Source organism: Nonomuraea mangrovi (assembly GCF_042681425.1).
Lineage (GTDB): Bacteria > Actinomycetota > Actinomycetes > Streptosporangiales > Streptosporangiaceae > Nonomuraea > Nonomuraea mangrovi.
Window position 1 is genome coordinate 114,739 of the sequence record NZ_JBHUFV010000098.1, and the last position, 55,336, is coordinate 170,074.

Sequence of the window (55,336 nt, forward strand, 5' to 3'; positions counted from 1 at the left end):
ACCACGAGGTCGAACGTCTCCTGTCGCCCGTCCGCGAAACGGACCAGCACGCCGTCCCCGGTCCTCGGTACCACCTCCGTCACGCCCCGCCCCCACTGAACGTCGAGGGGGCCGAGCAGCAGGCCGCGGAGTTGCCCCCGGTCGATCTCGGGATTGGCCCGGTCACCCGGACGGGGTCGCCAGTCGCGGAGGACGGTCCCGTCCACGTCCAGGATGCGCATGGCCTGCCCCTCGGGACGGGACAGCGCCTGGAACTCCGCCAGCAGCCCCGCCTTGCCCAGCGCGAGCTGGCCCATCCTTTCGTGCAGGTCGAGCACGCCACCCGGGGGACGGGCGTCGGGGGTGGAATCGCGTTCGAGGATGGTGACGGGGTGACCGTGGCGGTGCAGGACGCGGGCGAAGGTGAGGCCGGCGGGGCCGCCACCGATCACGGCGATACGATGTCTCATGTCGATACACTGTATTTAGCAAATACGATGTATCGCAACAGTACGATGTAACCATGACTGTGTGGGACCGGCCGGAGCCGCCGACTCGCCCCGTGCCGCTCGACCGGGAGCGAATCGTCGCCGCCGCCATCGCGCTGGCCGACGAGGGCGGGCTGGAGGCGGTGTCCTTGCGCAAGGTCGCCGCCCGGCTGGACGCCGGCCCGATGCGGCTGTACGGATACATCTCCACCAAGGAGGAGCTGTTCGACCTCATGGTGGACGAGGTCCACGCCGAGATCCTCCCCGAGGAGCAGCCCGGCGACTGGCGGGAGGTGCTGCGCATCCGCGCCCACCGCACCAGGCAGGCCACCCTCCGTCACGAATGGCTGGCCGACCTGCTCGGCGGCCGTCCGACCCTGGGGCCGAACGCCCTCGCCGTGACTGAGGCCACGCTGGCCGCCCTCGACGGCCTCGCCGACCTCGACACCGTCATGCGCGCCGTGGAGACTGTCAGTGCCTACCTCACCGGCGCGATCAGGCACGAGATCGCGAATCTACGGGCCGAGCGCGCCACGGGCCTGTCCAAGCGCGACTGGCAGCGCGCCTACGGCCCGCATGTGAGGAGGATGCTGGCCACGGGCCGCTTCCCGGCGCTGGCCAAGGCCGTGTACGACGGCACGGAGGTGGACGCCGAGGCGTCCTTCGCGACCGGGCTGGACTGGGTCCTCGACGCCGTGGCTGCCAAACTCGCCCGGCCGCCGGCGTGACGCTCGACATTTCCAAATGACATCCGTGGTACCGCATGACGCCGCCGGACTGCGCACCTACCTGCCCGACTGGTTGAGAGGCAAGCTCTGACGCCGGACGACCGGGCGGCGCTGGAAGGTCGACGGCTTCGCCCTGAACAGTGGTTGTGCGTGCAACCTTCTGCTCGACATCCGGCAGGCCCGTATCGGACAATGAACAGGGATGACGGAAGGGCTGCCCACCAGGTGACGCTGTTCCCGGATGGTTCGGGGGCGGGAGGATTATGGAGAGCAGCGACCGGCCTCCGCCACGGGTGGCTCTTCTCGGCGGGTTCCGGCTACAGGCCGGCGACGAGCATGTCCCGCTGTCCGGCGGCTCCGAACGCCTCGTGGCGTTCGTCGCCCTGAGCAAGGGAAGCGTTCCCAGGAATCTCATCGCGGGAAGCCTCTGGCCCGACGTGTCGGAGCGGCGCGCCTACGCGAACCTGCGATCGGCGCTCGCCCGCCTGAACGACGCCGGGCGGCGGATCATGGAGGTCGGTGCCAGCGAGATCCGGCTGTCGCCCGACGCCGAGGTCGACTTCCGTCACGCCCGGTCCCTGGCGCTGCGCATCCTCGACCGTGCCGAACCGACCCGGGACGAGGATCTCACCTCGGAGGCCGTGTCCGTGCTGTCAGCCGGCCTGCTGCCCGGCTGGTACGACGACTGGGTCCTGCTCATCGCGGAGGAATGGCACCAGCAACGCCTGCACGCCCTGGAGGCGCTGGCGGCCGACCTCGTCACGGCCGGGCGCCACGCGGAGGCCGTGGCCGCCGCCGGCGTGGCCGTCCACGCGGAGCCGCTGCGCGAAAGCGCCTGCGCCGCACTGGTCAAGGCCCACCTCGCCGAAGGCAACCAGGCCGAGGCGCTGCACCACTTCAGGCGTTACCAGCAGCGGCTCCAGGCCGAACTCGGCCTCAAACCGACGTCGCGCCTGAGCGCGCTCCTCGCGGGACTGCAGCCGGCCGGCGGGTGACGCGCCCGTCACGCGCACGTCACGCGGTCATCGCGGCGGCGTGACACGCGGTTGCACACGATGACAGTGAACGCCGGGGCCGAGCCGGGCGCACAGATGATCGCCACGGTGACCCCGGCAAGAGAGGACGGAGACAGGAATGCCTCGCACTCGACGTGTGCTAGTCGGCCCAGCGCTCCTCACTGCCTTGGTATGCGGCCCGGCCATGGCCGCTCACGCGTCCGCGGAGTCTCCGGGCGGCGTCGGCGCCACCATGGTCGTGAGCGCTCCGGCGGGTCCGGCGATGGCGAACACCGGTCTGGAGCCGAAGCCCAAGCAGTACCGCAAGGGCCGCAACGCCGGATTCGCCGACGGACGGGCCGACTGCAAGAGCGGAAGGCCCTACGACCTCAACATCTCAGGAAGCGGTGCCTTCTACCGCGGCTTCCGCGACGGCTACAACTCCGGCTTCCACAGTTGCCAGCGGCCGTCCCCGTCCAAGCCACCGACGACGAAGCCGCCTGAGAGCCCGGCGCCGGCTCCGCCGACGAGCCCGCCGGCGTCGCCGACGCGGTCGTAGCCTCCAGCGCTGTGGGCTCGCCAGAGTCCACAGCACCCGGATGGCCAAGGGCATCGGCCGCGGGCGCCGGCGACGCCGAACACGCCGGCACGCCGCCGCGCGCCCACTCGCCTCGCGGCCGATCCGTCGCGACACCGGGCGACGGAATAATCCGTTGCGGTTCGCTGCTGTCAGGCGACACCATGACGTTCATGTTCCGCCACGCTCTCCTGACGACGCCCGCAGCCGCGGGCGCGTTCGAGCGTGCCTTCGACGGCCTGGAGCGCTGACCTCTTCCCGTAAGTCCTGAAGTGACCCGGCGGGGGGAGGTTGGCCGGCCCGCACGGGTCACGAGAAATCTCAGGCGTCAAGGGAAGGAACCATGGCCAAGCAGGCCTACGTGCGCAACAAGCCGCACCTCAACATCGGCACGATGGGTCACGTCGACCACGGCAAGACCACGCTGACCGCCGCGATCACCAAGGTGCTCGCCGAGCGGGGCGGCGCGACGTACACGCCGTTCGAGAGGATCGACCGCACGCCCGAGGAGGCGCAGCGGGGCATCACGATCAACATCTCGCACGTCGAGTACGAGACGGCCACCAGGCACTACGCGCACGTGGACATGCCGGGGCACGCCGACTACGTGAAGAACATGATCACGGGGGCGGCGCAGCTCGACGGGGCGATCCTGGTCGTGTCCGCGCAGGACGGCATCATGCCGCAGACCCGCGAGCACGTGCTGCTCGCCAGGCGGGTCGGGGTCGAGCACCTGGTCGTCGCCCTGAACAAGGCCGACGGCGCCGACCCCGAGCTGGCCGACCTGGTCGAGCTGGAGCTGTCGGAACTGCTGGCCGAGCACGGGTACGGCGACGTGCCCATGGTCCGGGTCTCCGGGCTGCGGGCCCTGGAGGGCGACCCCGAGTGGACGGCGTCCGTCGAGGCACTGCTGCAGGCGGTCGACGACCACATCCCGGTGCCCGTCCGCTACGTCGACGCGCCGTTCCTCATGCCGGTGGAGAACGTGCTCACCGTCACCGGTCGCGGCACGGTCGTCACCGGCGCGATCGAGCGGGGCGTCGTCAAGATCGGCGACACCGTCGAGGTGGTCGGGTTCGGGGACGGCTTCACCGCGGTCGTGACCGGGGTCGAGACCTTCGGCAAGACCATGGAGCGGGGCGAGTCCGGCGACAACGCCGCGGTGCTCCTGCGGGGCGTGCGACGTGAGCAGGTACGCCGCGGGCAGGTGCTGGCCGCGCCCGGCACGCAGAGCGCCCACCGGCGCCTGACCGCCAGGATCTACCTGCTCACGGAGGACGAGGGCGGGCGGCGCAAGCCCATCGCCAGCGGTTACCGTCCGCAGTTCTACCTCCGGACGACCGACGTGCCAGGCCAGATCGTCCTGGACGCGCCGGCCGGGCCAGGCGACACGGTGGAGGCCGTCGTCGAGCTGGGCGGCGCGGTGGCCCTCGAGCCCGGCCTGGGCTTCGCGATCCGCGAGGGCGGGGTCACGGTCGGCGCGGGCACCGTGCTGACCGTCCTCGACTAGCGAGGCCCGGCAGGGCACACGACGGCGGCCGGATCCCACCCGGGATCCGGCCGCCTCGCCGTGGCGGGGCAGGCACCGTCCCCCGCTCGCTCGTCACCCTCCAGCGGGAGATCCTCGTCCTCCAGCACAATGAACGGTCCCCGCTTCGTCCGCGCGACCGAAGAAGCGGGAAAGGACCTGGCCTACCGTTCGATCATGTCCCGCCTCTCCCCGAACGACCTCTTCCGCATCGCCGTACCAGGTGATCCGCAGGTGCGCCCCGACGGCGGCGCGGTCGCCTACACGGTGACCACCGCGGACAGAGACGCCGACGAGAATCGTTGCGAGCTGTGGCTGGCCGAGCCGGGCCGCGAACCTCGCCGCCTGACCAGCGGCCCCAGCGACCAGGCGCCCCGCTGGTCACCGGACGGGCGCACGCTCGCCTTTCTGCGCCCCGTGGACGGCAAGCCGCAGATCCACCTGCTGCCGATGGACGGCGGCGAGCCGCGCGTGGTCACCACCGAGGGGGCGGGCACACCGGTGTGGTCGCCCGACGGCCGCCGCCTGGCCTTCACCGCCCCGCACGGGGAGGCGGAGCCGCACGCGCCCGTCGTCGCCGACACACTGGAGTACAAGGCGGACGGTGCCGGCCTGCTGCGCGACCTGCGTGCCCACCTGGTCGTGGTGGACGTGGACTCGGGCGAGTGGCGCAGGCTCACCGGCGGCGACTTCCACGCGGGGGAACCCGCCTGGTCGCCCGACGGGCAGCAGCTCGCCTTCGTCTCCAGCATGGAGCCCGACAGGGATCTGACCCCCGACGGCGCCGTCTACGTCGTCGGTCTCGACGAAGGGGAGCCGAAGCGGCTGACCGACCCCGGCGTGATCTGCATGGGCGTGTGGTGGCTCGGCGAGCGCGTGGTCGTGGCGGGCTTCAAGGGCGACCCGATCGGGCACACCCGCCTGTTCGAGCTCGACGCCACGGGGCTCACCGAGATCGAGACGGGCCTGGACCGCAACGTCATGGTGGGCGCCCCGGGCTACCCGGGTGCTTCGCCCGTCGTCCTGGGCGGCGAGCTGCTGTTCTGCGCCCGCGACGGCGGCCTGACCCACCTGTTCGCCGCGCCAGGCCGTACCAGGGTGGGGGGCGAGAACAGCGTCATGGGCGTGAGCGCCGCGGGCGGCCATCTCGCCTACGTGGCCGCGACTCCGGGCAGCCCGGGCGACGTCTACCTCGACGACCGGCGGCTCACCGACCACGCGCTGCCCGACGTGGAGCTGTTCCCGCTCGAACGCCGGGTGTTCACCGCGCCGGACGGCACCGCCGTCGAGGGCTTCCTCCTGCGCGACCCCGCCCTGAAGGAGCCGGGACCGCTCCTGCTCGACGTGCACGGCGGGCCGCACAACGCGTGGGCGCCCGTCTTCGACGGCGTCCACCTCTACCACCAGGTCCTGGCCGCCCGCGGCTGGAGCGTGCTCACGCTCAACCCGCGCGGCAGCGACGGGTACGGCGAGGCCTTCTACACCGCCGCGATCGGCGCGTGGGGCCTGAAGGACGCCGACGACTTCCTGAGCCCGCTCGACGACCTCGTCAGGGAGGGCGTCGCCGACCCCGATCGCCTGGCCGTCACCGGCTACAGCTACGGCGGCTACATGACCTGCTGGCTGTCGGCCACCACCGACAGGTTCAAGGCCGCGATCCCCGGCGGCTGCGTCAGCGACCTGACCAGCATGTCGGGCACCTCGGACGCCGGGTACTTCCTGAAGATGTTCGAGTGCTGCGGCGATCTGGCCGCGCAGTCCCCGCTCACGCACGTCGCCGGCGTGACGGCCCCCACCCTCGTGCTGCACGGCGAGCGCGACGACCGCTGCCCCGTCGGCCAGGCCGAGCAGTGGTTCGCCGCGCTGCGCGAGCGCGGCGTGCCCGCCCGCCTCGTGCGCTACCCGGGCGGCTCACACCTGTTCATCCTCAACGGACGCCCGTCCCACAGGATCGACTACAACGAAAGGATCGTCGCGTGGCTGGAGCAATGGGTGATCGGCTCCGAGAGCTGATCGCCGAATACGACGTGCCAGGAGCCGCTCTCGCCTACCTCCACCAAGGTGAGGTGCACGAGAGCGCGGCAGGCGTCCTGAACCGGAGCACGGGCACGGAGGTGACACCGGACTCGCTCTTCCAGATCGGCTCGGTCACCAAGGTGTGGACGGCCACCCAGCTCATGCTCCTGGCCGAGCAGGGTGTGCTCACCCTCGACACGCCCGTCGCCGAGCTGCTGCCGGACTTCAAGGTCGCCGACCCCGAGGTGACCGCCAAGGTCACGGTCCGACACCTGCTCACCCACACCTCAGGCATCGACGGCGACCTCTTCCTCGACACGGGCCGGGGCGACGACTGCGTCGAGCGCTACGTCGCCGCCTGCGCCGACCTGGCGCAGAACCACCCCCTCGGCGCCTCCCAGTCCTACTGCAACTCGGGTTTCATCATCGCGGGCAGGCTCGTCGAGCACCTGACGGGCAAGGTGTGGGACCAGGCGCTGCGCGAACAGATCATCGAACCGCTCGGCCTCACCCACACCTGGACCCTTCCCGAGGACGTGCTGCGCTTCGGCGCCGCCGTCGGCCACGTCGACGGCGAGGTAGCTCCGGCCTGGGGCCTCATGCGCTCGTGCGGCCCCGCGGGCCTGATCACCGCCAGGCCCGCGGACGTCGTCGCCTTCGCCCGCGCCCACCTGGAGGGCGGCCTGCTCAAGGACCCGCGGGCGATGTGGGAGCCGCAGGTGGCCATCCCCAACCCGCACACGCTGGGCTCGCACTGGGGAATCGGCTGGATCCTCGACGAGTGGGACGGGCACCGCGTGGTCTCGCACGGCGGCAACACCATCGGCCAGTCGTCGATGCTGTGGATGCTGCCCGACACCGGAACCATCGCCTGCGCCGTGGCCAACGGCGGGCACACCGCCGCCTTCTTCCATCATCTGGCCACCGAGCTGTTCCGCGAGACGGACGGCGTGGCCGTACCGCCGGTGCTGGGGCCGCCCGCGCAGCCCGTGCAGGTGGACGGGAGCCGGTTCGCGGGTGTGTACGAGCGGGTCGGCGCGCGGTTCACGATCTCCGAAGGTGACGGCGGCCTGAAGCTGCTGATGGAGTCGACCGGAGCCCTGTCCGAGCTCGATGAGCCGGTCGCGTTCGACCTTACCCCCGTGGACGAGGTCACCTACGTCGGCCGCCGCCCCGGCGACCCGCAGTGGCTGTCGGCGGTGTTCTACGAGCTGGCCGACGGCTCCCCCTACGTCCACCTGGGCGTCCGCGCCACCCCCAAGATCGCCTGAGGAGCACGCATGGACCTGCAGAACCGCCTCGACGAGGTCGCCCGCGACCACAAGGTGCCCGGCGCCGCCATCGCCGTCTGGGCGGGGGGCGAGCTGATCGAGGCCGCCACCGGCGTCGTCAACAGGGACACGGGCGTGGAGACCACACCCGACAGCCTGTTCCAGGTCGGCTCCACCACCAAGATCTGGACGTCCGCCCTGGTCATGCGTCTGGTCGAGCACGGCGTCGTCGACCTCGACGCGCCCGTGCGCAAGTACCTGCCGGAGTTCGGCCTGGCCGACGCGGCCGCCTCGGAGACGGTCACCGTCAGGCACCTGCTGACCCACACCGGCGGCTTCGAAGGCGACCTGTTCGAGGACACCGGGCGTGGTGACGACTGCCTCGACCGGTTCGTGGGCTACCTGCACGGCGCGGCCCAGGTCTTCGAGCCCGGCGCGATGTTCTCCTACTGCAACTCGGGCTTCGTCGTGCTCGGCGCGCTGGCCGCCAGGCTCACCGGAGGGACCTGGGAGCAGGCCGTCCGGGAGCGGCTGATGGGTCCGCTCGGCGTCACCCACGCGGGCCTGTTCGCCGAGGAGGCCATCGTGTTCCGCGCCTCGGTGGGGCACCTCGGACCGGAGAACGTGGTCAATCCGAACTGGCAGATGCCGCGCTCGAACGCGCCGGCCGGCTCCACCCTGTGCCTGGCTCCGCGCGAGCTGGTCCGCTTCGGGCGGATGTTCCTCAACGGCGGCATGGCCGAGGACGGCACGAGGGTGCTGGAGGAGGAGACCGTCACGGCGATGACCACCGCCCAGGTGGACGTGCCGGGCGTGCGAGGGCTGCTCGCCGACCGGTGGGGGCTCGGCTTCGAGCTGTTCGACTGGGGAGCCCCCGTCTACGGGCACGACGGCGGCACCGTCGGGCAGAGCACGTTCTGGCGGATCGTGCCCAGGGCCGACTTCTCGATCGCGATGAGCTGCAACGGCGGCGACGTGGCCGGGCTCATCAAGGATCTCGCCTTCCCCGTGATCAGCGAGCTGTCAGGGGTGACGCCCACCCCGCTGCCGACCGTCCCTGAGCGGCCGGAGAGCGTCGACGCCTCCGAGTTCGCGGGAACCTACACCGGGCCCGCCGCGGTGCAGGAGGTGGCGGCGGTCGACGGCGGACTGGAGCTGACGACCATTCCCGGCGAGTTCATGCGCAACGCCGGCGTGGAGCGCACGACCGAGAAGTACGTCCACCACTCGGACCGGTCCTTCATCGACCTGGAGGGCAAGGGGACGATCACCTTCCTGGAGCGGAACGGGCGCCTCTACCTTCACGGGGGCGGCAGGGCGGTGGCACGTGCGTGAGCTGTTCGAGGCCGCGGACGTCGAGGGATTCCTGCACGCGCGGGAGATCGACGGCGACCTCGAGGTGTGCCACGGGGCCGACGACCCCGTGGTGCTCGCCTCCGTCTTCAAGATTCCGATCGTCCTGGAGTACGCCAGGCAGGCGGAGGCGGGCCTGATCTCCAGGACCGAGCGGCTGCCCGTGACCAAGGAGCACCGCGACGGCGGCATCGGCACCTCGGGCTGCGCCGACGAGGTCGAGCTGTCGCTGCGCGACCTGGCGTACTTCATGATGTCGATGAGCGACAACGCCGCCACCGACGTGCTGCTGGAGAAGGTGGGGGTGGACCGCGTCAACGCCACCCTCGCCGAGCTCGGGCTCACCTCCACGCACCTGATCGGCGACTGCAGGGTCCTGCTGGCCACCGTCCTGACCGAGCTCGGCGCGAGCTCGTGGGAGGACCTGGAGGGCACGGCTCCTGAGCGGCTGCGCACGCTGTCGGTGCTCGACCCCGCCAGGACCTCCGCCTCCACCCCGCGCGAGACCACCACCCTGTTGGCCAAGATCTGGCGCGACGAGGCGGGGCCCGCGCAGGCGTGCGCGGAGGTCAGGGAGATCATGGGACGGCAGGTCTGGCCGCACCGGCTGTCGTCCGGCTTCGGCGACGACGTGCGCGTCTCCGGCAAGACCGGCACGATCTTCGGCATCCGCAACGAGGCGGGCGTCGTGGAGTATCCCGACGGGAAACGCTACGCCGTCGCGGTCTACCTCAGGCCGCGTTCCCTCGGCTACCGCCTGCCCAGGGCGGACGCCGTCATCGGCGCGGCGGCCCGCGAGGCGGTCGACGAGCTACGCGGCTGATGTCGGTCTTCGTCCACTATCGTGAGGAGATGACGACCCGTCCGCGGGCCAGTCTGCGCCGGATCCTCGACGACCTGGGCAGCACGGTGCTCGACGTTGCCGCCTCGCCAGGCGATCTCGACGCCGAGGTCACAGGCGTCCACATCTACGACCCCCTCGACGAGTTGCTGCTGCCCGCGGGCGGGCTGCTGCTCGCCGTGGGGGTCGAGGGCGCGGAGAGCATCTGCGACCTGCTGGAGGCCGCCAGAGCGGGCTCCGGCATCGTGGTCAAGCAGCCTGTCGCGGCCGACGAGCGGGTGCGGACCAAGGTCCTGGAGACGGGCGTGGCCGTCCTCGGCCTCACCCGCGCCGCCTCCTGGGCCCAGGTGGCGGCGCTGCTGCGCTCCGTGCTGGCGGAAGACGACCTGACGGAGCCCGGCCAGGAGCCGCCCGACGACCTGTTCTCCCTGGCCAACGCGCTGTGCGCGCTGCTGGACGCGCCGGTCACGATCGAGGATCGCTCCTCGCGGGTACTGGCCTACTCCGGCCGCCAGGACGAGGCCGACCCCGGCAGGATCGCCACCGTGCTCGGCCGCCAGGTACCCGAGGTGTACCGGCGCATGCTCGACGAGCAGGGCTGGTTCCGCAAGATCTACCAGAGCCCCGGCCCTGTCTACCTGGCCCTGTTCGACACGCTGCCGCGCGTGGCGATCGCAGTCCGGTCGGGCGACGAGATCCTCGGCTCCATCTGGGCCGCCGTACGGGAGCCGCTCAGCGAGCAGCGCGAGTGGGCGCTCATCGACGCCGCCAAGATCGTCGCGCTGCATCTGCTGCGCCAGCGCGTGGGCAGCGACACGCGCAGGCGGCTGCAGGCCGACCTGCTGTCCACCATCCTGGAGGGCGGCAGGGACGCCGCCGAGGCGGCGGGCCGCCTCGGCGTGGCCAGCGAGCGATTGTGCGTGCTGGCCGCGCAGCTCACCGGGACGCACGCCGACGCCGCCCAGTCGGAGTCGGACAGGCAGCGCTTCTGCGACGCGCTCGCCCTCCACGTCGGCGCCATCCACCCCAAGGCCGCCGCCGCCCTCGTCGGATCGGTGGCCTACGCCCTCCTGCCGCTGCACGCCAGCGGCGAGGAGGAGGCGCGGGCCGCGCGGGTGGCGCAGAGTTTCCTGTCCAGAGTGGGCCCGCGCCACAGCGCCAACATCGGGGTGGGCAGGCTGGCCGCCGACCTGGGCGAGGTGGCCAGGTCGCGGGCCGACGCCGACAGGTCGCTCCGGGTGCTGCGCTCAAGAGGCGGCTCAGGTCAGGTCGCGGGCTACAGCGACGTGCACTTCGAGTCGCTGCTGCTGCAACTGGGCGACCTGGCCGCGGCGGAGGCGCAGATGCCGACCGGGCCCTACCATCGGCTGCTGCACTACGACGCCGAGCACGGCACCGAGCTGGCCGCCACGCTGGGGGCCTACCTCGACAGCTTCGGAGACGTCAACGCCGCCGCGGCCGCCGTGCACGTGCACTCCAACACCTTCAGGTACCGGCTGCGCCGCCTGACCGAGATCAGCGGCCTCGACCTCGCCGACCCCGAGGCGCGGCTGGCCGCCATGCTCATGATGCGCATCTTCGGACGACGGCACTAGACGACCGGCTCCTTTCGTCGCGGCGCACGAAGATTCCCGCCAGGGCAAAGAGGAGGGTGAGGCAACCCACCCAGCCGGGAGCTTCGCATGAACAGAACCACCGCGGTGACCGTGGTCGCCGTCACAGGACTGCTCGCCGCCGCCTGCGGCGCGTCGCCATCCACCCCGGGCGGTGGTGGCGTCGTCGAGAACGCCACCTTCACCGCCGCGATCCCCGCCGACCCCGGCGTCCTCGATCCTGCCACGGCCATCCTGGCCGTCACCAACAACACATTGAACTACGCCTACGACACCCTGGTCACCACGAAGGCCGACGGGACGCTCGTCCCCACCCTGGCCGAGAAATGGGATGTCAAGCCCGAGTCGGTGACCTTCACCCTGCGCAAGAACGTCACGTGCGCCGACGGCTCCCCTGTGACCCCTTCGGTCGTGGCGGAGAACTTCACCCACATCGCCGACCCCGCCACGAAGTCTCCCGTCTACGGCGTGCTCATCCCCGCCGGGATGACCGCCAAGGCCGACGACGCCGCCGGAACCGTGACGCTGACGATGCCCCAGCCGTTCTCCTTCATCCTGGAGAGCGCCGCGAGCGTCTACATCGTCTGCGGCAAGGGGTTGAAGGACCGCTCGCTGCTGGCGAGGCAGACCTCGGGTTCGGGCATCTTCCAGCTGACCGAGGTCGTCTCGGGCGACCACTACACCTTCGCCCTCCGCAAGGACTACGGCTGGGGCCCGGACGGCGTGACGGGCAGGACGCCGGGACTGCCGGCCAAGCTCGTGCTGAAGGTCGTGCCCAACGAGCAGACCGCGGTCAACCTGCTGACGTCGGGAGGGCTGAACGCCGCCGTCGTCGAGGGACCCGACAGGCAGCGGGTGGAGGCCGACCCCTCCGTCAAGAAGACCGTCGTCGGCGGCGGCAACGGCCAGTACTTCTACCATCAGGGCGAGGGCCATCCGACCGCCGACCCCGTGGTGCGCAAGGCGCTGACCCAGGGCGTCAACCTGACGGAGCTGGCCGCGATCGCCTCCGGGGGGAACGGCAGGAAACCCACCAACCTCGTCCTCGAGCCGCGGCCGTGCAAGGGCGACAGCGTCAGCGGGCACCTGCCCGCCCACGACCCCGCGGCCGCGGCCGCCGCGCTGGACGCCGCGGGATGGAAGCAGGGCCCCGACGGCATCAGGGTCAAGGACGGCAAGCGGCTGACCATCCGCTACCTGCACGCCACCACGCGAGGGCAGGGCGTGCTGGCCGCCGCCGAGTACCTGGCGACCACCTGGAAGAAGCTCGGCGCCGAGGTGCGCCTCCAGGGTGTCATCGACACCAAGCTGGCCGAGTCGCTGAACGTCACGCAGGACTGGGACGCGGCGTGGCTGCCGATCGGCGTGTCGCTGCCCTCCCAGCTGATCGGGTTCCTCAGCGGGCCGAACGCCCCCAAGGGCGCCAACTTCGCCCACCTGAACAACAGCCGCTACAACGAGCTGGTCGCCAAGGCCGCGGCCAGGCCGGGCGCGGAGAGCTGCGGCGACTGGCTGGCCGCGGAGTCGGCCCTGTTCGAGGCCGGCGACCTGGTGCCGGTGGTGGAGAACACCGCGCTCATCGCGACGAAGGGCGCCACCGTCGAGGTCGTCGCCACCCAGATCGCGCCCACCTCCATCCGCATGACGAAGGCGGGCTGACCATTGCTCGTGCTGCGCCGCGCGGCCAGGTTCGCGGTGGGCCTGGCCGCCCTGATGCTCGCCACGTTCGCGATGATCCACCTGATCCCCGGCGACCCCGTCAGGGCGGCCCTCGGCCCGGCCGCCCCCGCCGAGCTGGTCGCCATGCGCACGTCCGCGCTCGGCCTGGACAAGCCGCTTCCCGAGCAGTTCGTCACCTACGTCTCGCAGGTCGTCAGCGGCGACTTCGGCACCTCCTTCCTCACCGGGGAACCGGTCGGCCAGATCATCGCCGACCGGTTGCCGAACACGCTCACGCTCGCCGTCCTCGCCACCCTCGTCGCGCTGCTGGTGGCGGTCCCCGTCGGTCTCTGGGTCGCGATCCGCACGGAGAACGGCCGCCGCAGGGGCACCGAGATCGGCTTCACCGCCGGCACCGGCGCGGCCGTGGCCGTCCCCGAGTTCCTCTACTCGATCGCGCTGGTCGTCGTCTTCGCCATCACGCTGGGCTGGTTCCCGCCCGCGGGCAAGGAGGGGCCGCTGTCGTACGTGCTGCCGGTCGCCGCGCTGGCGATCGGGCCGGCGGCGCTCGTCGCCCGACTGGTCAGGGTGGAGACGGCGCGTGAGCTCGGCAAGGACTACGTCAGGCTGGCCAGGGCCAAGCGGCTGCCCCATGCCATGGTCCACCTCAAGCACGTGCTGCCCAACGCGCTGACCGCGACGCTGACGACGGGCGGCCTGCTGCTCGGCGGGCTCATCGCCGGCAGTGTGCTGGTCGAGTACGTCTTCGCCTGGCCAGGACTCGGCATGCGGATGACGGAGGCGATCACGCAGAAGGACTTCCCCGTCGCGCAGGGTGTGATCCTCGTCTACGGCGCGATCGTGCTCATCGTCAACCTGGCAGTGGACCTGGTGCTCGGCGTGCTCGACCCCAAGTCGACCATCAAGGAGAGCTGATGCGGACCCTCTCGGGGGTGGCCGGAGCGGCCATCGTCGCGCTCATGCTGGTGCTGGCCGTCATCGGACCCCCCATCTGGGGCGACAGGGCCGAGCTCATCGACCCGGTCGCGGCGCTGCAGGGGGCCTCGGCCGCGCACCCTCTCGGCACCGACAGCCTCGGCCGCGACATCCTGGCCAGGATGCTGGTGGCCACCAGGTTCTCGCTCCTGCTCGCCGTGCTGGCGGCCGCCATCGGCGCGGCGATCGGCGTGGTGCTCGGCGCCATGCCCTCCGTCCTGCCCCGCAGGCTCGGGCGGCTCGTCAGCGGCACCGTCAACGCCCTGGTGGCCTTCCCCGGGCTGCTGCTGGCCATGTTCACCGCCGTCGTGGCGGGACTCGGCGCGCGCGGGGCGGTTCTCGGCATCGGCGTCGCCGTCGCGCCGGGATTCGCCAGGCTCACCCAGACGCTGGCCGCCTCCGTGGCCGGATCCGACTACGTGGCCGCCGCCAGGCTCCTCGGCGTATCCCGCACGAGGATCGTGACCCGGCACGTGCTGCCGAACATCGCCGAGCCGCTCATCCTCAACCTGACCACCATGATCGGCGGCAGCCTTCTGGGGCTCGCCGGGATGTCCTTCCTCGGGCTCGGTGTACAACCGCCGAGCTACGACTGGGGGCGGCTGCTGTTCGACGGGTTCAGCCGGATCTACGTCAGCCCGCTCGTGGCGCTCGGGCCCGCGCTGATGGTGGTGCTGGCGGGCGTCGGGTTCAACCTGGTGGGCGAGGCGCTGGCCAGGACCGCGTCACGCTCTGCCGTCCACGGGGCGGAGCCGTCCGTCCCGCGCCCGCGCCTCACGGGCGACGACGAGCCGCACGACACCGAGGCGGTGCTGGAGGTCAGAGACCTCACCGTCACCTTTCCCGGCGGCGTCACCCCCGTGCGCGAGGTCTCGCTGACCGTCGGACCCGGCGAGATCGTCGGAGTCGTGGGGGAGTCGGGCAGCGGCAAGAGCCTGACGGCCTACGCCGTCGGCGGGCTCGTGCCGTACCCGGGGGTGGTCGGCGGCGGACCCGTGCTGCTGTGCGGGCAGGACGTGCACGCCCTGCCCGAAGGCGAGCGGAGAAAGGTGCTCGGCACCTCGCTCGCCATGGTCTTCCAGGACCCGATGGCCTCGCTCAACCCGGCGCTGAAGGTCGGCGGACAGCTGGCCGAGGTCGCCACCGTGCACCAGCGCGCCACCCGCGCCGACGCGTGGCGCAGGGCCGTCGACCGGCTCGGCCACGTGCGGATCAGCGACCCCGCCCGCCGCGCGGGCCAGCACCCTCACGAGTTCTCCGGCGGCATGCGCCAGCGCGCGGTCATCGCCATGGGCCTCATGGGCACGCCCAGGCTCATCATCGCCGACGAGCCCACCACCGGCCTCGACGTCACCGTGCAGGGGGAGATCCTTCGCCTGCTGCGCGAGGTGACCGAGGAGAGCGCGGCCGCGACCCTGTTCATCTCGCACGACATCGCCGTCGTCGGCTCGCTGTGCGACAGGATCGTCGTCATGTACGCGGGCCGCGTGGTCGAGGAACTGCCCGCCGACCAGCTGGCCGCCGCCGCCCACCCCTACACCCGCGCGCTGGTCTCCTCGGTGCCCGACATGGCCACCGACAGGTCGCTGCCGCTGGCCAGCATCCCCGGCCGCCAGCCCACCCCCGCCGAGGTCGGCGAAGGCTGCGCGTTCGCCGGCCGGTGCCCGCTGTCCACGAGCCGCTGCACGCAGGAGCGCCCCCCACTGGAAGAGCACGGCAAGGCGCACCGCGTCGCCTGCTGGGAGGTTTCGTGATCATCAAAGGACTGACGGTCAGGTTCGGCGCGTTCACCGCCGTCGACGACGTCACGCTGGACATCCCGCAGGGCCGCGTCGTCGGCCTCGTAGGCGAGTCGGGCTCCGGCAAGTCGACGGTGGCCAGGGCGGTCAGCGGGCTGGTGCCGTACACGGGAGTGATCGAGGACGGCGGCGGCGTCCAGATGGTCTTCCAGGACCCCTACGCCTCGCTGAACCCGCGGATGACGGTCGGCGCGTCCGTGGCCGAGGGGCTGCGCAGGCCCACCGCCCACGAGGTCGAACGCCTGCTCGGCCTGGTCTCGCTGCCCCCGCAGACGGCCGCCCGCTACCCTCGCGAGCTGTCGGGAGGGCAGCGCCAGCGGGTCGCCATCGCCCGCGCGCTCGGCGCCTCCCCGCGCCTGCTGATCGCCGACGAGATCACCTCGGCGCTGGACGTGTCGGTCCAGGGCGCCGTGCTGAACCTGGTGCGCGACCTGCGCGCCGAGCTCGGCCTGTCGATGCTGTTCATCTCGCACAACCTGGCGGTGGTCCGCTACGTCGCCGACGACATCGCGGTCATGCGTCACGGCAGGCTCGTCGAGTACGGCCCCACCGACCAGGTGGTGGAGGCGCCCGCACACGACTACACCAGGGCCCTGCTGGCGGCCGTGCCGCGCATGCCCGCCTCCTGAGCGGGCCGGGCAGGGCGAGCCTGAGCCGTTCCCGCCCCGGGCCCCGGCGAGTCCTCGCGCTTCCCCCGGACCCGGGTGCCCCGCCGGGTGGCCTCACTCGGCGGGGTGGCGCGGCGACAGCCAGCGGATCCACGCGGGACGGGAGGCGAAACCGAATCCCGTCATCGTGTCGGATCCCGGCGGGGTCGGCACGATGACCAGCGGGCAGCGGGCGTGGCTGGTGCAGTAGCGGCGCGTGGACGGGAACAGCAGCCGGTCCAGCGCGCCCCTGCGCCCCCTGCCGACGACCAGCAGGTCGGTCGGCCTGGCAAGCTCCACGAGGAGAGGTCCTGGCTCGCCGAGCCTGGCGATGGCGAGCGTGCTGATATCCGGCGGGGCGCCGCCGGCCATGTCGTCGAACAGGGTCTGGATGAGCTCGACGCTCCTGGCCTCCTCCAGCTGCCTGACAGCGTGCGTGTACGGCAGCGCCTCAGGAAACGGGTGCACGGGCGCCCTGCTGACATGGACGGCGACCAGGGCCATCGAACGCAGCCTGGCGGCCCCGACCGCCCAGATCAGCGCCCAGCGGGAGGCGGGTGTGTCGTCGACGCCGACGACCACGCGCGGTTCTTCGGGTAGCATCGCGTCCTCCTCAAGAGAGGTACGCGTCCATACTGCGCCCCTTAGGGCCGCTCCACCACGTAATGGGACTTCGCATGGAAACCTGTTACCTGGGCGCCGTCCTCCAGCAGCCCTCCCAGGACGTCGCGAACCGCGTACCGCCAGGCCTTGGCGGTCCCGGGGTCCCGCCTGCGCAGCGTCTCCACATCGGCGGGCACCGCGACCAGCAGCACCTTCGCGTCCGTGTCGACCGCGACAGGCCTGCCGTCCTCCTCCTTCAGCCCCACCTCCGCCCCCTCCAGCGTGTACGGCGCGTCCGGCTCGGACAGCCGCCACACCGCCAGGAGCCGGTCCGACTCGTCGCCCCTGTTGACGGCGTCCCCCATGACGCCGTAGAAGCTCGGCAGGTACTCCTCCGGCCTGGCGCCCAGTTTGGCCAGGTTGAAGTGCGCGTTGCGGCGGACCAGCGGGTCGTAGGTCCAGGTGACGCGGTCGATCCCGCGGGCCAGCGCCCATTCGCGCTGGTGCCGCTTGAGCTCGAACCCGATGCCCCTGCCGATCAGCGCCCCGGTGATGTGGGAGTGGAGCGCCCCTCCCTCGGCGAAGAAGCCCACGGAGGCGCCGACCATCCGCTCACCTTCGTAGGCGCCGGCGACGTAGTTGCCCGCGTGCGACAGGGCACGCATCAGCTCCGGGTTGATCGGCTGGTTGCCCTGGTCGAAGCCCCAGATGCCGGTGAACACCGCGAAGGCCTCGTCGAACTCCTCGTGGGTGTGCAGCTCCCTGATCGCGGTCACCGCAGCGCCTCGCCGAGAAGCCTGTGGACGTTGCCGCCGAGGATCTTGAGGATGTCCTTCTCCTCCACGCCTCTGGCGACCAGCGCCTCGGTGACGAGCGGCAGGCCGCGCGGGCCCTCCAGCCCCGGCAGGGTGGCCAGGGGGTCGATCTCGCCGTAGCCGAGTTCCTCGCAGCAGGGCGGGGTGGTGTCCGTGAGCACCTCGCGGACGAAGTCGGGACCGAGGCCGACGTGGTCGACGCCCGCGACGGCGGCGATGTGCTCGATGTGGTCGACGAGCCTGTCGAGGGTGAAGCCGGCGGGGTCGTCCGCCAGGAAGTCGGGGACGAAGTTGACGCAGACGACGCCGCCGGTCGCGGCGACCGCCCTCAGCTGCTCGTCGGTCAGGTTGCGGTGGTGGTCGCGCAGGGCCCGGGCCGAGGAGTGGGTGGCGATGAGCGGCCTGGTCGCCAGCTCCAGCACGTGCGCGACGCCCGAGGCGCCCAGATGGGAGATGTCGAAGACGATGCCGAGCCGTTCCATCTCCTTCAGCGCGGCGACGCCGTGGGAGGTGAGACCGCTGCCGGTGGCGTCCTCACCGCTGCCGTCGGCCAGCGGGGTGCGGCCCCAGTGCGCGATGGAGGCGACCCGGACCCCGAGGCGGTGGAGAGTGGGGATCAGCTCGACGCTGGCGTCCAGCCCCGGCATGCTCTCCATGGCCAGGACCAGGGCGATCCTGCCCTCGGCGAGGGCGGCGTCGATCTGGGCCGCGTCGGTGCAGAGCGCGACGGCGTCGGCGTTGCCCTCGGCGATCACGTGCGCGCACTCGATCATCCTGAGCGTCTCGCGCAGCGCGCCCTCCGGGCGGAAGGCGTCGTCGATGAAGACCGGCAGCACCTGCAGCTTGACACCGCCCTCGCGCAGTTGCGGCAGCCACTGATCGCGGAAGAAGCTCGCCCAGCGGTGCGGGGGGCGGGCGGCGACGGCGATCAGGAGGTCGTTGTGCGTGTCCGCGACCAGGGCGCGGCGGTGGAGATCTAGCGGCATGTCCGTGACGGTATGCCAAGGGCTGCCGGAGGAATTCGTCCTGGACTATCAAGCCCGGGCCGTTCTTCGTCCGGCAGCCCAACCAACTCAGCCGAGAGCGATCCACTCGGTCGAGGTGGTCACCTCGTCGAGGACGTCCTTGACCGGTTCGACGCCGAGGCCGGGGCCCGTGGGCACGTCGAGGTAGCCGCCGTCCAGCTCGAAGGGCTCGGTGATGTCGGTGGCGTAGTAGCGGCGCGAGGCGGAGGTGTCACCGGGCAGCGTGAACCCGGGAAGGGCGGCGAGCGCGACGTTCGCGGCTCTGCCCAGACCCGTCTCCAGCATGCCGCCGCACCACACCGCGATCCCGTGCGCCCTGCACAGGTCGTGAATGCGCCGCGCCTCGAGGTAGCCGCCGATCCTGCCCGGCTTGATGTTGATGATCGAGCAGGCCTTGAGCGAGATGGCGGCGGCGGCGTGCTCGGCCGACTCGATCGACTCGTCGAGGCAGATCGGCGTCCGCAGCCGCGTGGCGAGCTCGGCGTGCTGCACCAGGTCGTCGTTGGCCAGCGGCTGCTCGATCAGCAGCAGCCCGAAGTCGTCCAGCTTGGCCAGCTGCGGAGCGTCGACGAGCGTGTACGCGGCGTTGGCGTCCACCTGCAGGAGCATGTCGTCGCCGAACCGCTCCCTGACCGCCCGGACGGGCTCGACGTCCCAGCCCGGCTCGATCTTCAGCTTGATCCTGACGTAGCCCTCGTCCAGGTAGCCCTCCACCGCGTCGAGCAGCTCAGGGATGGAGTCCATGATGCCGACAGACACCCCGCAGGGCACCCGGTCCCTGGCGGCGCCGAGGAAGTGGCCGAACGACTCGCCCGCCGCCCTCAACTGGGCGTCGAGCACGGCCGTCTCCAGCGCGGCCTTCGCCATGCGGTGCCCCTTGATCGGCTCCATGGCCCTGCCCACGCCGTAGGCGTCGACGTTGTCGGGCAGGGCCGGCAGCAGGAAGCGCCGGATCACCTCCGCGGCGCCGTCGACGTATTCGGAGGAGTAGAGGGGCTCGGACATCGCCACGCACTCGCCCCACCCCTCGGCGTCCGGCGTGACCACTCTGACCAGGAGCACGTCCCTGGAGGTCTCGGTGCCGAAGGACGTGCGGAACGGCGCGACCAACGGCATGGCGATCCGCCGTAGCTCCACTCCGGTGATCTTCATTGTGTCTCCACTTCGTCGCAGGGATGTCGTCCGACGCTAGGCCACGGCGACCCTCTGCGGATTCGTGCAGGAAGCCGGAAAAACAGGCGTTGCTTCGTCTCCTACCCCAAGGCGTCACGCAGGCGGGGTGAGCCGGCACCGCGAAATCACCAAGTCTGGACGAAACCCCGCCTTACCACTTGACCTGACTCGGGAAAGATCCCGGCATGCCCAACGTGCGCTTCAGCGTTCACACAGCAGGGGAGACGGGCCTGGGAAAGACGTCCGTCCTGGTGGCAGGCGAGCAGCAGGCGCTGCTGATCGACGGCCAGTTCACGCTGGCCGAGCAACATCGCGTCCTCGCGGACGTGCTCGACAGCGGCAAGCACCTGTCGGCCGTCTTCGTCAGCGCCGCCGACCCCGACTACTACTTCGGCCTGCAGGTGATCAGGCAGGCGTTCCCGACTGTGCGGATCCTCGCGACGCCGGGAACCGTCGAGCGCATCGAGGCGACGTGGCGGTCCAAGCTGGAGATCTGGAAGCAGCTCGGCGGCAACCTCGCCACCGACATCGTGATCCCCGAACCGCTGCTCGGCGGCTGTCTCGAGCTCGAGGACCACGTGTTCGAGATCAGGCAGGGCGACCCCGCCGCCGCGTGGCGCACCGAGTACCTGTGGAACGCCGACCGCAGGGCCGTCCTCGGCGGGGCCGCGCTGTTCAGCGGCGTCCACCTGTGGACCGCCGACACCGCCGCCGCGGAGGAACGTGAGGGCTGGCGGCGGACGCTTGACGAGATGAGCGCGCTCGACCCCGAGTACGTCGTGCCGGGCCACCGCACCGCCGCCGGCGGCCCGCTGGACGCCTCGGTGATCCGCTTCACCCGCGACTACCTGGTGGCCTTCGAGACCGAACTGCGCGACGCCCGACGCCGCGACGACCAGGCCAGGGCGCTGCGCAGGGCGATGACCAGGCGCTATCCGTCGCTCGGCGGCCTGGTCAACCTGGAACTCGGCGCCAAGGTGGCCACGGGGGAGATGTCCTGGGGCTGACGCGGGCCGGTCCGCGGGCGCGGCGCCCGATCGCCCGATGTCTATGATCTCCGGGTGAGCGCTGACGAGATCCGGAGAGTGCTCGGCTGGACGGAATGGACGTCGGAGCCGCTGATCCACAACGCGTTGAACGCGGTGACCAGGGGGATCTGGCGGCTGACCGCCGACCGGCCGGTGATACTCAAGGTGCTCACCGGCTCGGACGAGGGCAGGCCGGGCTGGGAGTCCTCCCACGACCCCCGCCACTGGAACTACTGGCGCAGGGAGGCCGAGGTCTACGCCGAAGGGCTGCCCTGCCTGTGGAAGGGCAGCGGCCTGCGCGAGGCGGGATGGCGGGGCGACGAGCGGCTCGTCAGGCTGGCCGTCTGCGCTTCGGCGATCAAGTATGACTGGCTTGTTCCCGCCATGCTCCGCGCCGTCGACCGCGAGCAGCTCGACTACGGTGGCGCCAGGCCCGTCGAGGCCGCCCGCCGCTACCGGGAGCGCGGCCAGACGATGATGTTCCTGGCCGGATGGGCCGACGAGGCCAGGCGCCTGGCCGAGACGCTGTGACCGGCCGGAGGGCGGCGATCTCCGCCGGGCTGATGGCGGCCATGGCGCTGGCCGCCATCGACGGCACCATCGTCGCCACCGCCGTCCCCTCGATCGTCCGTGACCTCGGCTCGTTCTCGCTGTTCCCCTGGGTGATCGCCGGCTACATGCTGACCCAGGCCGTCTCCACGCCCGTCTACGGCAGGCTGGCCGACCTGTTCGGCAGGAAGCCCATGCTGCTGACCGGGATGGGCGTCTTCCTCGTCGGCTCCCTGCTGGCCGGTCTGGCCTGGTCGATGCCGGCGCTGATCGTGGCGAGGGCGGTCCAGGGGGTCGGCGCCGGCGCGATCCAGTCGATCGTCCAGGTCGTGGCCGGCGACCTGTACCCGCTGGAGGAGCGCGGCAAGATCAGCGGGCTGCTCTCCTCCGTGTGGGGCGTGTCCGCCCTGGTCGGGCCCGCGCTGGGCGGCCTGCTGTCGGAGTACGCCACCTGGCGCTGGATCTTCCTGCTCAACCTGCCCGTCGGCGCGGTGGCGGTGACCGTCATCGCCCTGTTCCTCGACGAGCACGTCGAGCGCGGCAGGCGCCGGCTCGACCTGTTCGGCACGGCGCTGCTCACCTCCGGCGTCGTCGCGGTCATGCTCGGCCTGCAGAACGGCTCGCCGTGGCCGGTCGCGGCGGGCGTGGCCGTGCTCGTGGTCTTCGCCTGGTGGGAGACCCGCGCCGCCGAGCCGTTGCTGCCGCCGTGGATGTGGCGCGACCGGGTGCTGCTCGGCTCGTTCCTCGGCAGCGCGGTCGTCGGCATGATCCTGGTCGGCCCCACGGTCTACCTGCCCACCTACGCCCAGGGCGTGCTCGGAGCGGGCGCCGTCGCCGCGGGCTTCGCACTGGCGGTGCAGTCGCTCGGCTGGCCGCTGACCGTGTTCTTCTCCGCCAGGCTCTACCTCAGGTACGGCTTCCGCGACACCGCGCTGACAGGGCTGGCGCTCATCGCGGTGTCGGCGGCCCTGTTCGTCGGGCTCACCCCGGACTCCTCGCTCGTGTACGCCGGCCTTTGCGCCTTCGTCAACGGCTGCGGCCTCGGCCTGCTGTCGGTGTCGATGCTGGTGGGCGCCCAGTCCGTGGTCGGATGGGAGCGCAGAGGGGTGGTCACGGGCGGCGTGGTCTTCTTCAGGATCGGCGGCGGCGCGCTCGGCGCCGCGATCCTGGCCGCCGTCGCCAACACCACGCTCGCCGGCCGGATGGGCGGCGCCACCTCCGTGGACGAGGCCGCCCGCGCCCTCGGCGGACCCGGCGCCGAGCCCGTACGGCAGGCGCTCGCGGCCGCCGTGCACGACACCTTCGTCGCGACGGCCGTCATCGTGGCGCTGGGCGTGGCGGCCGTCCTCGTCCTGCCGCGCCGCACGGGGACCACACATTAGATCCACCTAATGTCTTAACAAAGGTTTGACACGTCGGCGCGGGACTCGATAGAAACAACTGACTCCCACCGATCCAAGGAGCACGTTCATGCGCCTCGGCGTCATCGGTCTCGGCCTCATCGCCCAGGCCGTTCACTTGCAGAACCTGCAGGCGCTGCGCGAGAAGTACCAGGTGACGCATGTCTGCGACCTGTCGGCCACGCTGGCGGCGCAGATCGCGGCCGAGCACGGCGGGCCCGTGCGGCACTCCACCGACGCGGCCGACGTGCTGGCCGACCCCGAGGTCGACGCGGTCCTCCTCCTCACCCCCGGCACCCACGCCGACCTGACCCGCAGGGCACTGGAGGCGGGCAAGCACGTGCTCGCCGAGAAGCCGTTCGCGCACACCGTCGGCGAATGCACCGAGCTCGACGCGCTTGCCGCGGCCAAGGGCCTGGTGCTGCAGGTGGCGTACATGAAGATGTACGACCCGATCATGGACAGGGCCAGGGCGGAGCTGGCGAATCTCGGGGCGGTCCGCCTGGTGCGGGTGACCGTGCTGCACCCGGCCGACCGCCCGCAGTTCTCCCACCAGCGCTACCTGCGCTACACCGACGCCGTGGTGCCCGACGACGACTACGGGCGGCAGAAGGCCTTCGAGGCGGTCGGCGACCTGGGCGAGCCGTACGTGTCGATCTACGCCAACGTGTTGCAGGGCTCTGTCGTGCACGAGCTGTCGGTGCTGCGCGCCCTGTTCGGCGAGCAGCCGATCTCCATCGCGCACGCCCAGGCCGCGGGGCTCAAGCCGGGCGTGAAGCTGGAGGAGCCGCCGCAGCTGCAGGCGCTCGGAACGTTCGGCGAGGCCCAGTTGTCGCTGTCGTGGAACTGGCTGCCCGACTACCCGGACTACGGCGAGGAGATCGCCGTCTTCGGCTCCGCGGGCCGCCTCTACCTCAACATGCCGGGCCCCTACCTGCGCGACGCCCGCGCCTCGCTGGTGGTGGAGACCATCCAGGGCGGCGAGCGCGCCGGCACGCACCTGCGGTCCGACCATCGCACCGGTTTCCTGCACGAGCTGCTCGCCTTCCACGCCTCCGTCACCGAGGGCGCCCCCGTCCTGTCCACCGCCGCCGGCGCCGCCTACGACACCGCGGCACTCCAGCAGATCGCCAGGAGCCTCGTATGAACCGCATCGCGTCCGCGCCCTGCAGCTACGGCGTCCACAGCGGGCACGCCATCGGCATGAAGCCGGTCGAGCTCCTCGAGGCCATGGCCGCCGCCGGGTACACGGGCAGCGAGCTCGGCCCTCCGGGGTTCTTCGGCTCTCCCGACGAGACCGCCCGGGCGTTCGCCGACAACGGCCTGACGGTCGTCGGGGCCTACGTGCCGCTCAACCTGTCGCAGCCGGAGGAGGTGCCCGCCGACGACCTGGCCGCGATGCGGCACACGCTGGAGGAGCTGGCCGCCTCCGGCAACCCCGACGTGGTGGCGGTCCTGGCCGACGGAGGCGACGAGGCGCTGCGCGCCGACCCGTGGCGGACCGACGGGTGGGACACCGACGCCTGGCATCGCGCGGCCGACCGCGTCGCCGCGGCGTGCGAGGTCGTCAGGTCGTACGGCGTGCGCCCCGTCTTCCACCCCCACTACGTCACCTACGTCGAGCGAGCCGCCGAGATCGACACGCTCATGGAGCTGACCGACGTCGCGCTCTGCCTCGACAGCGGCCACTTCGAGCTGGGCGGCGCCTCGCCCGCCGCCTACGCGGAGAAGTACGCCGACCGGGTGCACCACGTCCACGTCAAGGACGTCCGCCACGCCGTCGTCGAGGCCGCCAGGGCCAGGGGCGACGTGCGGCTGGACGAGTGGTGGGGCGATGTCGCCTGCCCGCTCGGCCGCGGCGACGTCGCCCTCGAACCGTTCCTCGCCCAGCTCAGGGCCAACGGCTACCAGGGCTGGTACGTCATCGAGCAGGACAGCGCCCCCGTCACTCCCGAGACGTGGGCGGCGACCCTCGCCGACCAGCGGCACAACTTCACCTGGCTGGCCGAGCGCCGGTGACCCCGCCCCCTCGGAGGGCGGGCGGCCCGTGCCCGTCCTTCCAGGAACCGTCGCCAGACCACGAGGAGCGTTCATGAACCAGGACAGGCTCGCGGCGCTCGTCGAGACCAGGGTGCACCGCCCGGCCGCCATCGCCGAGGCCGCCGCCCGCCGCGTCCGCCCCGCCGGCCCGCTCGGCGAGCACGGCAAGCTCATGGTCATCGCCGCCGACCACCCCGCCCGCGGAGCGCTCGGCGCGGGCGACCGCCCGCTGGCCATGGCCGACCGGCTGGACCTGCTCGACAGGCTCTGCACCGCACTGGCAAGGCCGGGCGTCAACGGTGTGCTCGGCACCTCCGACATCCTCGAGGACCTCCTCCTGCTCGGCGCCCTCGACGGCAAGGTCGTCATCGGCTCCATGAACCGGGGCGGCCTCGCGGGCGCGGTGTTCGAGATGGACGACCGGTTCACCGGCTACGACGCGGCCACGATCGAGGCGATGAGGTTCGACGGCGGCAAGACGCTGACCAGGATCGACTACGCCGACCCGGCGAGCGTCGACACGCTGGAGGCCACCGCCAAGGCCGTCACCGACCTCGCCTCGCGCGACCTGCTGGCGATGGTCGAGCCCTTCATCTCGCGCAGGGTCGACGGCAAGGTGCGCAACGTGCTCACCACCGACGCGGTGGTCAAGGCCGCCGCGATCGCCGCGGGACTGGGTTCCACCTCGGCCTACACGTGGCTGAAGCTGCCCGTGGTCGAGGACATGGAGCGGGTGATGGCGGCCACCACGCTGCCGGTCGTCATCCTCGGCGGCGAGGTCCACTCCGACCAGGCCGCGGTGTTCGCCAGGTGGCGCAAGGCACTGGCGTGCCCGACCGCCCGCGGTCTCGCGGTGGGCAGGTCGCTGCTGTACCCGCCGGACGACGACGTGGTCTCCGCCGTCGACGCGGCGGTCGCCCTCCTCTGACGAACCGGCACGTGAGCGACCGCCAGGTGAGGGACCGGAACGTGAGCGACCGGCAGGCGAGCGACCGGCAGGCTGGGGCGGCCGCGCCGGCGGGTGACGGCCGGGCGGCGGGCGGTCCGGCGTTCAGGCGTCCAGGACGTGGAGGGCGGGGGAGCTGGGGCTGAGCAGGACGGCGCCGCCGGGGGCGCAGGCGACGGTGTCGGCCACCCGCGCGCCGAACAGCCCCGTCAGGTAGATGGCCGGTGCCACGCACAACGTCATCCCGTCCGACAGGGCATCGCCGTCGGACAGGGAGGGTGCCTCCTCGTGCCCCCAGCCGACGCCCCTTCCGCGGACGTCGGCGAACCCGCCGTAGCCGCTGTCCTCGATCACCTGGCGGGCACGGGCGGCTATCTGTTCGGCGGGGGCGCCCGGCCGTACCGAGTCGAGTGCGGCGGTTCGCGCGGCGAGCACCACCGACAGCATCGCCTCGAAGTCCTCGGGCGGCTCGGCCACGGCGAACGCCCTGGCCACCTCCGCGCACAGGCCGTCCCATCTGCCGCACACCGCGACCTGCAGCGCGTCGCCCGGGTTGATGATCCGGCCGGTGGGCCGGTGCTCCTTCGCCGCGGTGTGCTCGCCGGCGGACACCCGCACCGACACGACCTCCTCGCAGCCCGACTCGATCAGCAGCACCCGCAGCCTGCGCGCCATCTCCTGTTCGCTGGCCCCGAACCAGGCCAGCTCGCGCGCGGCCGCCATGACCGAGTCGGCCGTCGCGGCGGCCCGCCCCACGGCCTCGACCTCCTGCGCCGACTTCCTGAGCCGCAGGTCGCGCAGCACCGCCGAGGCAGGGATGAGCTCGGCGTCGATCCTCATGCCGAACAGCTCGGAGACCCGCATCTCGTCGTCCACGCCCACCCTGCGCGCCCCTCGCGGGATGTGCGGGACGGGGTCGCCTGTCTCGACCGGAGGACCGCCGCGCGTGACGACGAGGAAGCCCTCACCGGTGCCGCCCAGGAAGCGGAAGTCGGGGGAGGGGCGCAGCACGAGCGCGTCCACCCCCGCCTCGGCCATCGCCTGTCTGACGAGCTGCTCCCTCATCACTCGGGAGCGTGCAGCCAGCAGGCGGCGGGGCCGAAGTCGGGCTCCTTCACCCTGCACACGTCCATCACGTGCGGGCAGCGCGGGTGGAACCTGCAGCCGGGCGGCGGGTCCGCGGGATCGGGGACGTCGCCGGGCAGCTCGGCAGGCAGGACGCCGAGGCCGTCGGGCTGGGGGATGGCGCCCAGCAGCGCCCGGGTGTACGGGTGGCGCGGGTCGGCCCACACCTCCTCGGTGGGACCCACCTCGACGATCTTGCCCAGGTACATCACCGCGATCCTGTCGGCGATCAGCCGTACCACCGACAGGTCGTGGCTGATGAACAGCAGCCCCGCGCCCGAGTCGACCGCCAGGTCCCGCATCAGCCTGGCCACCTGCGCCTGGGCGGAGGCGTCCAGAGCGGAGATGGGCTCGTCGCCGATCAGCAGCCGCGGCCTGGCCGCGAGGGCCCTGGCGATCGCGATGCGCTGCCGCTGCCCGCCGGAGAACTCGTGCGGGTGCCTGCCGGCGAACTCGCGCGGGAGGCCGACGCGCTCCAGCAGGTCGGCCGGGGCCGAAGTGGTGTCTCCCCCCGTGCGCAGCCCGTCGGCGATCTGGTCGCCCACGCGGCGGCGCGGGTTCAGCGAGGCGTAGGGGTCCTGGAAGACCATCTGGATCTCGGTCAGCGCCCGTCTGCGCAGGCCGAGTGGGGTCACCTGGCGGCCGCCGAAGGTGATCTCACCCTCGGCGGCGGGATGCAGCCCGCAGACGGCGCGGGCCAGCGTCGACTTGCCGCAGCCCGACTCGCCCACCAGGCCGACGACCTCGCCGGGGGAGACGGTCAGGCTCGCGCCCGCCACCGCCCGCACCACGGGCCGTCCCGGCGAGCGGTGCTCCACCACCAGGTCGCGGATGTCCAGCGTCGTCATGCGCTCTTCCCGTCGGCTCGGCGATCTTCCTGGCTGCGCTCCGCGGCGCCGTCGGCGGGCTCGGCCGCGAAGGGGGCGGGCGCGTCGGGCAGCGAGTCGAGGAGCGAACGGGTGTAGGGGTGGGCGGGCGAGCGGAGAACCTCCGCGCGCGGGCCCGTCTCCACCACCAGCCCGTCCTTCATCACGCTCACCTGGTCGGCCACCGACGACATCACCCCGAGGTCGTGCGTGACCAGCAGGACGGCGAGCCCCAGATCGTCGCAGAGCCCGCGCAGCAGTCGCAGGATGCCCGCCTGCACGGTCACGTCGAGCGCGGTCGTCGGCTCGTCGGCGATCAGCACCTTGGGCTCGCAGGCCAGCGCGATGGCGATCGCGATGCGCTGCCGCATGCCGCCGGAGAACTGGTGCGGGTAGCGGCCGAACGCCTCGGAGGGGCCGGGGATGCGCACCTTGCCGAGCAGTTCGACGGCCTTCTCTCGCGCCTGCGCGCGGCCGAGCTTCAGGTGGTGGCGCATGTGCTCGGTCAGCTGCCTGCCGACCGTCAGCATCGGGTGCAGGCTCGTGGCAGGGTCCTGGAAGACCATGGCGACCTCGCCGCCGCGCACCTTGTTCAGCTCTTTCTGCGGCAGGCCGAGCAGGTCCCTGCCCTCCAGCGCGATCGTGCCCGTGGCGCGGGCGCCGTGCGGCAGCAGCCCGAGTACGGCCAGGCCCGTCATGGTCTTGCCGGAGCCGCTCTCGCCCGCGAGGCCGTGGACCTGGCCCTGCTGGAGCGACAGGTCGACGCCGCCGAGGACGTCCCTGCCGCCGATGGCGACCCTGAGATCGGTGATGTCCAGCATCAGAGGGCACGCTCCTTGATGGCGCGGGCCGTACGCGGGTCGAGAGCGTCGCGCAGCGTGTCGCCGAGGAAGTTGAAGGCCAGCACGACGGTCAGGATCGCCAGGCCGGGGAAGGTGGCCACCCACCAGCTGTCGAAGACCTCCACGCCGCCCGCGACCATCGCGCCCCACTCGGGGGAGGGCGGCTTGGCGCCCAGGCCGAGGAACGACAGCCCGGACAGCAGGAGCAGCGCGGTGCCGATGTCGAGGGTGGCCAGGACGAGCACAGGTCCCGTGACGTTGGGCAGCACGTCGACGCGCAGCGAGCGCCACACCGAGAAGCCGAGCAGCCTGCCGCTCAGCACGAACTCCCGCTCGCGCACCCCCAGCACCAGGCCCCGGGTGACGCGGGCGTAGGCGGGCCAGGCCACCACCAGGACGGCCAGTACCGCGTTCGCCAGGCTCGCGCCCAGGGCCGCGGCCACGACCATGGCCAGGATGACCGTGGGGAAGGCGAACACGAGGTCGGCCACCCGCATGATCGTCTCGTCCACCCATCGGCCGAAATATCCGGCGCAGGCGCCGAGCAGGCCGCCGACCAGGACCGAGAGGGCCACCAGCATCAGCGTCAGCGGGATCGAGACCCGCGCGCCGTACAGGACCCTGCTGAGGATGTCGCGGCCGAGCTGGTCGGTGCCGAACCAGTGGCCAGGGCCGGGAGCGGCGAGCCTGGGCAGGTCCTGCGCCAGGGGGTCGTGCGGGGCCAGCCACGGGGCGGCCAGCGCGATCACCAGCCAGGCGATCGCGACCGCCCCGCCGACGATGGCGAGGGGCTGCCGCCAGGCTTCGGGGAGTCGTCGTGTCACTGCAGTCTCACTCGGGGGTCGATGACGCCGTACAGCACGTCCACGATCAGATTGATCACCAGGTAGACGCCGCCGACGACGAGGCCCACGCCCATGACGGCGGGCAGGTCGAGAGTGGTGGCGCTCTTGTAGGCGTACTGCCCGACGCCGGGCCAGGCGAAGATCGCCTCGACCAGCACGGTCCCCGACAGCAGGCTGCCGAACGCCAGGCCGGCCACCGTGATGATCGGTACCAGCGCCGAGCGCAGCACGTACCTGAACAGGATGACCCTGCCGGGCAGGCCCTTGGCCCTGGCCGCGCGGACGTAGTCCTGGCCCAGCACCTCCAGAACCGCGCTCCTGGTGAAGCGGGTGAGCAGGCCGATCGTGTAGAGGGCGAGCACCAGCGCGGGAGTGAGGAGGTGGCCGACGGCGCTGGCGAAGACGTCCCACTGTCCCGCCAGGGCGGAGTCGACCGTCGCCAGGCCCGTGACGGGCGGCGGCGCGGTCAGCCCCGGGTCGATGCGCCCGCTGCCCGGAGTGAGCTGGAGGCGGTAGAAGAACACGTAGAAGGCCACCAGCGCCAGCCAGAACGTCGGCACCGAGATGCCGATCAGGCTCAGCACCCGCAGCGCGTGGTCCGTCAGCCGGTCCCTGCGCAGCGCCGCCACCACGCCGAACGCCACACCCAGGACCAGCGACACCAGGATCGCCGCGCCCGCGAGCTCCAGGGTGGCGGGCACGGTCTCGGCGAGGTCCTGGCTGACCGGGCGGTGGCTCTGCTGGCTGGTGCCGAGATCCCCCTGCAGCAGTCCCTGCAGGTGGATGAGGTACTGCTGGGGCAGCGGCTTGTCCAGCCCGTGCTCATGACGCCACTGGGCCACGATCGCAGGATCGCCGAGGGCGCGCTGGCCCAGGTTGGCGGCGGCGGGGTCACCCGGTACCAGGTTGGTCAGGACGAAGGTGACCAGCGTGATCCCCCAGGCCAGGAGGATCGCGATGAGCACCCTGCGCAGGAGGAAGCGCGCCAGCGGATGCCGGCGGACCCGCCCCCGGCCGCCGCGCGGGGCGGCGGCGGGAGCGGCTCCGGGGGCGTCCGCGCCGGAGACGGTCATCTCGGGGGCCTACTTGGCGGTGAGGTCGGCCACGTCGACCGTCCAGACCGGGTGGTACTCCAGGCCGCTCACCGACGCCGCGGTCACGATGTTCTGGCTCGGCTGGATGAGCGGGATGAAAGGCCCGCCCTCGTTCAGCTTCTGCTGAACCTCGGCGTAGGCGGCCTTGCGCGCCTCGTCGCCGATCGCCGTCGCCGCCTTGTCACCGGCGGCGGAGATGTCCTTGGCCGCGCCGTCCTTCCATCCGGCCCGCAGGCCGACGAGCTTGCCGGGCAGGAAGGCCAGGTAGTCGCTCGGGTCCGGGTAGTCCGGGCCCCAGTACCACAGGCCCAGCTCCTCCTTGCCGTTGCGGTAGTTGTCCAGCGCGGTCGTGACGGGCGCGGGCGCGAGGTCGACGGTGATCCCGACCTCCTTCAGGTTCGCCTGGATGCGCTCGGCCAGCGGCTGGAACGACAGGCCGTTGACGGTCAGCTCGCTCGGGTACTCGAGCTTCACCGTCGGGTTCGACACCCCGCTGGCCGCCAGCGCCGCCTTGGCGCCCTCGACGTCGCGCTTGGCCGCCTGGTCGGCGGGCAGCGCACCGAGCAGCTGCGAGGGGATGATGCCCGGCGCCTGCGTCGAGCCCTCACCGGCCAGCTCCAGCAGCCCCGCGTAGTCGACGCCCTTGCGCAGCGCCTCGACGAACTTGGCGTTCGGCGTGGCCTTACTGACCGCGGAGTCCTGGTTGGCCAGCAGGAAGATGACGTTCGCCGAGGCCGTCTTCTTCACCTGCAGCGTCGAGGGCATGCCGGTCACCTGGTCGCCCGACAGGTTGAGCGCCACCTGGCTGTCACCGCGCTGGATGTTCAGCTTCTGCGTGGCCGCCTCGACGTTGCGGATGACCACCCGGTCGTAGGAGGGCTTGGTCCCGTAGTACTTCGGGTTCGCCTTGAGCACGACCTGGCTGGTCAGGTTGAACGACTCGATCGTGTACGGACCCGACCCCGCCGAGGCCGAGTTGAGGTACTGCTCGGCCTTGTCGCCGCTGTCCGTGGTCGCCCCGTGCTCCTTGGCGACCTTGCTGTTGAGCACGCCGAGGGCGGGGTTGGGCAGGATGTACGGCAGGGCGGGGTTGGGCGACTTCGAGGTCAGCGTGATCGTCGAGTCGTCGGTCTTGGCCACCTCGACCCCGTCGAGCAGGAACGAGGGGGTGCCCTTCATGTCGCGCACCCTGGTCAGCGAGAAGACCACGTCGTCGGCCGTCACGGGCGAGCCGTCGGCGAACGTGGCGCCCTGCTTGAGCTTGAGCGTCAGCACCTTGCCGTCGTCGGAGAGCGTGTAGGACTCGGCCAGCGCGGGCACCGGCTTGGTCACGTCGGAGCCGTCGAAGGTCAGGAGCGTCTCGTAGACGGCCTTGCCGACGAACAGGCCGGTCGGCTCGTAGGTGCGCCCGGGGTCGGCGGTCTTCAGGTCGAAGGACGTGTCGATGACGAGGGTCTTGGCGCCGGACTGCGGGGCGGCCGACGACTTGACGCCGCCGGCGGAGCAGGCGGCGAGCGCGAGAGCACCGACGACCAGCAATGCTGCCGTCTGAGAGCGGGTCGCCATGGGGTGTCCTCCGAAGCTGGACGGTTGGTTGGGGTTGGTCGAGGATTGTGCGGCAGAATGTCCAGCTCATGTCAGGTGAGTGAGATAGATCTGAAGGGATTGGTCACACGATGAGTGAAATGTCTGGAAATAGCGGGAGGCTTGGGGATTCGACTGGACGGATCGGTATCGGGCTTGATCTCGACGCCACCCACATGAAGATCCTCGAGGTCCTGAGGGAGAACGGCAGGATCTCGGTCGCCGCGTTGGCCGAACGGGTGGGCATCTCGCGGGCGAACGCCTACACCCGCTTCGAGGCGCTGCGAGCCGACGGCGCCATCAAGCGCTTCACCGCCGAGATCGACCACCTGCGCGCGGGCCTCGGCATCACCGCGCTGGTCTTCGTGACCGTGCGGCAGCAGATGTGGAAGCAGTTCAGGGCCGAGCTGGCCCGGATGCCCGAAGTGGAGTACTGCGCGATCACCACCGGGCAGCACGACGCGATGATCCAGGTGCGGGTGTCCGACGTGGCGGAGGTGCACCGGTTGGTGACCGAGCGGATGGCGAACATCCCGGCGGTGAAGGCCACCGAGACGGTGTTCATCCTGGACGAGGTGCTCAGGCGGCCCTACGTGCTGCCCACCGACCGCGACGCGGGCAGGACCAGCAGGAGGGCCGCGCCCGAGCCCGCGGATGTGCCTCTCGGCAAGATGCGGTTCGTCGGCGCCGCCGAGGGCCGCGCCGCGCTCAGGAAGGACGGGTGACCCTGGCCGGCTGCTCGTTCATGATGAGGAGCCCGGCCGGTGAACGACTTCCACGGCTTGGGCGCCTGGGTAACGCTCGACGCAGGGACGAACACGCTGCGGTTCTTCAACAACGCTGCCTACGCTCCCGACCTGGACCGCGTCACGCTCGTCTGACGTCCCGGCCTGCCACGCCCTCTCGCCTCCTCCGGCCGCACGCCTCGAGGAGGCGGAGACTCCCTGCTCGCGGCCGGTCGGGCTAGTGGCCGAGGGCGGCGAGGGGGACGGCGTTGGCCATCGCCTCGTAGCCGGCGTCGCTCGGGTGCAGGTGGTCGCCGCTGTCGTAGGACGGCCACATCCGCAACGGGTCGGCCGGATCGGCCAGCGCGGCGTCGAAGTCGGCCACCGCGTCGAAGGCGCCGCTCCTGATGAAGGCGTTGACGCTCTGCCGTACCGACTCGAGGGTCTCGTTGTGGACCCGCCACCCCTTGAAGGGCGTGAGCGTCCCGCCGACGACCGTGAAGTCACGCGCGTGCGCCTGCTCGATGATCTGCCGGAGCGCCGCGACGATCGGCGCGGGGTCGGTCCGGTGGGGTGTCTGCTGGATGTCGTTGATGCCCAGGAGCACGATCACGGTCGTCGCCCCAGGCCGGGAGAGCACGTCGCGGTCGAGTCTGGCCAGCGCGTTGACGCCGGCGCTCACCGCGCTGCCGCCGAGCGGGCCGCCGCCGTCGAGCAGCAGCCGGTTGGCGCTGATGCCCGCGTTGAGCACCCCCATCCGCCTACCGGCGGGCTGGGCCATGATGCGGTCGGCGAGGAAGTCGGGCCAGCGCCGGTTGGCGTTGGGCGTGGAGTGGATGCCGTCGGTGATGGAGTCGCCGAGCGCGACCACGGCACCCCTGGCCGCCGGAGCCCGCACGTCCACGCCCGTGACGTAGTGCCACGCGGACGTCGCCAGCGAGAAGGCCGCACCCGACTCCTCCGCGGTGTGGTCGCCGTCGGTGGCGTAGAAGGAGGTCTGCTGGGCCGCGGGATGGTAGGTCACGGGCCCTGAAGGCGTGGGGACGAACGTCGTGACGAGCAGGTCGGCCTCGTCGGGCACCCGCATCTGCACCGGATCGCTGACCGCCTCCGCGCCCGCGGGAATCGTGATCGAGGGTTCACGGCCGAAGGTCAGCTCGCTGACCGTGCCGGAGACGGCGTCGGCGCTGGTCGAGCCGCGTCCCAGCGCCACCGTCGCGGCGCCGATGACGAGCGGTGATCTGCCGAAGGCGTTCGACAGGTGCACGCGCACCGCCGTCCCGCCGAGGCTGAGGTGGACGACGTTGCGGATGGAGTGGTTCGGATAGCCGTTGTCGGTGTTCGGGACGCCGGAGGCGGGCGAGGCGCCCCAACTGGCGACCCAGCCGGTCTGCGGGCCCGCGCTCGCGGCGGTGCCCGTTCCGAGGAGCAGGAGGGCGGCGGCGGTGAGGGCGGCTAAGCGGGAGGGCATGCGGCGGCTCCGTCAGGCCAGATGACTACTCCGAGGCGGGGGCATGGACGATCTGCCGTGATCGTAGATGCGCGTCCTGCTGGAGAGAAGGGGACGCGGGAAGGGCCGAGGCGCGTGCGTGGTTGGTCATGAACGTGAACGAAACTGACGTCGTGGTGATCGGGGCGGGGCAGGCGGGTCTGTCCAGCGCCTACTTCCTGAACCGCTTCGGCCTGGATCCCGTGGTGCTCGACGCCGCGGAGGGTCCGGGAGGGGCGTGGCGGCACAGGTCGCCCTCGCTGACCATGGACAAGGTCCACGGCATCTTCGACCTGCCCGGCGTCCACAGGGAGCCCTCCGCCGACGGCCTGGCGCCCGCCGCGCTGGTCGTCCCCGAGTACTACGGGGCCTACGAGCGGGAGGCCGGGCTGCGCATCGTCCGCCCCGTCCAGGTGAGAGCGGTGACGCGCGGCGACGGCAGGCTCGTGGTCGCCTCCGACGCGGGGGAGTGGGCGGCCAGAGCGGTCGTCAACGCCACCGGCACGTGGACGCGTCCCTACTGGCCCTACTATCCGGGGTCGTCGGGCTTCCTGGGAAGGCAGCTCCACTACGCGGCCTACAGGGGGCCTGCCGAGTTCGCCGGGCGCAGGGTGGTCGTGGTGGGCGGCGGCGCCTCGGCGATGCACGTGCTGTCCGAGCTGGGCGGCGTCGCGGCGGGCACCCTGTGGGTCACCCGCCGCCCGCCGGTCTGGCGCGACGACGACTTCGGTGAGGAGGCGCGCAGGGACGCGGTGGCCATGGTCGAGGAGCGGGTACGGCAGGGCCTGCCGCCGCAGAGCGTCGTCAGCGTCACAGGTCTCGGTTACACCCCCGTCGTGCTCGAGGCGCTGGAGAAGGGTACGCTGCACCGGCTGCCGATGTTCGCCCGGATCGAGCCGGGCGGCGTCGCGTGGGGCGACGGCCGGTTCGAGGCGGCCGACACGATCGTGTGGGCGACAGGCTTCCGCTCGGCGCTCGACCATCTGGCCCCGCTCCGCCTGCGCACACCCGGCGGAGGTATCCAGGTCGACGGCACCCAGGCGATGGCCGAGCCACGCCTGCAACTGGTCGGCTACGGGCCGTCGGCCAGCACGGTCGGCGCCAACCGCGCGGGCCGTACCGCCGCCGTGAACGTCCGCAGGCTGCTGGCCGCCACCAGGGCGGCAGCCTGACGGGCGGAGGCTCAGTGGTAGGCGTGCACCACCGCGTGGCCCTTGCCCTTGCCGATGAGCCACTTGTTGATCGGCGTGGTCACCAGGAAGGCCACCAGGAACGCCACGGCCAGCGCGCCCCAGAACAGTCCTGACGTCAGCCCCGCGTCCATCGCGCCGGGGATGATCAGCATGACGCCGTTGTCCACGATCTCCATCACCACGATCGAGACCGTGTCGGCCGCCAGCGCCACCTTCAGCGCCTGACCCCAGCTCAGCCCGGCCCGCCGGACGGGAATCATGGTGAGCAGGTAGCCGAACACGAAGGCGAGGGCGATCGCCAGGGCGATGGTGGGCGCGTTCGACCAGCCGAGCGCGGTGCCGATCACCATGCCCAGGACCTCGCCGATGGCGCATCCGGTGAGGCAGTGCAGCGTCGCCGTGGCGGCCATGCTCCACGAAACGCCGCCGCCGTGACCACCGTGATGACCGTGATCACTGTGCTGACCATGATCACCGTGATGCTCGTGGTGCCCATGCGTTTCCGACATGTCCAAACTCCTTCTTCAAGTTGCTCGCACCGGAACCTATACCCCCTATAGGTATATGGCAAGCTATGTCCCACAGAGTACTACAGGGAATAGTTCGACAGTGGATCTCGACATCGAGTGGGGTGTGAGGTTAACGTCCCGATATGCGGGTGCCTGGCTACACCGAGATCAGGGAGCTCGGCCACGGGGGCGCAGGACGCGTCGTGCTGGCCCTGCGTGACGCCGACCGCTTACCCGTCGCGATCAAACACCTGTCGGATCCCGGCCTGATCCAGCGCTTCAGAACCGAGGCCGCGCTGATCGCCGACCTGGACAGCCCGCACATCGCCCGCCTCATGGAGTACGTCGAAGGCGAGGACGGCGCCGCCATCGTCATGGAACTGGTCGACGGCGTGACCCTGCGGCACCTCCTCTCGCACGAGGGCGCCACCGGCCCCGAGGCTGCCTTGACCGTGCTGAAGGGCGCCCTGCTCGGCCTGGCCGAGGCGCACCGCGCGGGCGTCGTGCACCGCGACTTCAAACCGGAGAACGTGATCGTCACGGGGGAGGGCGACAGCCGCCTCGTCGACTTCGGCGTCGCCGCCCACGCGGGCGAACCGGGCCCGCCGGCGGGCACCCCGTCGTACATGGCGCCCGAGCAGTGGGACGACGCCCCCGCCAGCCCCTCCACCGACGTCTACGCCGCGACCGTGGTGTTCTACGAGTGCCTCACGGGACGCCGCCCCTTCGACGGCGCCACCATGGCCGCCCTCGCCTACCAGCACCAGCACCTGTCCCCGCCGCTGGAGGACGTCGACGACCCGGTCAGGGCCCTCGTCGAGCACGGCATGGCCAAGGACCCCGCCGCCCGGCCCGCCTCGGCCGAGGCGTTCATCGCCGAGTTGGAGACGGCCGCGGCCGCGGCGTACGGCGAGGACTGGCAGCAGCGGGGCAGGACCGGCCTGGCGGTGCTGACCCTGCCGTTCACCGCGCTCTTCCCGCTCGCCGGGCCCGCCGCCGAGACCTCGAGCACGCTGGCGCAGACCGCGCTCGCGCCCGTGGGCAAGCTGGCCGTGACCGCGGCTGTGACCGTGGCCACGATCGCCGCGGTGCTGGCCACCTTCGCGATCTGGCGCGACCCGCCGACCGAGCCGCTCTCCCGGCAGCCGGGTCCGGCCAGGACGGCCGCCCTGCCCGCCCTCCCCTCCGAGACGGCGGAGCCGACCTCGCCGGCGCCGACCTCTCTGGCGCCGACCAGGCCGGGCGAAGCGGAACGGCTGACCGAGCCGCGTCAGAACCCGGCGAACGCCTTCACCCGGCCGCCGCCCGTGGCCGACCAGCCGAGCCCTGAGCCCAGCGCCACGAGGACCACCCCCGCCCTGCCTCCCACCCGCACCCCGGAACCCGGACCGACCCGCGCCCGGGCGACGCCGCCCCCCGCCGACACCCCTGCCCCCGAACCCCCCGCCCCGGGAACCCCCGCGCCGGATCCGGGCGATCCGGACCCCGGTGATCCGGATCCCGGCGACCCGGGCCAGGAAGAGCCGGGGCCTGGCGATCCCGGCCCAGGTGCGCCGTCCGCGGGCCGGGGGCCGATCCTGTCCGCGGAGGTCTCGGTCTCCGTCAACGTCCCGCTCCTGAGCGGTGAGGGCGACGGCCTGGTCGGCGCGGACCTCGGCGTCAAGGTCGGCTCCAGCCTGCTGGGCGGCGCCGCCTTCCCCGGCGCGCTGCTCCCGGGCGTGCTGCTTCTCGGCCGCCGGCTGGTCGTGGCCCGCCGCCTCCGGACGCGCGGCGGCGCCCCTTCGGGCAGGAGGCAGGGACCCTAGCTCCGTCCCCGAATGTCGCACTTTTCAATCAATCCTCTACTATCGTCCATCGGACAGAACGGCGCTCTCCTGGCGCCGGCCCCTCGGACGAAGGAGAAGCGTGGCGGTTGCGGCCCCCGGCGACCGGCGGCGCGCCCCGCTCCGCATCCTGCTCGCGGCGGGCCTGGCGGTGACCATGCCCATGACCGTGCCCGCCGCGGAGGTCCTGGCCAAGCCCAAGCCGAGCGCCAAGCAGCTCAAGAAGGAGCTTTCCGAGCTGCAGAAGAACTCCGACAAGCTCATCGCCGAGTACTACAGCAGTCGCCGTGAGCTGCAGAAGGTCGAGAAGGCGGAGAAGTCGGCCCGCGAGCGTCTGAAGGTCGCCCAGGCCGACTACGACAGGGAGTCGGCCCAGCTCCGCCTCATGGCCACCGAGCAGTACATGTCGGGCGGGCTCGGCGTCGTCCCCGCGCTGCTGGGCGAGGTCGACCTGGCCGGCATGGCCACGCTGCGGGCGATCGGCGAGGAGCAGGGCGCGCGCCTCGAAGGGTTCACCCGGGTGCGCGACCAGCATCGCAAGGCCAAGACCGACGCGCAGGCGCGGGCCGACGAGCTGGGCGAGCGCATCAAGGAGCTCGAGGCCCAGAAGAAGGACGCCGAGAAGGTCATCGAGAAGATCAAGGACAGGATCGACCTGCTCTACCCGACGCCGGGCGTGCGCAGGCCCGACGGGTCGTGGGTGCCGCAACTCCCCTCCGGCCCCGACAACATCACGCCCAGGATGCGCCTGGTCAAGAAGCTCATCGCGGAGCGGTTCGCCGTGCCGTACGGGATCGGGTGTTACCGGGCGATCCAGGACGGCGGCGAGCATCCGCTCGGCCGGGCCTGCGACTTCATGCTGAGCCGGGGCGGCGCGATGCCCTCGGCCGCGGAGGTGCAGAGGGGCAACGAGATCGCCGCCTGGGCGATCAAGAACTCCCAGCGGCTGGGCATCATGTATGTGATCTACCGGCAGCGGATCTGGCACGCCAGGACCGGTTCGTGGCGGATGATGTCCAACCGGGGCGGCACCACGGCCAATCACTATGACCATCCGCATATTTCGGTGTATTGATACCGTTTGTGGTGTGATCGACATCGAAAAGGCGCGCGCCGATACACCCGGCTGCGCGAAAGTGGTCCATCTCAACAACGCCGGCGCGGCACTGCCCCCTCGTGTCGTCATCGACACCGTCAGGGACCACTTCGACCTCGAATCCACCATCGGCGGCTACGAGGCGAAGGACCGCGCGGCCGAGCGGCTCGAAGGCTTCTACGACTCCGTCGCCGCCCTGCTCGGCGCGCGCCGCGACGAGATCGCCTACATCGAGAACGCCACGCGCGCCTGGGACATGGCCTTCTACGGCGTCCCCTTCCAGCCCGGCGACAGGATCCTGACCACCACGAGCGAGTACGTCAGCAACGGCATCGCCTTCCTGCAGGTCGCCCGCTCGCGCGGCGTGCACGTCGAGGTGATCCCCGACGACGCCGACGGCACCATCGACCTCCGCGTCCTGGAGGCGGAGCTGGCCAAGGGCGGGGTCCGGCTGGTCGCCATCAACCACGTGCCCACCCACAACGGCCTGGTCAGCCCCGCCGCCGAGGTCGGCAGGCTGTGCAGGGCCGCGGGCGTGCTCTACCTCCTCGACGCCTGCCAGTCCGTCGGCCAGATCGCCCTCGACGTCGACGAGCTCGGCTGCGACATGCTCTCCGCCACCGGCCGCAAGTTCCTGCGCGGCCCGCGCGGCACCGGCTTCCTCTACGTACGGCGCGGCGTGCTGGACGAGATCGAACCGCCCTTCCTCGACCTGCACTCGGCCAGCTGGACGACGCCCTCCACCTACGAGATCCGCGACAGCGCCGTCAGGTTCGAGACGTGGGAGCGCTACTTCGCGGGCCAGCTCGGCCTCGGTGCCGCCGTCGACTACGCGCTGTCGATCGGCGTCGACGCCATCGAGGCCAGGGTGTCCGAGCTGGCCGCCGGCCTGCGCTCGGCTCTGGAGGCGAAGCCGGGCGTGACCGTCCACGACCGCGGCGCCAAGCGCTCGGGCATCGTCACGTTCACCATGGCCGGCCAGAACAGCCGCGAGCTGATGCTGCGCCTGCGGGAGCAGGGCATCAACGTCAGCGCCACCGAGCCCGACCAGCGCTTCGACACCGTCTCACCCGAGTCGGCCGTGCGCGCCTCGGTGCACTACTACAACACGGAGGACGAGGTCGCCCGCCTGCTCGAGGCCCTGTGACGCCTAACGGACCCTGCCCCGGGGCTTGAGCCGCGCGGTGGGGAGGGCGGGGGCGCGCAGCGGGTCGCCGTCGAAGTCGGCGACCTCGCCGAAGAGCGCGCCCTCCGTCCACTCCTTGCGGAAGGCCTCGATCTCCTCGTGCGTACGGCCGACGAAGTTCCACCACATCACGATCTCCTCCTCGAACGGCACGCCGCCGATCAGCAGGAGCCGGCCACGGCCCGACACCCGCAGGGACGACCGGCCGAGACCGAGGTAGAGCAGCGGGCCGACAGGCAGCTCCTCGCCGTCGACGCTCGGCGAGCCGTTCAACGTCAGCGCGGCGTGCTCGAACTCCGGCCGGATCGGCAGCTCCGCCTCGCCGTCGAGCGACACCTCAACCCCCACCAGCGGCGTGTAGGCCGTCGCCGGCGAGGTCGCGCCGCCGAACGAGCCGATGACGACCGTGGACTCGTGGCCGGGACCGCGCACCACAGGAAGGTCGCCGTGGTGCTCGAAGTGCGGCGCCACCTGGCGCGACCCCTCCGGCAGCGCCACCCACAGCTGCACGCCGTGCAGCTCCGTCTCCGGCGACTCCTCCGCGTGGGAGATGCCGCGTCCCGCCGTCATGAGGTTGAGCTCGCCGGGGCGCACCTGCTGGATGCTGCCGACGCTGTCGCGGTGGAGCACCTCGCCCGCCACGAGCCAGGTGACGGTCTGCAGACCCGTGTGCGGGTGCGGCGGGACGCTCATCCGCGCCGTCTCCGGACCGTAGTGGTCGACGAAGCACCACGCGCCCACCATCCGCCGCCCGACCGCCGGCAGCGTGCGCGTCACCGTCATGGCGCGGGGCCCGCCCAGCGCGACCTCGTGCCCCTTCACCAGCTCGCGAACGGGCTCACCCGCCGCGCACACCGTCTCCTGCGGGTTCGGCTCCACGTTGCTCACGTCTACGACTGTACGGCCTGCCACCAGGCGTCGACCGCCGGGGCGGAGGCGGTGTCGACGAGCTCGCCCGGGCGCGGCACCACGATCTTCACATCGCGGGCCTTGGCCTCCCGCCACAGCCTGTCGACCGGCTCCGACCACGGGTGCAGGGCCAGGGTGAACGTCGCCCAGTGCACCGGCAGCAGCAGCGAGCCGCCCAGATTGACGTGGGCGTTCACCGCCTCCTCCGGGTTCATGTGGATGTCGGGCCACGAAGGGCTGTAGGCGCCGATCGGCATCAGCGTCAGGTCGAACGGGCCGTGGTCGGCGCCGATCTTCGCGTACCCCTCGAAGAAGCCGGAGTCGCCCGCGTAGAAGACCTTCCTGCGGCTCCCCGCGACGACCCACGAGCCCCACAGCGTGTCGTTGCGCGTCAGCGAGCGGCCCGAGAAGTGGCGGGCGGCCGTGGAAACGAACCGCAGGCCCGCGACGTTCGCCTCCTCCTCCCAGTCCAGTTCGATGATCCGGTACAGCGGCACGCCCCAGCGCTCCAGGTGCGCGCCGATGCCCAGCGGCACCAGGAAGGGCGCCTTGGAGATGCGGGTGAGCCTGCGCACCGTCGACAGGTCGAGGTGGTCGTAGTGGTCGTGCGAGATGACGATGGCGTCGAGCTTCGGCACCTCCTCGATGGCCACGGGAACCGGGTGGTGCCGCAGCGGGCCCACGAACGGCGTGGGGGAGACCCGGCCGCTCCACACCGGGTCGAACAGCACCCGCCTGCCCTCGATCTCCACGAGGGTGGAGGCGTGGCCGTACCAGACGACGTTCAACCCGGTGGGCGACAGGTCACCGGCCGCGGGCGTGCGCAACGGGATCGGGCCGGCGGGCCTGCGCGACTCGCGGTCCTTCATCAGCTCGCGCAGCAGCGCGGGGGAGGGCGCGCCCACCCGGGTCTGCTCGGGCATGGGGTTGACGAAGACGCCGTCCCTGAACTGCGGCGAACGGCGGATCCTGCTCGCCCTGTCCTCGCCCGAGGTCAACGGGCGCACACCCAGCTCCGCGGGCACGTCACGCAACGCCCACCCCGCCGCCGCCAGCGCCACCCCACCAGCGATCAGTCGCCGTACCGTGCGCATCGCCGCCATCGCTCACACTCCCCAAGTCGATCCCTCCGGACAACCGCGCCCGGAGGCTCACATGTTCCCGCCTAGCACGATATATCGCGATATGTTCACCCGCGCGCCGCAACCTGAGACAACCCTCAGCCACCGCCCTCGGCCGTCCCCCCTCAACCCCGACCCGCCCCATCCCCGGCTCTGGTCACCACCCGCCCCACCCGGCGGCCGGAGGCTCGCCCCACCCTCACCAGGAGCCTGCTCCATCGCCTCGACCCGGCCCGATCGACCCCGCCCCTCGACACGGAGAGGCGTGGGGTGGTCGGGGCCGTGTTCCCGTGGCAGGTGTCAGACGGTCTTGATGGCACCGCCGTCGATGACGAAGTCGGCGCCGTTGACGCTGGACGCGAGCGGCGAGGCGAGGTAGGTCACCAGCGCGGCCACCTCGGCGGGCTCGATCAGGCGGCCCGTGGTCATCCCCGCCGCCCCCGGCAGCCCGGCCAGCAGCTGCTCCAGCGTCACGTCCATCGAGGCCGCCAGCGCCGCGCCGTACCCCTCGGGGTCCTCCCAGAGAGAGGTGCGCACCGGGCCGGGGGAGACGGTGTTGACCCGCACGCCCTGCGGCCCGAACTCCTCGGCGATGGCCTTGCCGAACGCGGTGAGCGCCGCCTTCGCGGTGGTGTAGGTGACGGGCCCCGCGTGGGGCATGCGGGCGCCGTTGGAGGAGATGTTCACGATCGTCCCACCCCGCCGGAGCAGGCTGGGCATGGCGGCACGGGTGGTGCGGACCGCGGCCAGGAAGTTCAGTGAGTGGGCGGCCAGCCAGTCGGCGTCGTCGAAGCCGAGGAATCCGGCGACCCGCCCTCCGGTGTCGCCGCCGCCGACGTTGTTGACGAGCACGTCGATCTCGCCCAGCTCGTCCGTCGCGCGGGCGATGAGCTCGGCGGGTCCTTCGGCGGTCGACAGGTCGACGGCGATCGGCGTGGCGCCCGTCTCCCGCAGCGCGGGCGGCACGGTCCGCGCCGCGGCGACGACGCGCACGCCCTCCCGGGTGAGCGCGGAGACGGTCGCGAGCCCGATGCCCCTGCTCGCGCCGGTGACGACGGCGGTCTTGCCCTTGAGTTCCATGTCCATGACGTGCCCTTCAGATCTGCGTCAGAAGCGATGCCATCAACATAGAACTTGCAACAGTGATGATGCAAGTTCAGTCGTAATGCGAACGATCGTGTAGTGTCTCGCGCATGGGCAAGCCACTGCGGTCCGACGCGGAGCGCACCGTCATGACGATCCTCGAAGCGGCTGAGCGGGTCCTGTCGAGGAACCCGGCGGCGAGCATGGAGCAGATCGCGGAGGCGGCGGGTGTGGCGCGGACGACCGTCCACCGGCGCTTCTCGTCCAGGGACGCGCTGGTCGAGGCCATGGCCGCGTGGGCGGCGCGGCGGTTCGCCGAGGCCGTCGCCGCGGCCAACCCCGACGGCACGCCACCGCTGGTCGCCCTCTATCAGGTGACCGCCAACGTGCTGCGCGTGAAGATCGACTGGGGCTTCGCGATGAGCCGCGCCCAGGACGGCGACCCCGAGGTCGCCCGCATCCACGCCGAGGTCGCCGCGACCTGTGCGAGGCTGCTGTCCAGGGCCGCGGCGACGGGGCTGATCAGGCCGGAGGTCGACCTCGAGTGGGCCAGGCGCGTCTACTACGCGCTGATCCACGAGTCGGCCGCCGAGCCCGGAGGCGATCCCGACGCGATGGCCACCCGCCTGGTCGACACCCTGTTGCGCGGGATCGGTACCGACCGTGGCCTCTAGGGCTCGAACACGGGGAAGCCGCGCTCCGACCACAGCGCCCGCGAGGCCGCCTCGGGGTCGCCGACGTCGGACGGTTCCACGTCGAACAGGTGTGTCGTCGCCGCCACCGGCTCGTAGGCGGGCCAGCCGGGCTCGCCCGTCCTGGCGAAACGTGTCCACGCCGTCCTGAACTGCAGGGACAGCGCCTCGGCCTCGGGCGCACCCCTGATGAGCCACCCGGCCGGCATGCCGTCGAGGGACCCGAACGTCAGGGGCACGACCAGCGCGTGGCAGGCGCCCAGCTCGGTCGGCGACCAGGTCAGCGGAGTGCGTAGAGTGTCCGGGCATGACGATCACACCCGCGCCTCACACCACCAGGGCCGGTCGGCTCGCCTTCGTCGTCAACGTCGAGGTCTTCCTGGAGCGGGAGGGCCGCTGGCTGCTCATCAGGCGGGGCGAGAAGGAGTCCCACGCGCCCGGTGTGCTCGCCGGGGTCGGCGGCAAGGTCGAGATCGACGTCCAGACCCGCGGCGCCGGGCTCGACGTGCTGGAGGAGACCGCGCGCAGGGAGGTGGCCGAGGAGATCGGCGTCGATGTGGACGGTGCCGGGCTGACCTACGTCGAGAGCGCGTTCTTCGTGACGGACGACGGCGACCCGGTGATCAACGTGGCGTTCACCGGCCCCATGCCGGACGAAGCCAGGCCCTCGGCCGCCTCCCCCGACGAGGTCGCGGGACTGGTCTGGACGACGGCCGCCGAGGCCGAGGCCGATCCCGCCTGCCCTCCGTGGATCACACGGATCCTGCGGCGCATGGCGCCGAGCTGAGCCGCCTCCGGCGGGAGCGCTCCTGCACGCGGGGCCGGCGATGGCCTGGTACCGGCCCCGCGCGACGGGCGGGGCGGCCTGGTACGTTCGGCTACCGGAACGATCTTCAGGGCGGTTCCTGCCCGCAGGCCGTGCCCCGCATCGCGAGACTCTCCCGAGGAGCATGTCATGACGCATCCCGCGCTCGCCGGCGGGCCCATCTACCTGGACTACAACGCCACCACCCCGGTCGACCCCGAGGCGCTGGAGGCGGCGCTGCCGTACCTGACGACGCATTTCGGCAACCCCTCCAGCGGCCACCGCTACGCCGCCGCGCCCCGCGAGGCCCTCGACCGCGCCCGCGGGCAGCTGGCGCGACTGCTCGGCGCCGCCGCCGAGGAGATCGTCTTCACCGGCGGCGGGTCCGAGGCGGACACCCTGGCCATCCGGGGCGCGGCCCTCGGCTCCCGAGCGCGGCACGTCATCACGCTGGCCACCGAACACCCGGCCGTGCTGCGCTCCTTCGACAGCCTGCGGGCGGACGGCTTCGCCGTCACGCTGCTGCCGGTGGACGGGCACGGCAGGCTCGACCCTGACGACCTGCGGGCCGCCGTCCGCGAACAGCCGACCGCGCTGGTGTCGATCGCCTACGGCAACAGCGAGACCGGCACCCTGCAGCCGATCGCCGAGCTGGCCGCCGTCGCCCACGCCGGCGGGGCGCTGTTCCACACCGACGCCGCGCAGGCCGTCGGGAAGGTCGCCATCGACGTGGCCGCGCTGGGAGTGGACCTGCTGACCGTGGTCGGCCACAAGATGTACGCGCCCAAGGGGGTCGGCGCCCTCTACGTCCGTTCCGGTACCGCGCTCCGCCCGGTCATCCACGGCGGCGGGCAGGAGGGCGGAGTGCGGCCCGGCACGGAGAACGTGGCCTTCATCGCCGCCCTGGGACAGGCAGCCGAGATCGCGGGTCGTGAGCTGCCCGGCAGCGCCGAACGGCTGGCCGCTCTGCGCGACCTGCTGCGGGCCGAACTGGAGGCCGCGCTGCCCGGACGGGTCCGGCTCAACGGTCATCCGAGCGAGCGCCTGCCCGGCACCCTCAACGTGAGCATCGACGGCACCGGCGGCCGGGTGCTGCTGGCCGCCGTCCCCGAGATCGCCGCCGCCACCGGCTCGGCCTGCCACGAAGGGGTCGACGCCCCCTCGCCTGTGCTGCTGGCCATGGGGCTGCCCGCGGAGCGGGCGCTCGCGGCGCTGCGCCTGTCACTGGGCCGTTGGAGCAGCGAGCACGAGGTACGGCAGGCCGCCCGGCTGATCGCCCAGGCGGCAGCCGTCCGAGCGTGACGCGCTCGTTCGGGACGCGCTCGTTCGGGACGCGCTCGTTCGGGACGCGCTCGATCAGGACGCGCTCTTTTCGGGGGGGCGAAAATCGTTGGCATGGTCGTCGCGGCCGGTGACAGACTCCGCGCATGACCGTGGCCCGCGTTGATCTTCTCGTCCGGCAGCTCGATATCGCATGGACGCTGTTCGAATACCACCTCAAGGACATCGATGATGCGCTCTGCCTGTGGCAACCGGCGCCGAACTGCTGGACGGTCCGCCCTGACGGTCCGGGCCGATGGGTGGCCGACTGGGAGGTGCCGGAACCGGACCCCGTGCCGGCCGTGTCGATCGGCTGGGTGATGTGGCACATCGGTTTCTGGTGGACCACCACGCTCGGGCACTGCTTCGGTGACGGAGCGCCCCCGCGCGAGGAGATCACCTGGCCTGGCGGTGCCGAGGCCGCGGCCGGGTGGTTGCGCGGGTTGAAGGACGACTGGCAGGCGCACCTCCTGCGGCTCACCGATGCCGACCTCGACTCCGCGGACAGGACCGCGGGCCTGTGGGGGCAGGACCAGACGCTGGCACACGTGGCGGGCTGGCTCAACGTCGAACTGACCAAGAACGTCTCCGAGATCGGCCTGCTGCGCATCCTCCACGGCGCGAGGGGGAAGGGCTGAGATCGGACGTTGGCCACGATGTCGCCCTGCGGCGTACGCGGCGTCACCCGCGCGGCTAGGGTGCTCGCCATGACTCGCACCGACGGCGACGACTCGGCCAGGCAGGCGGCCGCTCACGCCCTTCAGCTCTTCTGGGAGAACGTCAACGAGTACGGCGTGCCGATGGACGAGCTCATCGAGGAGGAGGCGGAGATCCGCGGGCAGTACGAGCGCATCCTGCGGGTCGCGCCAGGCGATGTGGCCGGCGCCACGGGACTGACCCTCCTGGCGCTGGGGAAGCTGCGCGCCCACATCGGCGACGAGCTCGACGAGGAGCACCAGGAGGACTACGGCAGCCCCTTCGCCGGGCTGAGGAGCGACGAGGCGGGCCACGCGCTGGCCGGCGCGGTGGTGCGCGATGCCAGGCGAGCGCTGGACCTCGACCCGGCGAACGCGCTGGCGGCCTTCGCGCTGGGATACGCGCTGGAATGGGCGGGCGACACCGGCGCCGCGCTCACCGCGTACCGGGACGCGCTCCGGATCGACCCCTACGACAGCGCCGCCCTGGCCAGGCTGTCGGCGCTGGAAGGCGGCGAGCGCGCCCACCCTGAGGCCCGGCTCCCGCTCCACCACTCCAGCGGCTTCTACACGCTCGAGATGACGCACCTCGTCGGCCACAGCGGGAGCACCAACGGGTGGGCGTGGCTGCTGACGGACCTGACCGAGGTGAAGGAGCTCGCCGAGGAGCACCTGCAGGCGTGGGAACGGGAGCGCGGCGCCAGCCTGGAGGAGCAGTTCTGGCTGTCGGTCTACCGCCCGGCCCACCCTGCCCAGCACGTCGATCTCCGTGAGGCGATCCGCGGCGCGCGGACCATCGACTGGTCGCTCACGCCCATCCCGGCGCTGACCGGGCCGCCGCTGCCCGCCGGCCAGCCGATCCGCCTCAACGGTGAGGTGCTCTTCTACGGCGAGACCGCGTTCACCGACCTTCCCATGGACGACGACTGGTGAGGGCGGAGCGCAGGCGCCGCATGGCCGGCCGGGTCAAGGAACACCGAGCAGCCGCAGCCCTGCGGTGACCCCCGCGGCGGCCAGGACGATCACCAGGAACGGGACCCTGCGCCAGGCGAGCACCCCCGCGACCGCCACCCCGGCCACTCTGGCGACGCCCGCGAGGCCGTGGCCCTCGGTCAGCGTGGTGGTGGCCACCAGGGCCGCCAGCAGGACGACGGCGGCCGACTCCATCAGCCTCTCGACCCTGGGCGGGAAGCTGACGCGGTCGCGCAGCAGCGGACCCGCCAGCCGGAGCGCGAACGTGCCGCCGGCCAGCACCAGGGCCGCGGCGACCAGCACGACTGGGTTGTTCATCGGTGGGCCTCCCGTCGGACGGCGCCGGCCGCCAGCCCGGCCAGCGAGAGCAGCACAGGCAGGCCGGCGGGCAGAAAGGGCGTGGTGGCCAGGGCGATCGCGGCCCCGACCAGGGCCGCGTGACGCTTGTCCCTGTCGCGGAAGGCGGGCAGGACCAGCGCGAGCAGGACGGCGGGGAACATCGCGTCGAGTCCCAGCACGCCGGTGTCATCGATGACGGTTCCCGCCAGGCCGCCGGCCAGGGCGCCGAGCGGCCAGCAGATCAGGATGCCGACACCGCAGGCCCAGTAGGCGGCGCGTTGCCTGGCGCGTCCTTCCTGAGCGATGGCGAAGACGACGGTCTCGTCGTTCATCAGGTGAGTGCCGAGCAGCCGCCGCCACCCCTGCCCGAGCACGTCGGGCAGGGCCAGCCCGAACGGCAGGTGGCGCGCGTTGACCGCCAGCCCCGCCAGCACCGCCGCGATGGGGCTGCCGCCCGCGACGATGATCCCGATGAACATGAACTCCGAGGACGCCGCCAGGACGAGCACGCTGAGGAGCACCGGCAGCCATAGCGGGAACCCCGACGCGACCGCGGTCGCGCCGTATGACAGGCCGACGACACCGACGGCCAGGCTGACCAGCGCGATGTCCCGCAGCCGACCGCCGTCGAGTGTTCGCAGAATCGAACGCATGAAGTGCAGAATGAACGCTCATGTCCGTGTTCGTCAAATCGAACGGATGGGTGTTACGGTGAACACATGGAGCGGGAAGTCCCCATGAAGTCCATCGCCGCGGCTCTGCGGCGGGAGCGCGGCGCGGCAGGCCTGTCCCTCACCGAGGTGGCCCGGCGCGCCGGAATCGCCAAGTCGACGCTCTCCCAGCTGGAGTCCGGCCAGGGCAACCCCAGCATCGAGACCCTGTGGGCGCTGTCGACGGCGTTGAACGTGCCGTTCTCCCAGCTCATCGACCCGCCCAGGCCGCGCGTGCAGGTGATCAGGTCCGACGAGGGCGTGGCGGTCGCCTCGGCGCAGGCCGACTACCAGGCCGTGCTGCTGGCCGCCGCCCCGCCGGGCGCACGGCGCGACATCTACCGCATCGACGCCGAGCCGGGCAAGGCGCGCGCCTCCGACCCACACATGCCGGGGGTGACCGAGCACGTCCTGCTGGCGACGGGGCGGGCGCTGGTGGGCATCGCCGACGAGCCGGTGGAACTGCGTCCCGGCGACTACATCTCCTACCCGGGGGACCTGCCGCACGTCTTCGAGGCGCTTGAACCGTCGACCAGGGCGGTCCTCGTCTCCGAACACACCTGACCTACCCGCGGCCCCGGTGGCCCCGGTGGCCCCGGTGGCCCCGCGGCCCGCCGACGGGCGTGGCTACGGGCCGCGGAGGGCGGCGGCCGGGACGATCCCGCTCACCGTGGTACCGCCTCCCGGCGTGCCGTTGACGGCGCAGCGCCCTCCCACCGCGGCCAGGTGCGCGCTCATCGCGACGACGCCCCGGCCGCTCGCCCGGCCGAGGAAGCCCCTGCCATGGTCGCTGATGGTCAGGCGCAGCCCGCTCGCGCCCACGGTCACGGCGACGGAGACGACCGACGCGCCGCTGTGCTTCTCGACGTTCGACAGCGCTTCGGCCAGGCAGGCCAGGACCGCGTCCGTGACCCGCTGGGGCACCCGCCCGGCTGGAAGCGCCCACGTCTCGACGCTGATGCCCGTACGCCGCGACCACTCGTCCAGATGGCGGCCGAGCTCCTCCGCGAGGCCCGTGCCGCCCCGCTGCATGATGGTCTGGAGGTATCTGCGTATGTCCATGGATGTCCTGGAGTCAGGCTGATCATCCCGGTGATCGCCGGTCGAACCGAGTTTCGGTCTGGAACAACACCGTATGGGCACCCGACCATAACTTGCCAAGACGTGGCAAGTCCCCTTCTCGCCGGAACCGGTCCCGGCGGACAATGAGGAGGTGAGCAGGCGTGTCCGCGCCACGGTGCTGGTCGAGGGCATCGTGCAGGGGGTCGGATTCCGGCCCTTCGTGTACGGCCTCGCCACCGGGCTCGGCCTCGACGGGCTGGTCGGCAACGACGAGCGCGGCGTGTTCATCGAGGTCGAAGGCGCCCACGCCAGCGTCGAGGAGTTCCTGGCGACTCTCAGGCGGCGCCCGCCCCCGCTGGCGCTGGTCGAGCGGATCAGCTCGGGGCTGATACCCGCCACGGGCGAGGCCGGATTCGTCATCGCGGACAGCGCCACGGGAGGGCGGCGGCGCGCGCTCGTCTCCCCTGACGTGGCCACCTGCGCCGACTGCCTGCGGGAGATGGACGACCCGGCCGATCGGCGCCACGGCTACGCCTTCACCAACTGCACCAACTGCGGTCCCCGGTTCACGATCGTCGGCGGCGTGCCGTACGACAGGCCGAACACCACGATGGCCGCCTTCGCCATGTGCGCGGACTGCGCCCGCGAATACCACGATCCGGCCGACCGGCGCTTCCACGCCCAGCCGGTGTGCTGTCCCGCCTGCGGGCCCCGGCTGCGGCTGCTCGACCGGGCAGGACAGGAGCTGCCCGGCGATCCCCTGGAGGAAACGGCGCGGCTGCTGCGCCACGGCGGCGTCCTGGCGATCAAGGGGCTCGGCGGCTACCACCTGGCCGCCGTCGCCTCCTGCGCGCCCGCCGTCGCCGCGCTGCGCGAACGCAAGCACAGGGAGGACAAGCCGTTCGCCGTCATGGTGGCCGACCTGGACGCGGCCCGCAGGCTGTGCGGCGTGGACGCGGCCGAGGAGCGCCTGCTCACCTCACGGGCCCGGCCGATCGTGCTGCTGCGCAGGCGCCCCGACGCCGACGTCGCGCCGCTAGTGGCGCCGGGCAGCCGGTGGCTCGGGCTGATGCTGCCCTACACCCCGCTGCACCACCTCCTGCTCCGCGGGGTCGGTACACCGATCGTGCTGACCAGCGGCAACGTCTCCGATGAGCCGATCGTGTACGCCGACCAGGACGCCCGCCCCCGCCTGGGGGGCATCGCCGAAGCCTTCCTCACCCACGACCGGCCCATCCACATGCGGACCGACGACTCCGTCCTGCGCGTCTTCCGCGGCGAGGACCTGCCGATCCGGCGCTCCAGAGGCTACGTCCCCCACCCGCTGACCCTGGCCTGGCCCTTCCCCCGGACCGTCCTCGGCTGCGGCGCCGAGCTGAAGCACACCTTCTGTCTCGCACGGGACGCCCACGCCTTCGTCTCCCACCACATCGGCGACCTGGAGAACTACGAGACGCTGCGCTCCTTCACCGAGGGGGTCGACCACTTCAGGCGGCTGTTCGACCTCGCCCCGGAGGTGGTCGCGCACGACCTGCACCCTGAGTACCTGTCCACCAAGCACGCGCTCGCCCAGGAGGGCGTCGACCTGGTCGGGGTGCAGCACCATCACGCGCACATCGCCTCCTGCCTGGCCGACAACGGCGTCGCGGGGCCGGTGATCGGCGTGGCGTTCGACGGTCTCGGCTACGGCGAGGACGACACGCTGTGGGGCGGGGAGTTCCTGGTGGCGGACCTGGCAGGCTTCCGCAGAGCGGGCCTTCTCGCGACGGTGCCGATGCCCGGCGGCGTGACGGCGATCAAGCAGCCATGGCGGATGGCCGCGGCCCACCTCGACGCGGCCTACGAGGGTGACCCGCCCGCCGGCCTCGATGTCGTACGGCGCAACGCCGAGCGCTGGCAGGCCGTCGTCGCGCTCGCCCGCCGGGGTGTCAGCGCCCCCCTCACCTCCAGCATGGGAAGGCTGTTCGACGCGGTCGCCACGATCGTCGGCGCTCGCGACGCGATCACCTACGAGGGGCAGGCCGCGATCGAGCTGGAGCAGCTGGCCGACCCGGAGGAACGCGGCGCCTACGGGTGCCGGCTGGCGGGGGAGGAACCGTTCGTCGTGCCCGGCGCCGAACTGGTCCGCGCGGTCGTCGAGGACCTGCGATCGGGCGTGGACCGGGCGGTGATCGCCGCCCGGTTCCACAACGCGATCGCGCACGCCGTCGCCGACGGGTGCGCCCGCCTCAGGCAGGCGCACGGGCTCGGCACGGTGGCGCTGTCGGGCGGGGTGTTCCAGAACCTCCTGCTGCTCGGCAGGGCCACGGACCTGCTGGAGCAGCGCGGATTCCGCGTCCTGACGCACCACCGGGTGCCGCCGAACGACGGCGGGATCAGCCTGGGCCAGGCGGCCGTCGCCGCGGCCCGTGACAGGCTCCGCTGAAACCCGGCTCGGCTGAAACCCTGCTCGGCTGAAACCCTGCTCCGCTGAACCGGCTCTGCCGGGATCGCGCTGAGACTGTCCGGCGCCCGTGTCACGCCGAGGCCGAGATCGGCAGGTCAGCCGCCCTGATCGCCCGAAGGCATGGTCGGGCTCTCGCCCTGGGCATCCTGCGGCCCGACACCGGTGGAGTCCTCGGCGGTCGACGTGCCGTAAGGCCGCCCCGACTCGCCCTTGACGCCCACGGTCTCCCTCCCGGCTTCCTGCTCCTCCTTGGCGATCTCCTCGGCCCTCCTGGACGCGCCGCTCTCGCCCACGCCGAGCGGAGAGCGAGCCTCGGTGTCGGTGGAGGATACGCCCGAGCGCTCCTCCTCGGACGGCTCCCGCCCGGGCCCCGGCGCGCCGGCCGCCTCCGGGTGGAAGGCCCGGTTGCCCGCTTGGACGGCCTCCTCGCTCCCATGTCCGACGGCGGGAGAGAAGCCGTGCCAGCCCTCCGGGCCGCTGGGTTTGGTCATGGTCATCACCTTCGTCATCAGATTCAGCAGATGCGGGGAAGCGGGTCGCCGACCAGCAGGTCGACGATGCGGGTGCCGCCGAAGGCGGTCTTCAGCAGCACGAGTCCTGGAGGGTCGTCCTTGACGTGGCCGATCAGCGCGGCACCCTCACCCAGCGGATGCGCGCGCAGGGCGGCGAGGGCGCCGTCGGCCGCCGCGCCGGCCACGACCACGACCATCCGGCCCTCGCAGGCGACGTAGAGCGGGTCGATGCCGAGGAGCTCGCAGGCGCCCCGTACGGCAGGCCGTACCGGGATGGCGTCCTCGTCGACGACCACGGCCACGCCGGAGGCGCGCGCGATCTCGTTGAGGATCGTCGCGACCCCGCCCCGGGTGGCGTCCCGCATGCAGCGCACCCCGTCCGCGCCCGGCGGGCAGGCGCCGAGCAGCGCGGAGATCAGCCCGTTCAGCGGGGCGGTGTCGGACGTCAGGTCGGCCTCGATGTCCAGCTCGCCTCTGGCGAGCATGATGGTGACGCCGTGCTCGCCGATCGGTCCCGACACCAGGACCGCGTCACCTGGACGCGCGGCCGCGACTCCGAGGCTGATCGGCCGGTCGAGCAGTCCGACGCCCGCCGTGTTGACGTAGCAGCCGTCGGCCTTGCCCCTCTGCACGACCTTGGTGTCGCCCGTGACGATCTGCACGCCCGCCGCGGCCGCCGCGGCCGCCATAGAGGCGGTGATGCGCCTGAGATCCTCGACGGGGAAGCCCTCCTCGAGGACGAACCCCGCCGACAGGTACAGCGGGCGGGCCCCGCACACCGACAGGTCGTTGACGGTGCCGTTGACGGCGAGGTCGCCGATGTCGCCCCCGGGGAAGAACAGCGGGGACACGACGTAGGAGTCGGTGGTGAAGGCGAGCCGGGTCGTGCCGATCTCCAGAACCGCCCCGTCCTCGAGCGGTTCGAGCAGCGGGTTGCGGAAGGACTCCAGGAAGACGGCCTCCACCAGGGTCTGCGTCGCCTTGCCTCCCGAGCCGTGGGCCATGGTGATGTGCTCCTCCTTCACCCTGGCCTTGCGGTGGCGCGCCCTGTCGATCCGTTCGAGCACCTGCTCCTCGCGGCTGGGCCCCTCGGCCTCGGCCGCGTGCTCGCGCACGGCCGCCTCGGCCCAGTCGGCGGTCCCGCCGATGCTGGTGCCCCCGAGATCCGTCCCGCCGAGTCCCGTCCTGTCGGTGCCCGTCCCCTCGATGCCGGTCACCTGGTCGCCTCCCTCACCCGCTCACGGGAGAACCGGCCGAAGTTGTAGTAGGCCGCGCAGGCACCCTCGGAGGAGACCATGCAGGTGCCGATCGGCGTCTCGGGCGTGCAGGCCGTGCCGAACACCTTGCACTCCCACGGCTTGAGCACACCCTTCAGCACCTCGCCGCACTGGCAGGCCTTTGGGTCTGCCACCCGGCCGCCAGGGATCTCGAAGATCTGCTCGGCGTCGAAGGCGGCGTACTTCTCCCGCATCCGCAGCGCGGAGTGCGAGATGAAGCCCAGGCCGCGCCACTCGAAGTAGGGCCGCAGCTCCATCACCTCGCTGATGACCCTGAGCGCCTTGACGTTGCCCGCCCACGGCACGACGCGCGCGTACTGGTTCTCCACCTCCGAACGCCCTTCGGCGAGCTGCACCAGGAGCATGTAGATCGACTGGAGGATGTCGAGCGGCTCGAATCCCGCCACGACGAGCGGTTTGCCGTAGTCACGCGCGATGAACTCGTACGGCCGGCAGCCGATGATGGTCGACACGTGGCCGGGCCCGACGAACCCGTCCAGCCGCAGGTCGGGAGAGTCAAGGATCGCCTTGATGGCGGGGATGACGGTGACGTGGTTGCAGAAGATCGAGAAGTTGCCGATGCCCTCGGCCGCCGCGCGCAGCACGGTCATCGCGGTGGACGGCGCCGTGGTCTCGAACCCGATGGCCATGAAGACCACGTGCCGGTCCGGGTTCTGCCTGGCCACCTTGAGGGCGTCCAGCGGCGAGTAGACCATGCGGATCGCCGCGCCCTGGGCCATGGAGTCGAAGAACGAGCCGCGCCCGCCTGGGACCCGCATCATGTCGCCGAAGGAGGTCATGATGACGTCGGGCTGCTCGGCGATGTGGATGGCGTCGTCGACCCGCCCCATCGGGATCACGCAGACCGGGCAGCCGGGGCCGTGCACCAGCGTGATGGTCTCGGGCAGGTAGTCCTCGAGGCCGTGCTTGTAGATGGTGTGGGTGTG

General features: G+C 71.9%; 54 protein-coding genes (2 of these 54 running past the window's edge). 31 read left to right on the forward strand and 23 right to left on the reverse strand.

The features are described from left to right. Positions 1 to 449, reverse strand: partial view of an FAD-dependent oxidoreductase gene (locus ACFSKW_RS51565; protein WP_379582660.1) — the beginning only. Its footprint begins 748 nt before the window's first position; only the first 449 of its 1,197 coding nucleotides appear in the window; its start codon is at positions 447 to 449; its stop codon lies beyond the left edge, outside the window. A 53-nt stretch (positions 450 to 502) separates the two neighbouring features. Between ACFSKW_RS51565 and ACFSKW_RS51570 the strand changes: the two genes are divergently transcribed. From ACFSKW_RS51570 to ACFSKW_RS51630, 13 genes are all read left to right on the forward strand, one after another. Continuing rightward, complete coding sequence (locus ACFSKW_RS51570) at positions 503 to 1,195, forward strand: TetR/AcrR family transcriptional regulator (protein ID WP_379582662.1); 693 nt, start codon at positions 503 to 505, stop codon at positions 1,193 to 1,195. A 263-nt stretch (positions 1,196 to 1,458) separates the two neighbouring features. Further along, complete coding sequence (locus ACFSKW_RS51575; RefSeq protein ID WP_379582664.1) at positions 1,459 to 2,190, forward strand: AfsR/SARP family transcriptional regulator; 732 nt, start codon at positions 1,459 to 1,461, stop codon at positions 2,188 to 2,190. Between the two features lie 205 nt (positions 2,191 to 2,395). Continuing rightward, positions 2,396 to 2,749 (forward strand): hypothetical protein, encoded by a 354-nt coding sequence (locus ACFSKW_RS51580; RefSeq protein WP_379582666.1) that lies wholly within the window; start codon positions 2,396 to 2,398, stop codon positions 2,747 to 2,749. A 361-nt stretch (positions 2,750 to 3,110) separates the two neighbouring features. Continuing rightward, positions 3,111 to 4,277 carry an elongation factor Tu gene (gene tuf, locus ACFSKW_RS51585; protein WP_379582668.1) on the forward strand — a complete coding sequence of 389 codons (1,167 nt, stop codon included), beginning with the start codon at positions 3,111 to 3,113 and terminating at the stop codon, positions 4,275 to 4,277. Positions 4,278 to 4,472: 195 nt separating this feature from the next. Next, positions 4,473 to 6,308, forward strand: a complete 1,836-nt coding sequence (locus ACFSKW_RS51590) for a S9 family peptidase (RefSeq protein ID WP_379582670.1) — start codon at positions 4,473 to 4,475, stop codon at positions 6,306 to 6,308. Continuing rightward, positions 6,272 to 7,582 (forward strand): serine hydrolase domain-containing protein, encoded by a 1,311-nt coding sequence (locus ACFSKW_RS51595; RefSeq protein ID WP_379582672.1) that lies wholly within the window; start codon positions 6,272 to 6,274, stop codon positions 7,580 to 7,582. The genes ACFSKW_RS51590 and ACFSKW_RS51595 overlap by 37 nt, the downstream gene beginning before the upstream one ends. Before the next feature lie 9 nt (positions 7,583 to 7,591). Next, positions 7,592 to 8,917: a serine hydrolase domain-containing protein gene (locus tag ACFSKW_RS51600; protein WP_379582676.1), complete on the forward strand. Its 1,326-nt coding sequence runs from the start codon at positions 7,592 to 7,594 to the stop codon at positions 8,915 to 8,917. Next, positions 8,910 to 9,758 carry a serine hydrolase gene (locus tag ACFSKW_RS51605; RefSeq protein WP_379582678.1) on the forward strand — a complete coding sequence of 283 codons (849 nt, stop codon included), beginning with the start codon at positions 8,910 to 8,912 and terminating at the stop codon, positions 9,756 to 9,758. Before ACFSKW_RS51600 ends, ACFSKW_RS51605 begins: the two co-directional genes overlap by 8 nt. A gap of 29 nt (positions 9,759 to 9,787) precedes the next feature. Beyond that, a complete protein-coding gene (locus ACFSKW_RS51610; RefSeq protein WP_379582680.1) occupies positions 9,788 to 11,371 on the forward strand; it encodes a PucR family transcriptional regulator in 1,584 nt (527 codons plus the stop codon). An 87-nt stretch (positions 11,372 to 11,458) separates the two neighbouring features. Then, complete coding sequence (locus ACFSKW_RS51615) at positions 11,459 to 13,048, forward strand: ABC transporter substrate-binding protein (RefSeq protein ID WP_379582682.1); 1,590 nt, start codon at positions 11,459 to 11,461, stop codon at positions 13,046 to 13,048. A gap of 9 nt (positions 13,049 to 13,057) precedes the next feature. Further along, positions 13,058 to 13,984 carry an ABC transporter permease gene (locus tag ACFSKW_RS51620; RefSeq protein ID WP_379582816.1) on the forward strand — a complete coding sequence of 309 codons (927 nt, stop codon included), beginning with the start codon at positions 13,058 to 13,060 and terminating at the stop codon, positions 13,982 to 13,984. Beyond that, complete coding sequence (locus tag ACFSKW_RS51625) at positions 13,984 to 15,798, forward strand: dipeptide/oligopeptide/nickel ABC transporter permease/ATP-binding protein (RefSeq protein ID WP_379582684.1); 1,815 nt, start codon at positions 13,984 to 13,986, stop codon at positions 15,796 to 15,798. Before ACFSKW_RS51620 ends, ACFSKW_RS51625 begins: the two co-directional genes overlap by 1 nt. Then, positions 15,795 to 16,472 (forward strand): ABC transporter ATP-binding protein, encoded by a 678-nt coding sequence (locus tag ACFSKW_RS51630; protein ID WP_379582686.1) that lies wholly within the window; start codon positions 15,795 to 15,797, stop codon positions 16,470 to 16,472. The genes ACFSKW_RS51625 and ACFSKW_RS51630 overlap by 4 nt, the downstream gene beginning before the upstream one ends. Positions 16,473 to 16,565: 93 nt before the next feature. Here ACFSKW_RS51630 and ACFSKW_RS51635 read toward each other — a convergent pair whose 3' ends face one another. From ACFSKW_RS51635 to menC, 4 genes are all read right to left on the reverse strand, one after another. After that, entirely contained in the window at positions 16,566 to 17,093 is a 528-nt protein-coding gene (locus tag ACFSKW_RS51635; protein WP_379582687.1) for a universal stress protein, read from the reverse strand. Between the two features lie 41 nt (positions 17,094 to 17,134). Continuing rightward, on the reverse strand, positions 17,135 to 17,869 hold the full coding sequence (locus ACFSKW_RS51640) for a GNAT family N-acetyltransferase (protein ID WP_379582689.1): 735 nt from the start codon (positions 17,867 to 17,869) through the stop codon (positions 17,135 to 17,137). Further along, the gene (locus ACFSKW_RS51645; RefSeq protein ID WP_379582690.1) at positions 17,866 to 18,894 is read right to left on the reverse strand and encodes a dipeptidase; all 1,029 of its coding nucleotides are present in this window, start codon (positions 18,892 to 18,894) and stop codon (positions 17,866 to 17,868) included. Before ACFSKW_RS51645 ends, ACFSKW_RS51640 begins: the two co-directional genes overlap by 4 nt. 87 nt (positions 18,895 to 18,981) lie before the next feature. Then, positions 18,982 to 20,085, reverse strand: a complete 1,104-nt coding sequence (gene menC, locus ACFSKW_RS51650; RefSeq protein WP_379582692.1) for an o-succinylbenzoate synthase — start codon at positions 20,083 to 20,085, stop codon at positions 18,982 to 18,984. A 206-nt stretch (positions 20,086 to 20,291) separates the two neighbouring features. Here menC and ACFSKW_RS51655 point away from each other — a divergent pair, with 206 nt between their 5' ends. The 6 genes from ACFSKW_RS51655 (at position 20,292) to ACFSKW_RS51680 (ending at position 26,051) form a co-directional block, all read left to right on the forward strand. Beyond that, entirely contained in the window at positions 20,292 to 21,113 is an 822-nt protein-coding gene (locus ACFSKW_RS51655; protein ID WP_379582694.1) for an MBL fold metallo-hydrolase, read from the forward strand. A 54-nt stretch (positions 21,114 to 21,167) separates the two neighbouring features. After that, a complete protein-coding gene (locus tag ACFSKW_RS51660; RefSeq protein WP_379582696.1) occupies positions 21,168 to 21,665 on the forward strand; it encodes a hypothetical protein in 498 nt (165 codons plus the stop codon). Further along, positions 21,662 to 23,065: an MFS transporter gene (locus ACFSKW_RS51665; protein WP_379582698.1), complete on the forward strand. Its 1,404-nt coding sequence runs from the start codon at positions 21,662 to 21,664 to the stop codon at positions 23,063 to 23,065. The genes ACFSKW_RS51660 and ACFSKW_RS51665 overlap by 4 nt, the downstream gene beginning before the upstream one ends. 88 nt (positions 23,066 to 23,153) lie before the next feature. Beyond that, positions 23,154 to 24,230 carry a Gfo/Idh/MocA family protein gene (locus tag ACFSKW_RS51670; RefSeq protein WP_379582700.1) on the forward strand — a complete coding sequence of 359 codons (1,077 nt, stop codon included), beginning with the start codon at positions 23,154 to 23,156 and terminating at the stop codon, positions 24,228 to 24,230. Further along, positions 24,227 to 25,102, forward strand: coding sequence for a sugar phosphate isomerase/epimerase family protein (locus ACFSKW_RS51675; protein WP_379582702.1), 876 nt, complete (start codon positions 24,227 to 24,229; stop codon positions 25,100 to 25,102). Before ACFSKW_RS51670 ends, ACFSKW_RS51675 begins: the two co-directional genes overlap by 4 nt. A gap of 73 nt (positions 25,103 to 25,175) precedes the next feature. Next, complete coding sequence (locus ACFSKW_RS51680; protein ID WP_379582704.1) at positions 25,176 to 26,051, forward strand: Cgl0159 family (beta/alpha)8-fold protein; 876 nt, start codon at positions 25,176 to 25,178, stop codon at positions 26,049 to 26,051. A 123-nt stretch (positions 26,052 to 26,174) separates the two neighbouring features. On the opposite strand, the gene ACFSKW_RS51685 is transcribed toward ACFSKW_RS51680, so the two are convergent. From ACFSKW_RS51685 to ACFSKW_RS51710, 6 genes are read right to left on the reverse strand one after another with little or no spacing between them, the layout of a single operon-like run. Then, entirely contained in the window at positions 26,175 to 27,134 is a 960-nt protein-coding gene (locus tag ACFSKW_RS51685) for a M24 family metallopeptidase (RefSeq protein ID WP_379582706.1), read from the reverse strand. Beyond that, complete coding sequence (locus ACFSKW_RS51690; protein ID WP_379582708.1) at positions 27,134 to 28,042, reverse strand: ABC transporter ATP-binding protein; 909 nt, start codon at positions 28,040 to 28,042, stop codon at positions 27,134 to 27,136. Before ACFSKW_RS51690 ends, ACFSKW_RS51685 begins: the two co-directional genes overlap by 1 nt. Then, positions 28,039 to 28,881, reverse strand: coding sequence for an ABC transporter ATP-binding protein (locus tag ACFSKW_RS51695; protein WP_379582711.1), 843 nt, complete (start codon positions 28,879 to 28,881; stop codon positions 28,039 to 28,041). The genes ACFSKW_RS51690 and ACFSKW_RS51695 overlap by 4 nt, the downstream gene beginning before the upstream one ends. Further along, the gene (locus tag ACFSKW_RS51700; protein ID WP_379582713.1) at positions 28,881 to 29,726 is read right to left on the reverse strand and encodes an ABC transporter permease; all 846 of its coding nucleotides are present in this window, start codon (positions 29,724 to 29,726) and stop codon (positions 28,881 to 28,883) included. Before ACFSKW_RS51700 ends, ACFSKW_RS51695 begins: the two co-directional genes overlap by 1 nt. Next, positions 29,723 to 30,820: an ABC transporter permease gene (locus ACFSKW_RS51705; protein WP_379582715.1), complete on the reverse strand. Its 1,098-nt coding sequence runs from the start codon at positions 30,818 to 30,820 to the stop codon at positions 29,723 to 29,725. Before ACFSKW_RS51705 ends, ACFSKW_RS51700 begins: the two co-directional genes overlap by 4 nt. Positions 30,821 to 30,829: 9 nt before the next feature. Further along, positions 30,830 to 32,407, reverse strand: coding sequence for an ABC transporter substrate-binding protein (locus tag ACFSKW_RS51710; RefSeq protein ID WP_379582717.1), 1,578 nt, complete (start codon positions 32,405 to 32,407; stop codon positions 30,830 to 30,832). Between the two features lie 119 nt (positions 32,408 to 32,526). Here ACFSKW_RS51710 and ACFSKW_RS51715 point away from each other — a divergent pair, with 119 nt between their 5' ends. Then, on the forward strand, positions 32,527 to 33,150 hold the full coding sequence (locus ACFSKW_RS51715) for an Lrp/AsnC family transcriptional regulator (protein WP_379582719.1): 624 nt from the start codon (positions 32,527 to 32,529) through the stop codon (positions 33,148 to 33,150). Positions 33,151 to 33,388: 238 nt separating this feature from the next. Here the strand turns inward: ACFSKW_RS51715 and ACFSKW_RS51720 are convergent, their stop codons facing one another. Continuing rightward, positions 33,389 to 34,621, reverse strand: coding sequence for an SGNH/GDSL hydrolase family protein (locus ACFSKW_RS51720; RefSeq protein ID WP_379582721.1), 1,233 nt, complete (start codon positions 34,619 to 34,621; stop codon positions 33,389 to 33,391). A 128-nt stretch (positions 34,622 to 34,749) separates the two neighbouring features. Here ACFSKW_RS51720 and ACFSKW_RS51725 point away from each other — a divergent pair, with 128 nt between their 5' ends. Next, on the forward strand, positions 34,750 to 35,811 hold the full coding sequence (locus ACFSKW_RS51725) for an FAD-dependent oxidoreductase (protein WP_379582723.1): 1,062 nt from the start codon (positions 34,750 to 34,752) through the stop codon (positions 35,809 to 35,811). A gap of 11 nt (positions 35,812 to 35,822) precedes the next feature. Here ACFSKW_RS51725 and ACFSKW_RS51730 read toward each other — a convergent pair whose 3' ends face one another. After that, the gene (locus ACFSKW_RS51730) at positions 35,823 to 36,341 is read right to left on the reverse strand and encodes a DUF4396 domain-containing protein (protein WP_379582725.1); all 519 of its coding nucleotides are present in this window, start codon (positions 36,339 to 36,341) and stop codon (positions 35,823 to 35,825) included. 143 nt (positions 36,342 to 36,484) lie between these two features. Between ACFSKW_RS51730 and ACFSKW_RS51735 the strand changes: the two genes are divergently transcribed. The 3 genes from ACFSKW_RS51735 to ACFSKW_RS51745 all read left to right on the forward strand — a co-directional run bounded on the left by ACFSKW_RS51735 (position 36,485) and on the right by ACFSKW_RS51745 (position 40,407). After that, on the forward strand, positions 36,485 to 38,146 hold the full coding sequence (locus tag ACFSKW_RS51735; protein WP_379582727.1) for a protein kinase domain-containing protein: 1,662 nt from the start codon (positions 36,485 to 36,487) through the stop codon (positions 38,144 to 38,146). Between the two features lie 100 nt (positions 38,147 to 38,246). Next, positions 38,247 to 39,239: a coiled-coil domain-containing protein gene (locus tag ACFSKW_RS51740; protein ID WP_379582729.1), complete on the forward strand. Its 993-nt coding sequence runs from the start codon at positions 38,247 to 38,249 to the stop codon at positions 39,237 to 39,239. Between the two features lie 13 nt (positions 39,240 to 39,252). Then, positions 39,253 to 40,407 carry an aminotransferase class V-fold PLP-dependent enzyme gene (locus tag ACFSKW_RS51745; RefSeq protein WP_379582731.1) on the forward strand — a complete coding sequence of 385 codons (1,155 nt, stop codon included), beginning with the start codon at positions 39,253 to 39,255 and terminating at the stop codon, positions 40,405 to 40,407. A 3-nt stretch (positions 40,408 to 40,410) separates the two neighbouring features. Here the strand turns inward: ACFSKW_RS51745 and ACFSKW_RS51750 are convergent, their stop codons facing one another. From ACFSKW_RS51750 to ACFSKW_RS51760, 3 genes are all read right to left on the reverse strand, one after another. After that, a complete protein-coding gene (locus tag ACFSKW_RS51750) occupies positions 40,411 to 41,334 on the reverse strand; it encodes a pirin family protein (protein WP_379582733.1) in 924 nt (307 codons plus the stop codon). A 2-nt stretch (positions 41,335 to 41,336) separates the two neighbouring features. Further along, a complete protein-coding gene (locus ACFSKW_RS51755) occupies positions 41,337 to 42,458 on the reverse strand; it encodes an MBL fold metallo-hydrolase (protein WP_379582735.1) in 1,122 nt (373 codons plus the stop codon). A gap of 318 nt (positions 42,459 to 42,776) precedes the next feature. Further along, positions 42,777 to 43,562, reverse strand: coding sequence for an SDR family oxidoreductase (locus ACFSKW_RS51760; RefSeq protein WP_379582737.1), 786 nt, complete (start codon positions 43,560 to 43,562; stop codon positions 42,777 to 42,779). Positions 43,563 to 43,669: 107 nt separating this feature from the next. Here ACFSKW_RS51760 and ACFSKW_RS51765 point away from each other — a divergent pair, with 107 nt between their 5' ends. Continuing rightward, on the forward strand, positions 43,670 to 44,233 hold the full coding sequence (locus ACFSKW_RS51765; protein ID WP_379582739.1) for a TetR/AcrR family transcriptional regulator: 564 nt from the start codon (positions 43,670 to 43,672) through the stop codon (positions 44,231 to 44,233). On the opposite strand, the gene ACFSKW_RS51770 is transcribed toward ACFSKW_RS51765, so the two are convergent. Continuing rightward, a complete protein-coding gene (locus tag ACFSKW_RS51770; protein WP_379582741.1) occupies positions 44,230 to 44,490 on the reverse strand; it encodes a hypothetical protein in 261 nt (86 codons plus the stop codon). The two genes, ACFSKW_RS51765 and ACFSKW_RS51770, sit on opposite strands and share 4 nt — an antisense overlap. A 68-nt stretch (positions 44,491 to 44,558) precedes the next feature. Here ACFSKW_RS51770 and ACFSKW_RS51775 point away from each other — a divergent pair, with 68 nt between their 5' ends. The 4 genes from ACFSKW_RS51775 to ACFSKW_RS51790 all read left to right on the forward strand — a co-directional run bounded on the left by ACFSKW_RS51775 (position 44,559) and on the right by ACFSKW_RS51790 (position 48,004). Next, on the forward strand, positions 44,559 to 45,038 hold the full coding sequence (locus ACFSKW_RS51775; RefSeq protein WP_379582742.1) for an NUDIX hydrolase: 480 nt from the start codon (positions 44,559 to 44,561) through the stop codon (positions 45,036 to 45,038). 168 nt (positions 45,039 to 45,206) lie between these two features. After that, positions 45,207 to 46,358, forward strand: a complete 1,152-nt coding sequence (locus ACFSKW_RS51780; protein WP_379582744.1) for a cysteine desulfurase family protein — start codon at positions 45,207 to 45,209, stop codon at positions 46,356 to 46,358. A gap of 125 nt (positions 46,359 to 46,483) precedes the next feature. Continuing rightward, positions 46,484 to 47,014, forward strand: coding sequence for a DinB family protein (locus tag ACFSKW_RS51785; protein ID WP_379582746.1), 531 nt, complete (start codon positions 46,484 to 46,486; stop codon positions 47,012 to 47,014). A 69-nt stretch (positions 47,015 to 47,083) separates the two neighbouring features. Further along, positions 47,084 to 48,004: a tetratricopeptide repeat protein gene (locus ACFSKW_RS51790; protein WP_379582748.1), complete on the forward strand. Its 921-nt coding sequence runs from the start codon at positions 47,084 to 47,086 to the stop codon at positions 48,002 to 48,004. Positions 48,005 to 48,037: 33 nt separating this feature from the next. Here the strand turns inward: ACFSKW_RS51790 and ACFSKW_RS51795 are convergent, their stop codons facing one another. Both ACFSKW_RS51795 and ACFSKW_RS51800 read right to left on the reverse strand, forming a co-directional pair. Beyond that, the gene (locus tag ACFSKW_RS51795) at positions 48,038 to 48,361 is read right to left on the reverse strand and encodes an AzlD domain-containing protein (protein WP_379582750.1); all 324 of its coding nucleotides are present in this window, start codon (positions 48,359 to 48,361) and stop codon (positions 48,038 to 48,040) included. Beyond that, complete coding sequence (locus tag ACFSKW_RS51800; protein ID WP_379582752.1) at positions 48,358 to 49,035, reverse strand: AzlC family ABC transporter permease; 678 nt, start codon at positions 49,033 to 49,035, stop codon at positions 48,358 to 48,360. The genes ACFSKW_RS51795 and ACFSKW_RS51800 overlap by 4 nt, the downstream gene beginning before the upstream one ends. A 66-nt stretch (positions 49,036 to 49,101) precedes the next feature. On the opposite strand from ACFSKW_RS51800, the gene ACFSKW_RS51805 reads away from it, so the two are divergent. Beyond that, positions 49,102 to 49,656 (forward strand): helix-turn-helix domain-containing protein, encoded by a 555-nt coding sequence (locus ACFSKW_RS51805; protein ID WP_379582754.1) that lies wholly within the window; start codon positions 49,102 to 49,104, stop codon positions 49,654 to 49,656. A gap of 63 nt (positions 49,657 to 49,719) precedes the next feature. Here the strand turns inward: ACFSKW_RS51805 and ACFSKW_RS51810 are convergent, their stop codons facing one another. Beyond that, positions 49,720 to 50,154 carry a sensor histidine kinase gene (locus ACFSKW_RS51810; protein ID WP_379582756.1) on the reverse strand — a complete coding sequence of 145 codons (435 nt, stop codon included), beginning with the start codon at positions 50,152 to 50,154 and terminating at the stop codon, positions 49,720 to 49,722. Between the two features lie 151 nt (positions 50,155 to 50,305). Between ACFSKW_RS51810 and hypF the strand changes: the two genes are divergently transcribed. Further along, the gene (gene hypF / locus ACFSKW_RS51815; protein ID WP_379582758.1) at positions 50,306 to 52,579 is read left to right on the forward strand and encodes a carbamoyltransferase HypF; all 2,274 of its coding nucleotides are present in this window, start codon (positions 50,306 to 50,308) and stop codon (positions 52,577 to 52,579) included. Between the two features lie 116 nt (positions 52,580 to 52,695). Here hypF and ACFSKW_RS51820 read toward each other — a convergent pair whose 3' ends face one another. The 3 genes in view from ACFSKW_RS51820 to hypD are tightly spaced (at most 23 nt apart) and all read right to left on the reverse strand, a layout consistent with a single transcriptional unit that may run on beyond the window. Beyond that, the gene (locus ACFSKW_RS51820; protein WP_379582760.1) at positions 52,696 to 53,091 is read right to left on the reverse strand and encodes a hypothetical protein; all 396 of its coding nucleotides are present in this window, start codon (positions 53,089 to 53,091) and stop codon (positions 52,696 to 52,698) included. 23 nt (positions 53,092 to 53,114) lie between these two features. Continuing rightward, the gene (hypE, locus tag ACFSKW_RS51825; RefSeq protein WP_379582762.1) at positions 53,115 to 54,329 is read right to left on the reverse strand and encodes a hydrogenase expression/formation protein HypE; all 1,215 of its coding nucleotides are present in this window, start codon (positions 54,327 to 54,329) and stop codon (positions 53,115 to 53,117) included. Continuing rightward, positions 54,326 to 55,336, reverse strand: the 3' portion of a protein-coding gene (gene hypD / locus ACFSKW_RS51830; protein WP_379582764.1) for a hydrogenase formation protein HypD. The gene runs 114 nt beyond the window's last position; the window shows 1,011 of its 1,125 coding nt (coding positions 115-1,125); the start codon falls outside the window, past its right edge — the gene reads right to left on this strand; its stop codon occupies positions 54,326 to 54,328. Before hypD ends, hypE begins: the two co-directional genes overlap by 4 nt.

Excerpts from the sequence above, each read along its gene's own strand:
- ACFSKW_RS51570 (WP_379582662.1), top strand. The coding sequence starts at position 503 with ATGACTGTGTGGGACCGGCCGGAGCCGCCGACTCGCCCCGTGCCGCTC.
- ACFSKW_RS51575 (WP_379582664.1), top strand. The coding sequence starts at position 1,459 with ATGGAGAGCAGCGACCGGCCTCCGCCACGGGTGGCTCTTCTCGGCGGG.
- ACFSKW_RS51580 (WP_379582666.1), top strand. The coding sequence starts at position 2,396 with ATGGCCGCTCACGCGTCCGCGGAGTCTCCGGGCGGCGTCGGCGCCACC.
- tuf (WP_379582668.1), top strand. The coding sequence starts at position 3,111 with ATGGCCAAGCAGGCCTACGTGCGCAACAAGCCGCACCTCAACATCGGC.
- ACFSKW_RS51590 (WP_379582670.1), top strand. The coding sequence starts at position 4,473 with ATGTCCCGCCTCTCCCCGAACGACCTCTTCCGCATCGCCGTACCAGGT.
- ACFSKW_RS51600 (WP_379582676.1), top strand. The coding sequence starts at position 7,592 with ATGGACCTGCAGAACCGCCTCGACGAGGTCGCCCGCGACCACAAGGTG.
- ACFSKW_RS51610 (WP_379582680.1), top strand. The coding sequence starts at position 9,788 with ATGACGACCCGTCCGCGGGCCAGTCTGCGCCGGATCCTCGACGACCTG.
- ACFSKW_RS51615 (WP_379582682.1), top strand. The coding sequence starts at position 11,459 with ATGAACAGAACCACCGCGGTGACCGTGGTCGCCGTCACAGGACTGCTC.
- ACFSKW_RS51625 (WP_379582684.1), top strand. The coding sequence starts at position 13,984 with ATGCGGACCCTCTCGGGGGTGGCCGGAGCGGCCATCGTCGCGCTCATG.
- ACFSKW_RS51635 (WP_379582687.1), bottom strand. The coding sequence starts at position 17,093 with ATGCTACCCGAAGAACCGCGCGTGGTCGTCGGCGTCGACGACACACCC.
- ACFSKW_RS51645 (WP_379582690.1), bottom strand. The coding sequence starts at position 18,894 with ATGCCGCTAGATCTCCACCGCCGCGCCCTGGTCGCGGACACGCACAAC.
- menC (WP_379582692.1), bottom strand. The coding sequence starts at position 20,085 with ATGAAGATCACCGGAGTGGAGCTACGGCGGATCGCCATGCCGTTGGTC.
- ACFSKW_RS51655 (WP_379582694.1), top strand. The coding sequence starts at position 20,292 with ATGCCCAACGTGCGCTTCAGCGTTCACACAGCAGGGGAGACGGGCCTG.
- ACFSKW_RS51670 (WP_379582700.1), top strand. The coding sequence starts at position 23,154 with ATGCGCCTCGGCGTCATCGGTCTCGGCCTCATCGCCCAGGCCGTTCAC.
- ACFSKW_RS51675 (WP_379582702.1), top strand. The coding sequence starts at position 24,227 with ATGAACCGCATCGCGTCCGCGCCCTGCAGCTACGGCGTCCACAGCGGG.
- ACFSKW_RS51680 (WP_379582704.1), top strand. The coding sequence starts at position 25,176 with ATGAACCAGGACAGGCTCGCGGCGCTCGTCGAGACCAGGGTGCACCGC.
- ACFSKW_RS51685 (WP_379582706.1), bottom strand. The coding sequence starts at position 27,134 with ATGAGGGAGCAGCTCGTCAGACAGGCGATGGCCGAGGCGGGGGTGGAC.
- ACFSKW_RS51690 (WP_379582708.1), bottom strand. The coding sequence starts at position 28,042 with ATGACGACGCTGGACATCCGCGACCTGGTGGTGGAGCACCGCTCGCCG.
- ACFSKW_RS51695 (WP_379582711.1), bottom strand. The coding sequence starts at position 28,881 with ATGCTGGACATCACCGATCTCAGGGTCGCCATCGGCGGCAGGGACGTC.
- ACFSKW_RS51705 (WP_379582715.1), bottom strand. The coding sequence starts at position 30,820 with ATGACCGTCTCCGGCGCGGACGCCCCCGGAGCCGCTCCCGCCGCCGCC.
- ACFSKW_RS51710 (WP_379582717.1), bottom strand. The coding sequence starts at position 32,407 with ATGGCGACCCGCTCTCAGACGGCAGCATTGCTGGTCGTCGGTGCTCTC.
- ACFSKW_RS51715 (WP_379582719.1), top strand. The coding sequence starts at position 32,527 with ATGTCTGGAAATAGCGGGAGGCTTGGGGATTCGACTGGACGGATCGGT.
- ACFSKW_RS51720 (WP_379582721.1), bottom strand. The coding sequence starts at position 34,621 with ATGCCCTCCCGCTTAGCCGCCCTCACCGCCGCCGCCCTCCTGCTCCTC.
- ACFSKW_RS51725 (WP_379582723.1), top strand. The coding sequence starts at position 34,750 with ATGAACGTGAACGAAACTGACGTCGTGGTGATCGGGGCGGGGCAGGCG.
- ACFSKW_RS51730 (WP_379582725.1), bottom strand. The coding sequence starts at position 36,341 with ATGTCGGAAACGCATGGGCACCACGAGCATCACGGTGATCATGGTCAG.
- ACFSKW_RS51735 (WP_379582727.1), top strand. The coding sequence starts at position 36,485 with ATGCGGGTGCCTGGCTACACCGAGATCAGGGAGCTCGGCCACGGGGGC.
- ACFSKW_RS51755 (WP_379582735.1), bottom strand. The coding sequence starts at position 42,458 with ATGGCGGCGATGCGCACGGTACGGCGACTGATCGCTGGTGGGGTGGCG.
- ACFSKW_RS51760 (WP_379582737.1), bottom strand. The coding sequence starts at position 43,562 with ATGGACATGGAACTCAAGGGCAAGACCGCCGTCGTCACCGGCGCGAGC.
- ACFSKW_RS51765 (WP_379582739.1), top strand. The coding sequence starts at position 43,670 with ATGGGCAAGCCACTGCGGTCCGACGCGGAGCGCACCGTCATGACGATC.
- ACFSKW_RS51775 (WP_379582742.1), top strand. The coding sequence starts at position 44,559 with ATGACGATCACACCCGCGCCTCACACCACCAGGGCCGGTCGGCTCGCC.
- ACFSKW_RS51780 (WP_379582744.1), top strand. The coding sequence starts at position 45,207 with ATGACGCATCCCGCGCTCGCCGGCGGGCCCATCTACCTGGACTACAAC.
- ACFSKW_RS51785 (WP_379582746.1), top strand. The coding sequence starts at position 46,484 with ATGACCGTGGCCCGCGTTGATCTTCTCGTCCGGCAGCTCGATATCGCA.
- ACFSKW_RS51790 (WP_379582748.1), top strand. The coding sequence starts at position 47,084 with ATGACTCGCACCGACGGCGACGACTCGGCCAGGCAGGCGGCCGCTCAC.
- ACFSKW_RS51795 (WP_379582750.1), bottom strand. The coding sequence starts at position 48,361 with ATGAACAACCCAGTCGTGCTGGTCGCCGCGGCCCTGGTGCTGGCCGGC.
- ACFSKW_RS51800 (WP_379582752.1), bottom strand. The coding sequence starts at position 49,035 with ATGCGTTCGATTCTGCGAACACTCGACGGCGGTCGGCTGCGGGACATC.
- ACFSKW_RS51805 (WP_379582754.1), top strand. The coding sequence starts at position 49,102 with ATGGAGCGGGAAGTCCCCATGAAGTCCATCGCCGCGGCTCTGCGGCGG.
- ACFSKW_RS51810 (WP_379582756.1), bottom strand. The coding sequence starts at position 50,154 with ATGGACATACGCAGATACCTCCAGACCATCATGCAGCGGGGCGGCACG.
- ACFSKW_RS51820 (WP_379582760.1), bottom strand. The coding sequence starts at position 53,091 with ATGACCAAACCCAGCGGCCCGGAGGGCTGGCACGGCTTCTCTCCCGCC.